A 57,671-nucleotide genomic window follows, 5' to 3' on the forward strand; every position below is an offset into this window, starting at 1 on the left:
CTGATTTAGAGCAGTCGTTAGCAAGATGTAACCCCCTGTGTTTAGTCACTAGATTCATGCTAACATAGGCGACAAATTCTCTGGGTGTTCTCAATCTTAATGCTGATGCAAAAACTACCACTTTTGATCTCGACTCAAGGACTGCATTGGTCGACGCAACGCATTTTCTCCGTGGCGACGCAGATCATTATTTTGCTGATCAGTGTGATTCTTATGACCAATGTCATCATCACCTTAGGTGAGCGACGTCTACAGGAAGACTGGGCCACGCAGCGCTACAGTGAGCTACAATCTGTTGGCACCTTGATTGCTGACAAAGTTGGTTTCCAGCAGTTTAGAACCCAGATGTTTGCCAATTCAGAGTTGCTCAAGCGTTACTTGACTATCCCAAGCGAAGTCAGGCAAGCCAAACTGCAACAAAACTGGAACGTCATGACCAGTAATATCCCAGAGCTGTTGGATATCGCCCTGTTTGACCCGCAAGGTAAATATAAATTCTCTACCACTAATGATTTCAGCCGTGAGCCTTTACCCCCAGCACTACTGGGTGGTGCACGCAACATGGGGGGAAATGAGGTCTATACCTCTCCACTCGAATTTACCCCTATTGCCGGCAAGCTAGAACCTTACCTCTATCAGCTAGCTTGGTTAGAAAATCCCGACCAAACGGTGCGTGGCTATCTGGTCAGTTACCAGTCAATGGCACGGATGTTGAAAAGTATTAAACCTGCTTATTCCAGTGCAGAGTCACCGCTATTAATGCTAGATACACAAGGCTTAATCTATGCTGGCGCCGAGTCTCGCCCAACCATTAATCGTATTCCAGACACCATGGGCGGTAGCCTTAGACAAACCTACCCAGCTCTGTGGCGCAAAATGTCGACCAGTAACTTTGGGCAGTTTCATGGTGATGACGCCACATTTGTTTACCTCAAAATCGAGCTAACGACCCAGTATGAAACGCGCCGCGAATATTACTTGGTCTCCTACGTACGTAACGACGCCATTGCAGATAATTTCTCACAGTGGCGCAACATTCTAATTTTCGGGGCCGTGGTATTAACCCTATTAGCACTTAGTCTTATTTTACTCAGCCACTCATACCGGATTGGACAGCGCTCTCGCGCATACAGCATTCAGCTGGCTAACCGCCTATTTCACCAAGATATTGGCTGCATAATCGTCAACGATAACAATCGAGTTATCACCGCCAACGATCAGGCGGCGAAACTACTCGCGATGCCAATAGATGAACTATCAGATAGAAATTTACAGCGCATACTGCAATTTGAAGACGATCAATATGCCGCCATCATGACCCAGCTAGAAACCGACAAGCGCTGGCAAGATGAAGTCGATTTTGAAAACCTATCAGGCACCTCTCTAAGGGTCACCATTACTGGCGCCCCGCGTACACCCAAAGAGAGCAAATACCTGTTAGTGACCTTTGAAGATGTTACGGAGTTAAAGCAGATACAGCATCAATCGAATTTAAATAGACTGCTTAACGACAGCTCTGTGGCCTGCGCCTTAGTGCAAGCCAACGGTGATCTGGAACTGGTCAATGAAGCATTCATGCAACTAGTCTCTATTCATGATATTGCGGGTAAAAACCTGACAGAGCTACTTAACAACGATTTGAGTTCACAGTGGTCTCGGATCACGCAACAGATCATGCTACAAGGCAGCTGGAAGGGACAAATTTTATGTGACCCTAACAGCAATGAAAACACCTGCTTACAAGCCACACTCAAAGGGCATTTAGACGCTGCGGGTGATATTGAGCATATTGTCTGCACCCTAGAGCAAGCCCAAAAGCGCGCTTTACTGCAAGATAGAGGTGACTTTATTCCCCACCGTAGCACTATCTTAGTCAATCTTAGAGACCTAGATGATTACTTTAAGTCCCTAAGCGATAAGAGCCGCGATAGCTCTAGTTTGCTGCTAATGGATATCACCGCTGAGAGTATGTTGAGCCATATGAGTGATATTGGCCAACTAGAAAGTCGCCAAAAAGAGGTCGAGATCCATATTCTTAAATCGCTGCCTGTAGGTTATCAGATGTCACACTGGCAACTGGGTAAGCTGATTGTTATCTTGCCCGACACCAGCTCAGATAACGCTCACCATTTTGCGGTTAAGACACTAGGTAGCCTCAATGAAATTGGTTTAGGTGCAGGTATCTGCATGGGGATTGCCAGTTACCAGCCAAGGCAAAACCTTGAACAATACTTAAGTAACGCCGAAATAGCACTTAAACGTGCCAAACAGATAGGTGAACAAAATATCTGCCAAGCCTATACTCGGCAGCCCTAAGCAAACAGATTAAAGCGCATCACTGATGCGCTTTAATAATGTAATCCTCAAGACAGCGCTGTAACCAAAATGGCGTCGTCACCTTGCCGCGAGTATCCAGCTTTAACCATAAATAAACCGTTGGATGACTAAAGTTCTTCAAAATCGATTGGTCTTGCACATGATCGATTTTTTGTGCCTTCAATCCGTTAATGTTTCTTAAAAAGTCCACCGCCCCTTTGACCCCGATAATGATGATGGCATCAGAATTAAGCAGACTATTAGCCGCACTCCCTAAGTCTGGAGCCGTTGCGTAGATCTGCATCTGTTTGCCCACCTGTTTAGCGTAGTTTCCTATTGGCGACTTATTGGCAGGAAATGGCATAGTGATGAGCTTAACCAACGGGTAATCAATCATATTTTCGATACAGGGATCGCGCCAAATGGGATGATCACTGCGCGCCACCAAATAACCGCCTCGATGTTGAATAATCGACTTAGATAAAATGGCGCGATGACTTGAACGTTGAAAGCAGATCGCCGCATCCAGTTCATCATTAATTAGTTGTTGGCTGGTGGTTTCCCCCCAAGGCGTTGTAGACACAATGATTTCGCTATCAGCAACAGGCATAGCCGCTTGCTTAATGCTCTGGGTCAAATTGATCTCTAATTGGGGAACCGTGGCAATCTCAACCGTGTTTTCCGCTCCCCCTGAGCCGCCTTTCATCAAATGATCCACCGCTTGGCTGCACTCCATCATCTCACGGAAAATGGGGTAGAGATTATGTGCTTTCTCGGTGGCCTGGAACTGACTTTCACGGCGAATAAATAGTGGGTCGTCAAATACGCTGCGCAGCGCTGCCAATGCACGACTCACCTTAGGCTGAGACAACTCTAGATGGCTGGCGACCTCAATAGCATTTTTTTTCACATAGATTTGGCAGAAGATCTCAATCGTCGTCAATGGAATGTCGAGTAGTTTATCTTTTGGCATCAACGGCTCCGTCGCAGTTTATGATCACATTACTTTGGATATAAGAACTGATCTCCTCTTCCACCCAAGGCACTGTATGGGTACCGTCTCTAAGCTGAGTTAAATAGTGGTGATGACCGTCTGCGCGCAGGTTAAGTAATCGGTTTTGCTCTTCTGGCAGCGCTACCGCACAGATGTTGCCTTTCGCACATAAAAACTCAACGGCATCGCGATAGCAAATTAGCGCCAAGGCATCACTACGCTCAAGTTGAATCATCAGATCGGCCAACAGGCACACCTTAGCAATAATATTGATATCCATAGATTTTTCAGAAGCGTACAGCGCAAGAGGATCGTGCCCTTGATCAAACTCATGGCCGTTAAAACTGATATAGGGAAATCTGAGAATGTCATCAACATCAACATGCCCATCACCATGAAAAATCGGGTGTTCCTTATTACCCACCAACACATAAGCATTGGCCTTTGCTACAAACTGAGAAGATAAACGCTCAGAGTTATGTGCCTCGAAGGTGATGGCTAAATCCACATCGAGTCGGCTCAGTAGCTTATCAATATCATTACTACAGGGTTTTATATTGAAGCTAAACTTCTGTTGTAACTGTGAAGCCCTATCTTGCAGATAACTTAATAAGTTCAGTGACAATGGTGGAGGACAGGCTATGGTCATCTCTTGTTTAGTTTGCACTGTTTCAGGTTCAGACAAAGCCAAGCTTAATTCCGATAGCGCTAATATTCGTTTCAGCTGAGGATAGATAGATTGCGCAAATGGCGTATGTTCAAAACCATGCTGTTTTCGTACAAATAAAGGTTCATCGAATGAATGACGCAACGCCTTTAAGCTGCGGCTCACTTTAGACGTTGCAACCCCCAATTGCTGGGCGACATGAGTGGAACTCAAGGTTTCAAATAGTAGTACAAAGACTTTAATATTGAACAGCGTATTGCTATTTATTCGGCTCATGTATCTCCTTTTAACAAGGCTTAAGTTCGCGCTTATTTATACGCCTCTAATCTAATCTAATCTAAATCCATTGTCATTACGCTCAGATCTGCCCCAATTTATGATATTTAGCTAGAATTTTGTTAAATATGTGACACTGACAAACAAGTAAACAAGTAAACAAGTAAACAAGTAAACAAGTAAACAAGGAGTATCTCCTCGGCACTAAATCTCGCAAAGTAATAAAATAAATCTTGTAGCACTTAAAACTAATCGCCCAAATAGAATCACTTGCTACTTAGGCAAATTAAGATTCACTATTGTGATTTGCGGAATATGAATATTAGAGTTTCACCTTAAGAAATTCTCGCGAATCATCCACAAAAAACAAATAAAGCAAAACAAAAAACCAACCTCAAACACAAAAACACCAAGTTAAAACTACCAGCAAACACAAAATCAGTTCAAATCGCCAATTTAGACTATTTGGTTAAAGTGATGTACTTCATATCAGACTTTTCTACCAATCCTTAACATTTAAGCCAGCTACACCCAGTGGTTAATCTTGGAGAAAAAATGATGATAAAAACAAAAACAACCACACTTGCGCTACTCATTGCCTCATCGGTAATGTTGTCTGCCTGTGGAGATGGGAATGATGGAAAAGATGGTATAGATGGTGAAAACGGTCAGCCAGGCAACCCTGGTGCACCGGGAACGAGCGGTCTGCATATTGATATGGCCAATGAGGCTATCGCCAATATCACTAACGCCAGTTATGCCGACGGTATTATAACGGTGGATTTTGAGCTCGAAAATAAGCAGGGCGTTGGCTTATTTGGCCTGAGTGGCAGCAATCCTTTTCATGACTTCCGCTTTTCACTTGCCCAATTAAAAACAGAAGAGGGCAGTGAGCTTAAGCAGTGGTTGTCACTATTAAATGAAACCACCAATGATGCGGGCACCACCTTTGAACAGGGCTTTGAAAAGATAAAAGACTGTGTTGAATGCTTAGTCGATCACAATGACGGCACCTATAGCTATACCTTTAAAACGGAGCTCACTACAGCACAAGATCCTGCTGGTATCGACTTCGACCCACAACTGACGCAACGTATCGCTATCGAGATGCAATTTGAGTATGACTCAGGTCATGAGTTGGCCGAGAATGCCCATTTTGACTGGATACCAGCAACCAATGCCAGCGAAGGTATTGAGACCCGTGAATTGGTGACCATGCAAACCTGCTACACCTGTCACCAGCCTGATAGCTTAGAAGCTCATGGCGGTCGACGTCTAGATATGGAAAACTGTCAATCTTGCCACAACGGGATTGTCACCGACCCCAACGCTATCTCTGTCGAGCTTGGGCATATGGTACACGCCATCCACATGGGACCACACCGTGAGGGTAAAGACAGCGAAGGCAATGTAGTACCTATGCCATACACCATTGCTGGTTACGGCGGCGATCATGCCTTTGACTACCCTGCTTTCCCAACGAAACCCTTTATGGATTGTACCGCCTGTCACGTTGAAGACGACACGCTTGCCGATAAAGATCTGTGGTTAGCCAATGCCAATGCTAACGCGTGTACGGGATGTCATACCGACTCACCAGCACAACATAAATCAGATAAAAATCCGCAATTAACCTGTACCGATTGTCATAGCGCAGCGGTACATAATGACCACGCAAAACCTTACCAAGCGGCAAAAGAGTATGACGCTGTTGTCACTAATGTTGCCATTAGCACTGCTAATGAAATTAGCTTCGACTTGAAGATAACCGATGAAGCTGGAATCCTTGTCAGCCAAGATGAAGTCTATAAAAAGGGTTACAGCAAGCCTTATGTCGTGGTGAGCTGGGATGTTGAAAAAGATTACCCAGACTTTGATCAGTCTCCCTACAGCGAGCGTCGAATTGATATTAAAGATCCCGCTAAGGCAACTTGGAATGGTGATAACAGTGTCAGTGTTAAGGTCGCGATGAACTTCCCCAACGATATCGCTTCTCGCTCACTGGAAGTCCTGCCTGTACTTAAAGTGTGCTTTGAAGAGAGCAGCGCCAACCGTGTCAGCTGTGATGCGAGCAATGCCTACCCGGCCTATGTGCAGACCGACGCTTATCGCACCATCCTTAACGACAGCGAAGCAGAGGTTGCACAGCGCCGTGCGATTATCGATCAGCAAACCTGTCACGACTGTCACAGCTATGAGTTTTACCATGATTCCAATGGCGTAAACTGTATTGCCTGCCACACCAATGATAAGAAACTGGGTGCTGTAGAAGATGAAAACGGTGATGCGCTGGCTTCAGGCGAGAAGAAATCAACCAGCTTTATGTACAAAGCCCACAAAGCACAGGGCCATGACAACGGTCATGGTGGCAGTGGGACTATCTTGAAAACTGACTGCACCACTTGTCATGCTGAAGTTGAAGGTTGGGGCGGTAAAGCCTATGGTTTCGAGCTCGGACGTAATGCAGGTCAAGCCCATACGGTACCAAGCTTTATTCCTGGTAAAAACAATGACCCGGCATTGACACCAGTAGCAACTTGGTATGCCTCACCCGATGCGGCTGCATGTATGAGTTGTCACCAGAAATACCTATCCGATGCAGCCATGTCACACATGCAAAACAATGGCGCATACTTTGGCTCAGATAAGCAGCAAGCCAAAGAAGCAAAAGAAGCCTGTGCAACCTGTCATAGCCCAGAGAAAATTATGGAGCACCACGGCCACAAGCTATAACAAATTAGGCGCTTAGCCCCCCTAAGCGCTTTGTTCCACCCGCTATCCCTGCAATGTCAAAGGCACCTTCGGGTGCCTTTTTATCCTCTTTTATTATCCATTTAGCACTGTATTGCGAGTTGCGAGTTGCGAGTTGCGAGTCAAAGTATATTAGCGTGTGGCTTGCTGAATACTGGTGGGATGTGTTTGGAGGTCACACCTTCATGACAACCAATCGCTAATACGCTAGTTAACTCTCTTAAAAGTTTATTTTGGGTCCATTAATTCAGCTCATAGCGAGTTATATGACTTCAGATCAACAACCATAGACTTTTGGTGGATTAAGATAGACAAACAGTACAAGTGCGGATGTATTGTTTGTCATGCTAGGAGCAAAAATGAAATACTTAACGTTAATGGTGACGCTTTGGTTTACGGCTGCGCTGTCGGCCGCGCCGTCATACACCCCAAAGCAAGAGAGAGAAGTCGCGTTCTGTAGTGGGCTGTTGAACGGATATAACTCAGAAAACAGCACAAATATGATGACGTATTTGATTGAAATAGCGAAGCCAACAGATAGATACCACTTTATGCTAGTCAGAGAATATGACAGGGGCATAGGTTATGTAGAAGGTTGGCATGAGGCTTGTTTGCGCCAACAAAGCTGTAATGAGGCATCGTTATCCGATGCGGCAATAAGCACTTGGAAGCACTTCAAATGCAACAATTACGGCCTTGACACCCTCTTTAATACACCAACCACCCCCGAAAAGGTGATCGGAAAAGCAAACACTGAAGAGGTAAATGGATCGGCAAAAATGGGTTCCAATCCAGACGATGAACCCTGTACCTGCGTGTTTAACAAAAACAGAATGTGGAATCCTGACAAAATTGTCTGGAACAATGAAGAGTGGGTATGTACAAATTATACTACCGATGGCCTCTGCTCAGAGGTAAGCAAAGTCGAAGGAGCCCCCAAGTAGTTACAAAGTTAACGGTCTCGTTTAAAGTGGTTCTGCATATATGGTATTGATAAGTGTCACACTGCTCGCCAAGGTAAAGGTGATTGGTGTGGCCAGCTCGCCGAAAAATAAAGAGCCACTCGCTGCAGAATAGGCATTGAGGGTATTACAGATTCTGTCTAGAAACCGGTTAAGGAACTAACTCACATTTACCCCAAAGTTTGTTGCCCTTGGAATGAGGTTTGCATTTTTTATTTGACTGAGCAGCCTTGGGCTAGGTGGAAATTGGTTAAGTGAGCTTGAAGGTCGTATCTTCATAGCAATCAATCACCTGCGGTGAGCTTGTGTGCAAGCACTCTTTTGGCTCGCAGACTTTTTGTTAAAGAAAGTTGTCCATGAAGGTTCCATAGCGACATCTAATCTACATGGATAATGGAATGCCGATAAATGTCGGGAGCATTTTCTGTCTGTCGCCAAGGGCCAAAACCGCGTTTATACTGGGTTATTCACTCTCTTGGATCTGACCTCATTGGTAGACATTGAGACAACTTATTATTTTTAATAAGAAACCTTCAATAAAATGTTCCAACACATATTGATAACAACCAGTAGGAAGGATTAAAATATAACCAGTTAAGGACAGAGCTAGGCAAACTCGAATCAACTATCGAGGACGCCATTTAGGGAAGAAAAGCCTATCACTAATGCGCTAATTAACTCTCTTTAAAAGTTTACTCTGATCCTATTTATTCTCGTCAAAGGAATGGAAATGCGAGCCAGATTATTTTTGTTAATATCAGTACTATTTTTAACCGCCTGTAACAGCACAATTAAAAATACCAAAATCGATAAAAACAAATCACTTGATGTTAATCATGGAGTGGTAGGCGTTCAGATTATTAATAATGCTGAACAATTAACACCACCTCACCGAGATTGGACAGAAGTCATTGTTGTTAGAATTGACAACTTTGAAGATAAAAAACAAAAAGCAGTAGCCATGGCTAAATCCAAGGCAAAAACCAAAGATAAAGACAGTATTAATAAAGATAATGTGGATTGGGAACCCGATGTTTATTCTTTGTCTCCAACTCGAGAAGGGTTAATTGATAGTCAGGTCTTTATCGGGTCAATGCCAGAGGGGAGTTATATTATTTCAAGCCTTTATAGTTACTATGATGGTGGAGATTATACCTCTTGGTTGAACATGCCAGTTGATCACTCAACGGGGGTATTTAAGGTAAAAAAAGGTCAGTTAACAAATCTTGGCAGTGTGGTTTTTCAACCTTTATTAAATGTTCAGCAAAAGTCATTTTGGGTACAAAAATCAAGCCAAAAAGCTTATGTTACTCGTTTAGATGCACAACAAAAGCTGAGCACGTTCTTATTGAGTAATTATCCAAACCTTGCAGAAAGTCTCGATTTATCCACTGTTCATTTATGGGAAAAAGATGAGCTAGATCGTTTTAGATCTAACTTAAGTAAGCTATCGCGCCAAAATGCCTACGGTAAAACCGCTATGCCACTAACGATCCACGGTAAAGGGGTTATTGCATCAAAATTTGGTCAAATAAAATGGCAAGATCAGCAAGGACAATGGCATCAACTTGACCTCAATACCAACAGCCAACTTGCTGCAGTATTAGAGACCGATGACCAACTGATGATAGCTGGTGAGCGTGGTGAAATATTTATGGCTAACAGCTGGCTTGGTGAATGGAAGCAGATATCCAGAGTATCAGCGAATGAGGCAATAACTTGGTTTGGCAAAGGTGAAAATAGTTTTTTTGCCATGACTCAGTCGATTGATGAGTTCAATATTTACCAGTTTGCCTCACTCGAATCGGATTGGATAAAGCTAAGAAGCTTCAAACGCAAAACCGATCGTTTATTAAGTGCCTTTGGCCATCTATTTCCCATCATGACAAAATCAGGCCAATTGTCGGTATTGAATGACAATAAGTTATTTGAATTCAACCCCCATACCAGCAGTTGGAGCGAACAAATAAGCACTCGCATGTCAGCAGTTTCACAGTTAGCCAACGGTTATCTAGTCGGGATAGAAAGAAGCTATTGGGGTGCAGGTGAGCAAGTTATTAGTTTAGATTCTGGCAAGACTTGGTTAACGGTAAACCGTGATCTTATGGCTTTTGATGACCATGAAACACAGAGAAGCTTACCAGTAGTCTTTTCCGATGGCACTGTTGTAACACTAGGGCGTAAGAAAACCAAAGCAAAAGATAAAAGAAACCTTCGAGGTGAGCTGAAAGTTATCTCCACCACGCTTGAGCAAGCAGAAAATAACAAGTCATGGAGCTATCATGGTAATGCCGTGCCTGAATGCGAGACATTATTAGCTCAGATATCATCTGCTGATGAGATCTATTTTCTATGTGACAAAGGCGATGTGATATTTACCCAAGATCTAGGTCAATCTTGGCAACATGTTATTAAGATAGATATTGCTGATATGCAGCTTAAATTTAATGAACTAGTTGAAGCCACTAATGCGGAAAAACTAAAACAGCAAATAGAAGCCAAATCAAAGGAGAGCACTCAACTTTAGCGTACAAGGTTATTGGTTTTGACTGGTGTATGAATACTAATTACCGCCAAACCGAAGAGAGTGATAACACTATGCTGATGCCGCTGGGCACTATGGTTTCATGGATGAAACCATAGTGCCCAGAAGCGACACAAAAATGTCCCTAGCTAAAAGCCAGTGCGGCACTCTTGGCTCTCGTTCGTGAGCTAGAAGCTACGCATCACTCACCTTACCGAAGAACGACCAACAGGTTTTCCGCAGGACAGGAGGTGGTTAGCGGCTTAAAAAAGCCCTCCCTCTGACCTTAATCGGCAACTTCCTGCTCAAACCCTATCGCCTGCACACCATCGGGTAACTTACTTTCGGTCACTTCAATAATGGTGGAGCGGTTCATAGTGACTTTATAGCGGGCAAATTGGGGTGGATTACGTCCCTCTCTGAGCGACAGAACTAGATTGATTTGGTAACGGCGCTCTACCGAGTCACTGCTGATTTTACCGTCTGACTCTTTATAAATTTTAGCCTTACCGCGCTCTAGATAACGAGCAAACGGCGCAAGACTAAAGTTGACCTGTTCCTGAATGGTGGAGTATCCAGCTAAGAAGTCTTTCTGAGAGATCCGCGAGTTGATACCATAATGCAAAATATCGGCATCAACTTTATTCTGGCTATGACGTCGATTTAAAATCTCATCGATCTCAGTGGGCAACTCTTTAGCCTTAATAAAATCAATCCACACGAGCTGACGACCAATAACAGCCTGGCTTGTGGTATCTCGCAGTATGCGGCTCCAACGCGGCCGACCTTTTTGAATTACCCGCCATAACGCATTACGAATATCTTCTTTGAAGATCTCACGAAAACCGTAAATCACCGCTAATGTCAGCACCAAAGATAGCGTTAAGCCACTAAACACACCTTGCGCCTTAATAATTAGCGCTGACACAACCAACATCACAAAGCCAGTGGCGATGCCTGTAGTGAGCTTTTTCAACCCAACGCCTAAGGTTTTAAGCTCCTCTTTAAGTACGACCCCTTGCTGGATAAGGCGGCGTAGTAACAGCATTTTGTTGGAGATACGGTTAGGGTCATCTTTGGTTTGTGATGAGTTATAGTTTTTACTTTCCCGATAGCTATTTTCACTACGACAAAGGTTCACCACCTCTTCCGTTATCTCGCTGTAATCGCTGCTTCTAGGCGCATGGGACAAAAGTTTGAGTAAACGTTGCTCGCAAAACCAAGATAGATAATTATCTGAGTTCTCAAAATAGTGCTTCCATTTGGGATCGCTAGGCTCGTTACGACGAAACTTTTTCAGCAGTTGAGCCACTATGTCACTCAGATCTTTAAGCGCAAGGTAGAACTGTTCAATATCCTCTATTTGCGCCAGTTCTTTACTGTCGGTTTCAATGGCAACGGCAAACTGGTAGGCAAACAGGTTGAGATAGAGCCTAAACTCCTCAACGGTGCGTTTATTTTGGCTAATGAATCGGCCTTGCACTAACGGAAGATGCAAACCAGAAGAGTAGTAGGAACGACGGCCTGCTATGGCTGCGTGGTAGTACTCCTCTTCATCTAAACTCTGCGGGTTAATCCCCATCTCTTTAGGCAGAAAAAAATAGAGATCTAAGCGTCGATGATCGCCCTCCTTCATCTGGTGGACAAATTTTATCGACAGCGATTCTTCCTGCTTAACGTAGACTTTAGACACGTAACCTCAATTTTGTAGAAATATATCAGATGGTTATAGATGTATTATAGCTCAATATGCTTTAGTGAACTAAGCGGCATCCACAAACGGTATTGCTGGGTTGGAAAAGCACCACGGCATAATCTCTATGTTGGTCGAGATCCAAGGGTTCGATCGATAGATTATGCATTCCTTGGCTATCTAAATTAAAGGAACTGATATAAGAAAGATACTGCATATGCCTTGGAAGTTGTTCATTTTGATTATCATCACTCTCCTCTTTGGTATCAACCGAAAAATTATAGCGATTTGCCTGCTTATCAAAATCGACCAGTTTGCCATGCATACGAATGGTGCCAGCTAAAGTGCCATCGAGATTAAAGTAACGGTAGTTGATCTGTGCCTGCTGTTTTTTGGCCATAATATCGACAAGCAAGTAATGTTTCCCTGCCCCTTCTGCCACATCAGAGGTGTCAAACAACTCAGAGCTGCAACTTAGCATTAAAGTTTCTGGTGGATTGAGATAGCGGTAGCTCACTGTAATACTTACGGCGAGTAGCATTAGCACTAGCAGGTTAATACCCCATAAGACCTTTCTATTCACAAAGAGACACCTCAGTTAACCATGCGTCAGAGATAAATGACTTTTGTTGGCGATAGTCGGTCAACTTCAAATTTCTCACTAAAGATTGCCCCAACTTTTCACCCCGCATCGTGATATTAAAAACTTGCTTATCATGGGACAGAGAAAGGTAGATTTGTTGCCAAGGTGAAGATTCACAGGAGGCAAAGCCCTTGGCTAGTTTTTGTGACAAGGCCACTAACGACGTGTTATTGGTTTTTGACTTGGCATAACTAATAAAAGTGACCTGCTGACCAGACTCAAGTGTGATGCTATGGCTGTCATAGGGAGCGGTGTGATGTACCTTTATACTGGCAGCCACGAGCCATTGCCCCCCAACTAATATGCATAGCAATAAGACTAATACACCAACCCACGCCTTTAACACGCGATGATGCTTACCGAATAACCAGGTGATCATTGTTTGATAATTGGCGCGTAGTGGGTTGCTACGGATACTTTGGTTAGGCAGAGGCTGAGACAAACGTTTATCGATGTGCAACCGATACCCTTTGCCTTTCACCGTCTCTATCATCTGTTCGTGCATTGGGCCAAGAAATGAGCGCAGCATAAAGACAGCCCGAGTCACAGACGAATCACTCAGTGCTGCGTACTGATCGTCCCCCGCTCCCAAGGTTTGCTTAGCAACGATCTTATCCTGATTGGCAAGTAGCAGAGTCAATACCTGCAACTCCGCTCGGGGCAAATGCCACTGTTCGCCGCTGACTTGATTAGTCAATAAACCGCGTTGCCTGTCAAAGAGACAATCACCTAATTGCATGGGTATCTATCCATTAATCATTTACTCAACAAGCTTATTCGACAAGCTTATTCAAAATCACAAATAATTTCTGTGATCACCTCTATCTCCTTAAAATTCATACGGGAATTAGCCTAAATACATGACTGACACTTGCTAATTTGTGACCAAAATCACCCTATTCATCCAACAAATCATTCAACAAGTGGTTGCTTCAATCTCAATAAATTTACATGAAGACAACAAATAAAGTGATCCGCCCCACACTGTAAGAACCAATTCAGATTACAAAACAATAATAATCCAGCTTAAACGATTAACCCGCTCATCAATTAATCAAATCTTTATTAGAAAAATACGGCAAACATTCATCAAGCTAACGTCACACTATTTGCAATCCTCTCCTCCCACAATGACCCCAAGTTTCAAGGAGCGAACAGTTTCGCACCGACAATAAAAATAACACCTATCCATGTGAGGACATTTTTATGACTATCAATAGACGCCAAGCACTAACTAAAATCATTGGCATTAGCACAGCTGCTGCCGGAGCTACCCTAATGGGCACGTCTGCTTTTGCTGGGACAGATGAACAAGGTAATTTCCGTTTAGAACTTGGGGATAAACTCAAGTATGTGCCACTTGATGCCATGGCAACAGCTAAGCTGGCTTATGAAACAGGTGGCGGATGTATGCATCAGGTGTTCCATGCCATGATCACCATGCTTGCCAAATCATCCAGTGCCGATGCTGCCAAGTTTGCTACTATCCCAACCGCCCTTGCCGGTTATGGTTGGGCTGGTATCGTGGGTCAAGGTACTGTCTGTGGTAACAACAATGCCACTGGGATGCTAGTGAATATTCTTGATGACATTAATGGCCAAAACAACGCCGTGATTGGTGCAACATTCCGCTACTATGAAAATACTGTGCTACCACTGTCTAGCGACGAATTCGTTGCAGGTATTGGTTCTACCGCAGAGAAGAGTGCACTTGTCGGAAAATCTACCGTGGCTAACAGTATTCTTTGCCATTCATCAATCAGCAACTGGTCAAAAGCTAATGGCTTGCCCTTTGTGAAAAAAGGCGAGCGCTGTAAGCGTCTATCAGCCTCTATCACTTTCCACCTTGTAGAATTACTTAACCGTGCCTATGCCGGTGAAGACCTCTCTGCGTTGCCAGAATCTAAGCCTTCTGAAGAGGCGCAAGCATGTCAAAGCTGTCACGGCAGTGAAACTACTATGGGCAGTGCTGCCAGCGTGAAAGCGGATATGGAGTGTACAACTTGCCATACCGGACACTTTAACTAAGGAGCCCGTCATGAATGATAAATTAGTGACTAGCCTATTGGCTGCGCTGTTACTGTGTGGCGGTTGTGGCAGCGATGATTCAGATACGACTGAACCGCCAGTGGTGGTTCCGCCTCCAGTGGCTGACAGTATTGATATTAATGAAGCCACGGTGATCAACTTAGAGCTTGCTACCTTCGATGGCGCCAGTGGCGCGTTGACTTTCAACTTGGCCGACGCAGACAAGCTTGCTATCACCAACGTGAAGGACTACAAGATCACCTACTTCGGCTTTCCAGATGAAACCAAAACATCATCGAAAGCTAAAGCGTGGAAACGCTGGCATGTTACCAAAAGCTACCAATGTGATAGCGCAGAGGCTAACTGCAATGGGGTCTTGGTTGAAGCTGAAAAAGGCAGTTATAGTTTCGATGCGACAGGCCTAGATTGGGACGAAAATGCAACCGCTGGCGCAGTTGAAAAATACAAAGTGGCTATCGAGATCAAAGGAACACTGGCTGAAAACGAATTAGTTTTACTTCCGTCAACATAAACCACTGTACCGCTTGGAGAGCTTCGGCTCTCCTTTTTTATTAAAATTCACACACCCAGACAGAATTACCAGGGCAAAACCTAAGCACGGCATAGCCTTTATCGGCTTCCATTAATACCACGCTAATATCCAATACCACCGAATGACCAAACTCTATCGTTTCTTCCGCATAATTTATGATGGTGGAGATATCGGTTAACGCCCAATCACTGACGCTATCTAGCTCAACTTCGGCTTGATTGACGTGCAGTTTATAGTCCATATTGGCCACATCTAAACGATTTAGATTGCCTGATAACTTCACCCAGCCAGCAGTTAGCCCTTTATCAATAAACTGATAATCCAAGGCGATCTGCTCACCCTCACTGTAAACACTCAATGCCATCTCTAACTCACGATCATTGGCAACATTAAAGGTATCTGCACGACAGTAAAAATTGAGGGCTTGCGCGTCGGTTTTATAGCAATGTAACCAATATCCGCCCGCTATCAAGGCACAAGAGGCCGTAGCCAAACCTAACAATCTCGTCCGATAAAAAAGCGATCTATTCAACATACTAACTACAGATTTCCATATCAACTAACCACTGTTTATTGACAAACTCGAAACCACGCCCTTGGGCGATAGCTTTTACGTTTTTGAGCATCAAGCCTTGGCTACCGTCTTTTTTAAGGCCAATGCTCATCACTTTATTGTCGTCTGACCAAGAGCAAAACAATTTGTCCCAATCAAGGCGATCACATTGATGAAGTTGATTCACTAAATGTTCAAATTGTGGTGCCATGACGACTTGCTGGTCATGTGAATGGTAGACAGGATAATAAGCCACTTCCCCATTTGAATGTTGAATAAACTGCTCTTTATGCAGTGAAAACTTAGTCGACGGCTCAAATACTGAATAGAGTAGTAATAACAATAGTATCAGCTGCGCAATAAGAATCAGATACTGCTGTTTAGTGATGCTTCTACCAGGCGTACCGCTAAGGAAACGATGGCTTCGCGTTAACTTAACATGCAGTAAAAAACCTTGATCATCGATAGACTCTATTAAACTTGCGCTATTGTTCCCCATAAAAAATCGCAATCTATCTATCGCTTCTTCGAGACGAGCTAAACTTGACTCAGCCACAGGCAATACAGCGATCAACTGAGCGTTAGAGAGGACTTGGCCACGATGGTTAGCCAATAAAGACAAAATAGCGTGCTCAGATGCAGGCATTTTCCAGCTTGTATCATTTTCTTGATTGGATAATTGACCAGAAGCCATATCAAACCAGCAACTACCTATTTGCATACCCTATCCCATCTATGTGTCAGGAAATCATTGTATCGACTCGTAACATAAAGGTCTGTGATCCTACAGGAGTCACAAATAGGATTTTTCACTTTCGTGATAAAAAGCACATAACCAACTAATATATAAGAATAATTGTAAGCGATATAGATACATTTGTAACATGTTACAGTTAACCTAATTCACTGACTAACAGCCATAAAAAAAGCGCCTCTTAGGCGCTTTTTTTAACCACAAACTTGCTAGCTTAGAATGAGTAAAGCAAGGTCATGTTCGTTTCGGTATCGGTGCTCTTCTTATCATCGGCAGGCTCGCTGTTGTAACGCACCACAACGGCAAACTTCATTGCTAATGCGCCGATAATATTTGCCGTGATAGATGTTTCAGAACGGCCTTCAAGGCTATCACCGTAATCGGCAACAAACAGCTGCTTAAACTTAGAGCTATCGGTGATTTCAGTTTCAAAATTCATCACACCGTGAGCAACCCAGCTCTCTTCAGTGTCGTCACCTGCAGCAAGTGCACTGGCATCATCAAGACGTTTGTACTGGTAACCAGGACCGACTTCAACCGCAAATAATGTCTTACCGGTATCAACAAATTTGTGACCATAACCCGCTGAAACCGTTGATTTAGAATCAAAGCCTGTAAAAGGATCAATCTCATGATTTGCGTTAGCAAACAAATAGCTAACATCGTTTAACTTATAGTTACCTTGAATTAGGCCATAATAACGCTTACCTGTTTCTTCACCGCTATCTTCTTTATATAAGGCTTCAAGTAGATACTGGTTTTCCCAATTGCCTAACTCATGCTTCATGTCCAAACGGCCTTTTAGCGAGGTCGTCTCAGTGTTACCCGTGGTGATAGTCGCACCCAGTTCAGCATCTGCAGCGAAGGTTTTATCACCCTCAACGAAATCTGCACCAGCGAGTGCAGCAAATGGCGTTGCTAATAATATAGCCGTAGCCGTCAGCAATTTTTTCATTTTGTATTACCTGTAGTATCAAAGTCCCTTAAAAATTGGCGCAATATTAACATCTGCCGTACAAAATTGAAAACTCGGCTTGTATTCTCAATATATTAGGCTAGCTAGCGTTTATGTTTCACTTAGTGAGCGTTCGTATTTAGATTATTGGTTAGCGATGATACTGACATTTTTTGTAGCCAAAAGTTAAATCGGCAAATTATTTGCAAAAAAAAGCCCACTTGCGTGGGCTTTTTTATATCAAGGATAAATAGGTTTAATTAACCTGAGGATCCAGCTCACCAGACTGATAAGCCTTATACATAGCTTGCAGTGACTTAGGCTTGATCTTAGACCCCATACCCGCACAACCAAATGCTTCGTAGCGCGTGGTACAGATATCGGCCATCGCTTCCATCGACGCTTTAAGGAATTTACGTGGGTCAAACTCGCTTGGGTTTTCAGCCAAGAACTTACGTACTGCGCCTGTCGATGCTAGACGTAAGTCAGTATCGATATTTACTTTACGTACGCCGTGCTTAATGCCTTCAACGATCTCTTCAAGCGGTACACCGTATGTTTCAGGAATAGCGCCACCATATTGGTTAATGATTTCAAGCCATTCTTGCGGTACTGAAGACGATCCGTGCATGACTAAGTGAGTATTAGGAATGCGAGCGTGGATCTCTTTAATACGGTCGATACGCAGTACATCACCAGTAGGCTTACGGCTAAACTTATACGCGCCATGGCTGGTACCAATTGCAATGGCTAAAGCATCAACATGGGTATCACGTACAAAGCGCGCCGCTTCTTCTGGCGTAGTCAGTAGCTGGTCATGACTCAAGATACCTTCAGCGCCAACACCATCCTCTTCACCCGCCATGCCTGTTTCTAGGCTACCTAAACAACCAATTTCGCCTTCAACTGATACGCCACAAGCATGAGCAAATGCAACCGTTTTACGGGTCACATCTACATTGTACTCATATGATGCTGGTGTTTTACCATCAGCCATCAAAGAGCCATCCATCATCACCGATGACATACCTAGCTGAATAGAGCGCTGACAAATATCAGGGTCTGTGCCGTGATCTTGGTGAATACACACTGGGATATCAGGGTATTGCTCAAGTGCAGCCGCCATCAGATACTTAAGGAACTGAGGACGCGCATATTTACGTGCACCCGCTGATGCCTGAACAATAACAGGGCTATCTGTTGCTTCAGCAGCTTGCATAATCGCGCGCATCTGCTCTAAGTTGTTCACGTTAAAAGCTGGAACGCCATAATCATGTTCTGCAGCATGATCTAGCATTTGACGTAGGGAAATTAAGGCCATTTTTTACTCCAATAATAGGGTGATAAGTTAATTTCTTTGACTAACTAAAGTCACCGAGGTCACTATCGTTTGGACAGATTTTTATACTGAAGACAACCACTAACATCCTGTTAGTAGTTATCGACAGCGGTTTTTTTATAATATTAATTATTCGTATTACTTACTTCAGCAACCCTTATTCGCCACGGCTTTCTAGCATGGCGACAGCAGGTAGTTCTTTGCCTTCAAGGAACTCAAGGAACGCACCACCACCGGTTGAAATATAAGAAACCTTGTCAGCAATTCCGTATTTATCAACGGCCGCCAGTGTGTCGCCGCCGCCCGCAATAGAGAATGCCGATGAGTCAGCAATCGCTTGAGCAATACGCTTAGTACCTTCGCCAAATTGGTCAAACTCAAATACACCAACTGGACCATTCCATACAATGGTACCGGCATTTTTAAGGATATCAGCTAGCGCTTCGGCGCTGTCTGGGCCGATATCAAAGATCATATCTTCGCTTGATACCGCGCTGACATCTTTCAATGTCGCCGCCGCAGTTGGACTAAACTCACCAGCAACAACCACATCAGTTGGCACAGGGATATCACCACCACGACTCTGCGCATTGGCAACAAGACGCTTAGCTTCTTCAATCAGATCGGCTTCATATAGTGATTTACCCACTTCATGGCCGGCTGCCGCGATAAAGGTGTTAGCAATACCGCCACCCACAACGAGCTGGTCAACGATGCCAGAGAGGCTTTCAAGTACCGTCAACTTAGTTGACACCTTTGAACCACCCACTATCGCAACCAATGGGCGCGCAGGGTTGTCCATCGCCTTGCCTAATGCTTCTAATTCGCCACTAAGCAGTGGACCAGCACAAGCAATTGGGGCATATAAACCAACGCCATGGGTAGACGCTTGAGCGCGGTGAGCAGTACCGAATGCATCCATCACGTAGACATCACACAGTGCAGCGAGCTTTTTAGACAGTGCTTCATCGTTTTTCTTTTCGCCAACATTGAAGCGAACGTTTTCAAACACAACCACTTCACCGACATTTGCATCAACACCGTCAAGGTAATCACTGGCTAGGCGCACAGGACAATCGAGCGCTTTGGCAAGGTAATCGACCACAGGTTGCAATGAAAACTCAGCGTTAAACTCACCTTCTGTTGGACGTCCTAGGTGAGACATCACCATCACAGCGGCACCTTTTTCAAGGGCAAGCTTGATGGTTGGCAATGCGGCGCGCAGACGTGCATCACTGGTTACCACGCCATCACTGACGGGGACATTCAGGTCTTCACGAATAAGCACACGCTTACCTTGGAGATCTAACGCTGACATATTGATAATAGCCATTTTACGTTTCCTTAAGATTTAAAGTTAAAAGACAAAAGTTATAAAAATCTGGTGGTATTCACTTAGGGACATAACACCTAAGTGAAAGCGGCTGATGGCATCACCATCAGCTTAATATGTTTGTTCTGCTCGTACCGCTTTGATCATCTCTAAACTAGTGTCGAGCATACGATTAGCAAAACCCCACTCATTATCACACCACAATAGTAGCTTAACTAAATGACCGGCACTGACTCGCGTCTGCGTACCATCGACAATACTAGAGCGCGGGTCATGGTTAAAATCACAAGAGACTAACGGTGCATTAGTATAGCCTACAACCCCTTGGTATGAGCCATTAGCTGCTTGAGAGAGTACTTGGTTCACTGTATCGATATCGACACGTTTATCTAAGGTCACCGATAAGTCAATTGCGGTCACGTTAATTGTCGGCACGCGCACAGAAATCGCTTCAAATTTGTCCTTCATCTCCGGCAAGATGCGTTCAATACCGCGGGCTAATTTGGTATCTACCGGGATAATAGACTGACCTGCGGCTCGGGTACGCCTTAGATCATCATGGTAAGCATCGATAACTTGCTGATCGTTCATTGCTGAGTGAATAGTGGTGATTGCGCCGCTTTTAACTTGGAATGCTCTATCAAGCACCTGAATAATCGGCACGAGACAGTTAGTGGTACAGGATGCATTTGAGACGATGGTATGGTCTGCGGCTAATTCATCATGATTTACGCCATAGACAATGGTGGCATCAACATCACTTGATGAGGGATGACTGATTAGCACTTGTTTGGCCCCTGCTTTCAGGTGCGCCTCACAAGCTTGTCTGTCGATTAATGCTCCTGTCGCCTCATAAACCACATCAATGCCCATCTCTTGCCAAGGCAACTTGGTCGCATCGGCTTCATGGAGCAGTTGAATATGATCGTCACCAATGGTCATGATATTGCCGTCGAGTGAGGCAGGAGATTGAAAACGACCATGAGTGCTATCGTACTGGGTCAAATGAAGCATAGCTTCGGGGGTGGCGAGTTCATTAATGGCGACAATCTGGATTCGATCGCGCTTGCCCGATTCATACAGGGCACGAAGAATTGAACGACCAATTCGGCCATATCCATTAATAGCGACTCTGATCATTAAGTGCTTGAACTCCTCGAAGCATTCCCTAAGGAAAGATGTTTAATATGACAACGGCTTACCTGCATTCCTTATCAGATAAGCCGTATCATCATAGCCCGAAAGCACATGACTTTCGGGTTCTAGGACTAGCCTTAAGCTAGGCCGTTTACTGTTGCAATGACATTTTCAACGGTGAAACCGAAATGCTTCATCAGTTCGCCACCTGGTGCAGATTCACCAAAGGTAGTCATGCCTACAACAGCACCATCGAAACCAACATATTTATGCCAGAAATCAACATGTGCAGCTTCGATAGCCACACGTTTAGTCACTGCACGTGGCAGCACTGACTCTTTATATGCCGCGTCTTGCGCATCAAAAGCATTCGTCGATGGCATAGAAACCACACGTACTAGCTTACCTTGCTCAGTCAATGCTGCAGCAGAATCAAGCGCAAGTTGCACTTCACTACCCGTCGCAATCAAGATCACATCTGGAGTACCAGCACAATCACTTAGTACATAACCACCTTTAACGACATTCGCTAACTGCTCTTCGGTACGCGCTTGAGCAGGTAGATTTTGACGACTAAAGATCAGTGACGTTGGTGCATCACGACGTTCAATCGCATTCTTCCAAGAAACCGCGGTTTCAGCCGCATCACATGGACGCCACACCATCATGTTAGGTGTCATGCGTAGGTTCGCGAGCTGCTCAACAGGTTGGTGAGTTGGGCCATCTTCACCTTGACCGATAGAGTCATGGGTATAAACGAAGATATTTTGAATCCCCATCAAGGCAGACATACGCACTGCGTTACGCGCATATTCCATAAACATCATGAAGGTCGCGCCGTAGTTGATAAAACCACCGTGTAAGGAGACACCATTCATGATACCGCTCATACCGAATTCACGCACACCGTAGTAGATGTAGTTACCAGCAGCATCATCTTGAATACCTTTAGAACCAGACCATAAAGTCAGGTTAGAACCCGCAAGATCAGCAGAGCCGCCAAGTAATTCTGGTAACATAGCGCCAAAGGCACCAATGGCATTTTGTGACGCTTTACGGCTAGCAATACCTTCGCCTTTCTCTTGGCACTCTTTGATAAACGCCTGTGCTTTTGCTTCAAAGTCTGCAGGTAGTTCACCATCAATAACGCGGCGCTTATATTCTGCGGCTAACTCTGGGTAAGCTTCAGCATAGGCTGCCAATTTACCATTCCAGTTTGCTTCATTGGTTGCACCAGTATCTTTTGCATCCCAACCTGCATAAACGTTGTCAGGGATTTCAAATGCACCATGATCCCAACCAAGGAATTCACGTGCCGCCGCGATTTCAGCATCACCCAGTGGTGCGCCGTGACAATCATGGCTGCCCGACTTATTTGGCGAGCCAAAACCAATGGTGGTTTTGCAGCAGATCATGCTTGGCTTATCAGTAACCGATTTAGCTTCTTCGATTGCCGCGCGGATAGCATCGCTATCGTGGCCATCAACATCAGCAATCACGTGCCAGCCGTAAGACTCAAAACGCTTTGGTGTATCGTCAGTGAACCAGCCTTCTACGTGACCATCGATAGATATACCGTTGTCATCCCAGAACGCGACCAACTTACCAAGACCTAAGGTTCCCGCTAGTGAACAGGCTTCGTGAGAGATGCCTTCCATCAAACAACCGTCACCAAGGAAACAGTAAGTAAAGTGATCGACAATGTCGTGACCTGGGCGGTTAAACTGAGCTGCCAATGTCTTTTCAGCAATCGCCATACCTACAGCATTACTGATCCCAGCGCCTAGTGGGCCAGTAGTTGTTTCAACACCTGGGGTGTAACCATACTCTGGGTGGCCAGGGGTTTTTGAATGCAGTTGACGGAAGTTTTGTAGCTCTTCAATCGGCAATGCATAACCAGTAAGGTGCAGCAAAGAGTAAATCAGCATTGAACCATGACCGTTAGACAGAATAAAACGATCGCGATCAGCCCACTCTGGGTTGTTTGGGTTATGCTTAAGGAAGTCATTCCAAAGCACTTCAGCGATATCAGCCATTCCCATTGGGGCACCTGGGTGACCAGAATTGGCTTTTTGAACGGCATCCATAGTTAAAGCGCGAATGGCGTTTGCGAGTTCTTTACGAGATGACATGCTCTCTCCTGCTGATAGTTGGGGATTTTGCGGGCAATTGTGGTCGCATATTTTCCCTTACTAGGCGGTGGGACGCAAATAAAAATCACCATTTGATGCAGATTAAACCGATATTACTGCTAAATAAGCATATTTGCCTTGTAGACCCTAGGTGGTTTTACTGGCCCAATTCAAACATTACGCTGTTTATATTGCAGTCAAATTAATCTGGCTGTGACAATAACCAACCTTAACGCTAGGTTTTTTCGCTGTGCATTATAGTCAACCACCCACAAAAACCCCTTAATAAACAAATGATTAAAATTAGATTCTCATTTATATAATGTGACCCATTAGAAAATTTACTGGGCTTTACAGCACAATTTTTGCCGAAAAGGGTGTTATCCATTCGGTTTTCCACTAAAATAGCCGTCTAGATGTAGATACTTCTACACATTCAAATTGTTTAAACACGAGATTTTCCATTATGGCAAAGCACTTGTTCACCTCTGAGTCGGTCTCAGAAGGTCATCCAGATAAAATCGCCGATCAAATTTCTGATGCGGTACTCGACGCGATCTTAGAGCAAGATCCTAAAGCTCGTGTTGCGTGTGAAACATACGTAAAAACCGGCATGGTAATGGTTGGTGGTGAAGTGACCACTTCTGCATGGGTTGATATCGAAGAGATCACCCGTAAAACCGTGCGTGACATTGGTTACACTCACTCAGATATGGGCTTTGATGCTGATTCTTGTGCTGTACTAAACGCCATTGGTAAACAGTCACCAGATATCAATCAAGGTGTTGACCGTGCCGACCCTAAAGAACAAGGCGCTGGTGACCAAGGTCTAATGTTTGGTTACGCCAACAACGAAACTGACGTATTAATGCCTGCGCCGATCACTTATTCGCACAAGCTAGTTAAACGTCAATCTGAAGTACGTAAAGACAATACGCTTCCATGGTTGCGTCCCGATGCAAAAAGTCAGGTGACTTTTGCTTACAACAGTGACGGAAGCATTGCCGGTATCGATGCCGTTGTGCTTTCAACTCAGCACCGTGAAGATGTTAGTCAGCCTGACTTAATCGAAGGCGTGATGGAAACCATCATTAAGCCTGTGCTACCGGCGAAGTGGTTAACTAAAGATACTAAGTACTTTATTAACCCAACAGGCCGTTTTGTTATCGGTGGCCCAGTAGGCGATTGTGGTCTAACCGGTCGTAAGATCATTGTTGATACCTATGGTGGTATGGCGCGTCACGGTGGTGGGGCTTTCTCTGGTAAAGACCCATCAAAAGTTGACCGCAGTGCTGCTTATGCTGCGCGTTATGTGGCTAAGAACATTGTTGCAGCGGGTCTGGCGGATCGTTGTGAGATACAAGTTTCTTATGCTATTGGCGTCGCCGAGCCGACCTCTATTAGCGTTGAAACCTTCGGTACTGGTAAGGTCTCTGAAGATGTATTGATTAAACTAGTACGTCAACATTTCGACCTGCGTCCTTATGGACTGACTGAAATGCTAGATCTGGCTCGTCCAATCTATAAATCAACGGCTGCTTATGGTCACTTTGGCCGTAATGAGTTCCCATGGGAGCGTACTGATAAAGCCGACGCTCTTCGCGCTGACGCCAAGCTTTAATCAAGGTTATCAGCAAAAAAAACCGCCTAAATGGCGGTTTTTTTGTATCCATATCTTCACCTTAATTAAGCTAATAGTCATCAATCAGGGTTAACGGCTTATCTGGCTTTGCATAACTAAGCCTGCCTAATCGTTCAGTACGATGATAACTATCCAGCCCTGAGACACAGACGCTATTGAGCCTTTCAATATCGACACTACCATCACTTTTAAATGCCATATCATCAAGCAGTATATCGGTAATGCTGCCGATAACTAATAGGGTTTGATTAAGCGCTATCGTCTCAACACTCTCTAGTTTAACCGCATATTTTAGGCGACTTTGCGCCACAAAGGGAGCTAGCACACCTTCATGGTACGCCGGTGTTAACCCAACTGCGTCAAACTCACACTGGTCGGTCTCATAGCGAGCGGATGTTTGATGGGCTTGCTGCCAAATATCACTATTAACCTGATTGATGGTGTAGCAGCTGGTGGCAATAATATTACTTAAGGTATCTCTCGCCACCGAGTGAGGCCGGCTAATAAAGCCAACCAAAGCGGGATCGGCCCCCAAATGAATCACTGAACTAACAATGGCTAAATTGGTTTGGCCTAACTCACTGACGCTACCAATCAGGTTAGCGCTTTTAAAGCCAGATAAACTATTCACCAAATGAGCACGATATCGATGTTCTAGCGATGAGAGTTGATTTTGGTCGATATGTATTGTTTGATTTACCATAAAATTGCTTCACCATTCCAATCGATAAAATAGGCCTGTGCTGAGGGAGTCACGGTTTGTGTCACGGCTAATAGCCGCTCAGCAACAAAGTCGGGAGAAAAGAGTTTTTCTTTGGGAACGTTTTGCTGGAACGGCTTAGACAACGGCGTGTCAGTTGTGCCGGGATGAAATGCCAATATCGCTACATTCTTAGCACGGCGAGCATATTCAACGGCCGATGTTTGCAACAGCATATTGAGCGCGGCCTTAGATGCTCGGTAACTGTACCAGCCACCAAGGCGATTATCACTAATGCTGCCGATACGGGCACTCATTACCGCAATGACACATTTTCTATCACCTTTTACTAACGGCATTAGGTGTTTAAGCCACATCATCGGCGTGATGGTATTAATCTTAAACAGGGTGTTCATCGCCTCTTCGCTAAGATCTTCAAGCCGTTTTTCAGGTTTGACTGTGTCTTGATGTAAGATGCCGTTAAAAATAAACACATTGCTAATAACGTGTTTCTGCGTGGCTAGCTCGCTCACTAAAGCAGCAATTTCCCCTTCACTGTATCCACTCTGAATCGATTTAAGCCTCTTAGCTGTATAGGTTAAGGCTTGACGGCTAATTGCTATCACTGGACCTTGCATTAATAGATGCTCGATCAACGCTTTAGCAATCACGCTACTGGCTCCTATGACAACTGAAACGCCGCGGCATACTTCTGGCTCAGAAACCTCTTTCATGACAAACCACACTGACCTGTATCGCAGCGTTTCTTCCCGGTTAATAAATAGGAAATTTTGTACCTATGCTTAGCGAATTTTAAGTAGAGAAAATCTGCAACGGGTTTAACCACCGGCCACGTTAAGGGCACAACAAAGTGTTTTTTCCCCACTAATGCCCAGGCTAAGTAGGTGACATCGAGCCCGGTTAGCAATTCACCATGTTCGGTTTCGCCATGCAATATCTGATTGGCGTATTTGATATCGATATGGGGATATCGCGTAGTAAAGTCGACACTAGCGAGGTCGGCGAGCTCTATAAACTCTTTAGTATCATATCGTTTTAGCTTAGCCATCTCGGCCGCGCAAAGTGGACATTGACTGTCATAGAAAATACGAAGTTTCATCAGTTTCCAATCCCTATTACAATGACGTGGCAAACCAACGCCACGCCAGTAAGATAAGTTCTTAACTGGATGTAATCATCAGATAAGGTTTTGTCACGCCACTGCTGTTTGTCTAGTCGGTAGACCACCACATAACCGAGCATTAAGATGATCAGTGAAACATAAAGGTGGTTAATGACAATAGTCACCCAAGCCAACACGCTCACTACGTTGCTGATAATCAATAATTTGTCATCATTGAGATAATGAACTTTGCTACTTTCTCTGCCCCACAAGGTACCAGCAAGAAACGACAGAATAATGGCGCTGTAGGTGATGAACAACATCAAGGGATCGATAGAGAAGAGCGTTTGCCCCATCAAAATTAAGCCGGTAGAAATAATAAAAGGTAAAAGTCCTGCATACCCCAACATAGAATAGGTTTTTGACATGAGCGCACCCGACTTTACGTAATTTAAAATTATTACGTATTAAGCGGGCATAGCGATCACACCCTGTCGTAGAGGTTACTCAGTGTGAATTTTTTGCCGTTTTATTTCAATTAGGTAACTCAACCAGCTGAACATTAAAATACCAATGGCGTCGGCAAGTAGATCAAACAAATCGAAGGTACGCTGAGGAAAGTAAGCTTGACTGCACTCCTCTATGAGGACGATAACAGCAACTGCAATGGCACCTAAATAGGGACTAAAACCACCTAGACGAACACGCTTAAAATTTGTGCCAAGGGTAACCAGCAATGTAAGCGTGCCAAACAGCAGCAAGTGCCCCCACTTATCGCCATATGGAACGTGTCGGATTAATTCAAAAAAGAGGTTGGATTGACCGGTGTCAGCGCTAAAAATGATCCAGCCAAGAAAGAGACTAAAAAGCACACTTAAGCCAGCAAATAATCTCACCAAAGCCCACCCCCTGCTTGCAGGACGCTATCAATGACTCTAACAGTGATCAAAATGGCTATATTCCATACACATAAAGCTGACCTGTTGCAGCGTCATCAGAGGTACGTTAACCGTCTGCGACTCTTGAAGCTGATGCATGGCAGGTTCGGTCATAAGCGATATCGCTGCACTGTAATCATTACTCCAACCACAATCGAGCCAAACGTGATGCCATTGCACCGCATAGAACTGGCGTGTTCCTTTTTGTCCCTCTCGGGTAAGCTCAACGCATTCACAAACTTCCCCTTGTTCAGCCAACAAGGCTTTGATCAGCTTCATATTGTCAAACGAGCTCAGGCGAATCTCAGCATAAGGAGATAATAATTCACCGATTGAAAGCGTCATGGCGTCACTCCTCATCCCTATTGCGTCGCCGATACGAGCAAGTAGTAATCTCGATCGTCGAAGCTAAAAAAGTCGACCACTTGCATAGCGGCTTTGTTGGTGTGCGCGTGAAAAGAGCGTTCATTATCTTCAGCAATAAACGTCAACATCATCGGATACTTTTCACCCAGCAATGATTTAAGCATAGAGACTAAACCTTCAAATACCCCTTGGCCGCGAGACTCTGGACTTATCCAAATAGGGCCATACTGGCAACAATTCTGTCTATTTAAGGTTCTTCCATTAAACTCTAGATCTCTCATTCGCCCTAGCAAGCGTCGATAAATCGGCCAAGACTCAAAAAAAGACCATTTCCCCGCCACTACATAGCCAATAATAGCGCCATCTTGCTCCGCTAAGACAATCCAATGCGCCTTGATGAGGGTTTGAATATCCCCTAAGGAAAATGACTGCCCCGTCATGACTCCGCCACGTTGGCTTGGCTCAAGCTCCGCCTCTAGTTGCGACTGTTCAAGTTGCGCTATCACTTGCGCATCTGCCAATGTCGCTTGCCTTATTTGCATCAAACCTCGCAATATTTAACCTTAGTGGGCCTATTTTGCCTAAAACAGAGAAAACCAGTGAAAAAGCAGCCTTGATATTTGCTAAAAAGCCTATCGACTACCACAATTAACATACTTTCAACATTGACGGTAAATACCTCTCATGCTGCCAGAAAACATTCATACTGGGATTAGTATACTGGAAAACGACAATGCACAGATAAACTTAGTGCGCTGGATGCATCAATGTGAATTAATGAAGAGATATTATCAAGCAGAGGTCGCGTTTGTGGTTCAACAAACCGATTTAGGGTTTGAAGTCATTGTGAGCTCAATCAACGATACGCGAAAATACCTGTCAGGCACGCTCTACTCAGAAAAAATAGAACTATTTACCCGCCTATCAAATAGCCAACCCGATGGCATAAATATCGATTTAACAGCGCAGTCTAATTGGCAACTTCCTGACGACTTAACTGACACCAGCAATATTTTATCGCGCCCAATATTATGGCCTGACGGGACTATTTTTGGTTGTTTATGCGTACTCAACCCAGAGAGTGACGACACGGCTAATGTTAACTCATTCATGCTGGAACCTTTCCAGATATTACTGCAACAAGATTTAGCACTACTGTGTCAAAGTCAGCGTATCGAATCTCTCTCTATGCGCGATCGCGAAACAGGCATGCTCAACCATTATGGCTTTATCATGATGGCACCGCGTCAACTCAACTTAGGGCGTCGATTTGGTGCGCATGCAGGCATTCTGTTTTTTGAACTCTACCCAGATCCTGTACTTTTACCTGTTATAGAAGATAAACATATACGCCTGCTCGGCACTATTATCCAGGACACAATAAGGACCGCAGATATTGCCGCCCACTACAATAAGACCCAATTTGTCGTGCTAGTCTTTGTCGACTCTGAACGCGATCTCGCCCATATTGGTGTTCGAGTGGAAAAACTACTGAAGCAACAAAATGATCGCCTTAGCCTAGATTCTGGCCACGCGTTTTTCAGCCCAGAATCTTCGGCAAAGCTCGCCCCCATGCTAGAAAAGGCAAAAGGACAGTTAAAATCACAACAAAGCCCAGTAGATGACAGCATTAAAACCAATGCACAAACACCAGCTGCAATAGTAAGAAACTAGCCCTATTGTATTGAAATACGACAGCATTTTAATCCACCTCTCAATCGCAGCTGAGTGGGTTAAAATTGTTGGCAGATGTAAAAAATGATCGCTCTCGCAAAACAGTCATTTTACATTCTCACAACACCTGGTTTTTAGGTATGATGTGCTAACGCAGATAGGCTACTTTGTCGCCAGCCCAGCGATTAACCGCGGTGATATCTGTCTGCTCAACCGAATAAAAATAAGAGAGCAATCAAAATGCTACTACAATGCCCAGAACAAACTCTTTGGTTAAGGGATAGAGACCACCCTGCTATTACTATGCCTCGCTGGCAACAACAAGTTGATCTACTACAAGAATTTTACCAAGCCGATGCCTGCGTTGTTTTGCAATCCATTGATAGTGAGTTTCAAGTCGTCTGCAGCCGCCAATCTACCGCGCTAGATCTGTATGCTGGCACTCAGTTTAGCGACAACGTCCTAGCCACTGCACTTAGCTCGCATCGTGGCTATGGCTTAATTGAGTTACCTAGCCCCTTAAATTCCTACAATAACCTCAGCCAGTTCGAGCGATTAGATGCCGTACCTATCTACTGGGCTGACGGACAGCTGTTTGGTTGCCTCGTCATCTGTAATAGCAAACAAACAAAACATTTTGAGCGACTACTGCCATTACTGGAAAACAGTAAAGCCTTGATCCAGGCCGAGCTTAAGCATCTGTTTCTTATGCAACAAGTACAGATGATGTCGGTACAAGATGAATTGACCTGTATGTTGAACCCCTACGGATTTAATTTAATGGCCCCAAGACAACTTAGCCTAAGCCGGCGATTTGGCTCTCACGCGGGGATTATTTTACTCGAGGACATTACCGAATATAGAGATAAAACCCAACAGACCCAGGGGATGAGGCAAATAGCAAGAGTGATTCACCACCACATGCGTGATGCTGATGTCTCAGCCAGAATTGAAAATGGCCTGTTTGCCATTCTGGCGTTTGTAGACAATCAAGCCAACCTTGACGCACTGGTCTGTCGCCTAAGAAAGCAGATAGCTAAAGAAGAGATTCATGCCCATATCGCCATTGGGTCAAGCTATTTTAAACCCAATACCCATTTAGCCATCGAGCCTATGCTTGAAGCCGCGCGACAGAACCTCATCAGCTACAAGGTCAACCACCGCAAGAGTATCAGTTAGCTATTGAGAAGAATTTGAATTTTCTTGCGCCCTAGCCCATTGGATAAATAACACCATGGGAAAGGGTGACATTAGCACTAAGCCCAACCCTATTAAACACGAGATCAGCAATATGCCGCTGACCTCTTGAGTCAAAGTGGTAAAGCTATACAGCATTATCCCAGTGGCTAACATTAATACCCCTAACCAATGAGCAACTTTTAATCCTTTCATCATTTCTAACGTTCTCCGCCAACACGCAGCACTGCTATAATGGGCATAAAAATAGATTTTGTAGTGATACAAGCTATAAATGAACAAAATATCATGTAAAAAGTACTAATAAGACTTTTTAATTCACCATAATGTCGTCAAAATATGGCCTATAAATGTTTACGGATATAACCATGTCTACCAAGTCTCTCATTATCGTCGCTGCACTGCTCGGGTTAACCGCTTGCCAATCAACTCCCTCTACCGAAATTACTGGTATCGAGGTACAAGGTAGCTGGCATATCGAATCTGCTCAAGGGCAGCCAGTGATCGATTACAGCCCCGCCCAACTTATTTTTTCAGCCGATGGTGAACTCAGCGGTAACAATAGCTGTAATGAATTTTTCGGCCAATATCAGCTAGAGGGCAGCCGTCTCACACTCTCTCCAGCCGGACACACAATGAAAGCCTGTGTGGATGCATTAATGCATCAAGAACAACGAGTAATGCAAGCGATGGAGCAGATCACGCTAGCACAAGAATCAAAAGGTAAGTTAATCCTAAAAGATGATAACGGCAAGATACAGCTAGTTCTGAGTAAGAAATAACCAAAAAAACCGCCAAATGGCGGTTTTTTTTAACGGAAATATAATCTACTTTTCTACTTGTTGTGACAAGCTAACCTGGTCAGCCATAAGCTGGCTTTGCTGTGCATCCGCATTGTAGTGCTCGATATCTAGCTCATCTTCTGATTTTGCAATCACAGTGGTCGCGACCAGATCGCCCGATACATTGACCACGGTGCGCGCCATATCCAATATGCGGTCAATACCAGCAATAAGTGCAACTCCTTCAAGCGGCAGGCCAACCGTTGTCAGCACTAAAGTAAGCATCACCAGCCCCGCACCAGGAACACCTGCAGTACCAATTGATGCCAACGTTGCCGTAAGGATAATTGTGATGTAATCCACCCAAGTGAGATCGATACCAAAAGCCTGCGCAACAAACAGTGCGGTGACGCCTTGATAAAGGGCTGTACCATCCATATTAATGGTTGTTCCAAGTGGCAATACGAAGCTGGAGATCTTCTTATTGACCCCAAGAGACTCATTAGCGCACTTCATACTTACAGGTAAGGTTCCAGCAGAGCTTGAGGTTGTATAAGCCACCGCTAACGCACTGCGAATTCCTTTGAAAAACTGAATAGGATTAAGTTTAGCGACCACGCTTAGCACTAAACTGTAGAATCCAATAATATGTAATGCGCACCCCAAATAGACGGCAATAATCACCTTGATTAGCGGCATTAGCATATCGACACCATATTCACCGGCCACCCATGCCATCAAACCGAACACCCCATAAGGTGCAAATTTCATCACCATGTCGGTAAGTTTATACATCGCCTCAGCAAGGCTTTCAAATACCTTAATGGCAGGTCGACCATGCTCACCAATAAGCACCAAAGCGATACCCAACGCCACCGCAAACACGATAACTTGCAGAATTTGACCACTAGCAAGCGCTGCAATCGGGTTAGTCGGTACAATATTGATCAAGGTCTCCATCACAGATGGCACCTCTTTCGCTACTGCAGCACCCTCTGAGTGCATGCCAAGTCCTGCACCTGGTTTCATAATGCTACCAACCGCTAAGCCAACTGAGATAGCGATGGAAGTGGTGCCTAAGTAGAAGGCAAAAGACTTAAAGCCGATGCGCCCCATTTTGGCAGTGTCTTGCATTGAGGTTACGCCAACAATCAAAGAACAAAAAACCAAGGGAACAATTAACATCTTAATGGTGTTAACAAACAAGGTCCCTATGGGTTTAAGCAACACAGCTTGTTCGCCTAACCCTAGCCCCGCCAATATTCCTAAAAGCATACCGATTAAGATTTGTAGCCATAACGGCACGGACATCCAAGCAGACCACACTCGGCCCAGCGAAGATGGAGATGTTTGCGACATGTTATTAACCTTGAACAGAGAGAAAGCAGGCGCTCGAATATGCAATAGCGTCGATAAGAACAACGTTTATCCGAGCGGAATTAAGGAGCAGAATGTTATCATTTAGACAAGCACAATGGCGTGATCAACATCATGATGAGTCACAACTCATGCATCAAAATTCACCGAGTGTCTTTCATCATCTATCTGTAGCTTGTGAAGGGCGGCTGGCGGTTGCTCACGTTCAATAAGGTGGCTCCAGTATGCATCATCAAAACCATGAAAGAAGGCTTTTTCTTTACCTTGAGACTTTAAGATTAACCGCCACCAGACAATGCCCCAAACTCCAAAACTTAATAGTGTCAGGACAAAATGCCAACGGTGGTGTATCTCACAGTTGTCAGCTGCAACCGCTTGGATAGCGCGAAACCTAGCCTGAGTTTGAGCAGGCTCTATGGACGAGTTTACTGTGTGATTATTCCCTTCATTATCATCTTTAGACTTCATCATCTCACCTTTGAATGTCATCTAATCTCATTAATAAAAAGTCTAGCAGAGTTAGACTTTAGTCGAATGCCAAATTGCAAAATTTCTCTCAATAAGCCACCACCCCGTGATAAAGTGGCCAACCCAAAACAGGAGGCGAAAATGCAAATAAGAAAAGGCCAACAAACAGATCTGAGCGCGTTAGTGCAGTTTAATCAGGCGATGGCACAAGAAACCGAAGGCTTAAGCCTTGATGAGCAAACCTTGACGCATGGGGTTAGTACCTTATTAAAGCAACCTGAAAAAGGGTTTTACCTTGTTGCAGAACATGAAGGCGAGATCTTAGGCTCGCTAATGGTCACCTATGAATGGAGTGACTGGCGTGCCAAAGATTACTACTGGATCCAGAGTGTTTACATTCGTCCACAAAGCCGTCGCCAAGGAATTTATGGCAAGCTCTATCAAGCAGTAAAGGATATTGCAGCACAAAATGGCGGGGCCGCCAGTTTTAGACTCTACGTGGAACAGGAGAACGTCAAGGCCCAACAAACTTACCAAACCCTTGGCATGGATAAAAGCTACTACTTAATGTATGAAGAGAAATAACCTGCCATTTTATCGCCCCTAAATCAGCGACGATAACACGACAAACAACCAAGGCTAACCCACATTGGTTGTTTGTCGGCGATACATCACTCAGGCCTGTTGCCCCAGTGATGCACAAATTAGCTTAGGCGCAAATACTGGTAACCTTAATCGCTAACCCACCTTGGCTTGTCTCACGGTATTTAACGTGCATATCTTTGCCCGTCTCATACATAGTCGCAATCACTTTGTCCAAGCTCACTCTCGGCTCGCTGTTACGGCGCATTGCCATTCGCGTCGAGTTAATCGCTTTTACCGCAGCAATAGCATTACGTTCAATACAGGGCACTTGCACTTGGCCCGCGACAGGATCACAGGTTAAGCCAAGGTTATGTTCCATGCCAATTTCAGCCGCCACGCACACTTGTGACGGGCTAGCTCCCATTAGTTCGGCCAAGCCCGCTGCAGCCATAGAACAAGCAACCCCCACCTCTCCCTGACAGCCAACTTCGGCCCCAGAGATTGATGCATTGCGCTTATACAAACCACCAATAGCGGCCGCAGCAAGATAAAATCGAGTGTACTCTTTTGGACCAACAGGCTGAATAAACTTATCGTAGTAGGCTAGTACGGCAGGGATAATCCCAGCCGCGCCATTAGTTGGCGAAGTAACCACTCTCCCCCCCGCAGCATTCTCTTCGCTCACAGCAAGGGCAAACATGTTGATCCAGTCAACAATAACCATAGGATCGGAAGAGAGGCGTTCATTGGTGACCAACTGACGAAACAATGCCGGGGCTCGACGCGGCACACGTAAAGGGCCTGCGAGCACCCCTTCGGTCTGACAACCTCGTTCAATCCCCTCTTTCATGGTTTCCCACACAGCAGCAAACCCTTCAATTATGGTTTGCTCTGTATTGAACACCTTCTCGTTGGCCATCATGATGGCACTGATACTCATCCCCGTCTCATCACATAGCTTCAGTAGGTCATCGGCGAAAGCGAAAGGATATGGCACCACCACTTCATTGGCCGCGACCAAGCCAAACTGCTGCTCATCAACAATAAAGCCACCGCCCGTTGAGTAGTAAGTCTTGCTATAAGCACTGCTAGTGCCCTTCCATGCCGTTAACGTCATGCCATTTTCGTGCAATGGTAATGCATGACGATGGAAGGTCACCGCTTCAATAGGGAAGTCAACTCTATGTCCTTCTTGACCTAAAGGCAGTGCCGAAGTCAGCTCAACCTGACGAATGAACTCAGGAGTGAGATCGATATCCACCATCTCAGGGCTGTTGCCCGCCAAGCCCATAATGATCGCTGTGTCGGTATGATGCCCCTTGCCTGTGAGTGACAATGAACCATAGATATCAACCGTAACTGACGTGATATCGGTAAGTTCTCCACGTTGACGCAAATCATCAACAAAACCTTTTGCGGCCTTCATCGGCCCGACAGTGTGTGAGCTGGAGGGACCAACACCTATCTTAAAAATATCAAATGCGCTAACCATAATTCACCCCAAATAAAGCAGGAAGGGCCGCTTACTTAACCAATAAATAAGCTACCCAGAACAAACATCAAACGAGAGATTAAGACAACATGCCAAACACAATTGCAGTCATCGCCAATAAACCCGCAATGATGACGAAAATGTTACTAATGCGGCCACGATATGCCTTCAATGCAGGCACCTTGTAGACTGCGTACATCGGCATTAGATAGAGAATCGCCGCGATGATTGGGCCACCTAATGCTTCAATCATTCCGAGAATACTTGGGTTGATAATCGCCACGCCCCAGATAGTGAGGAACATGAAACCAAGAATAAACTTGTCTATTTTACTGTCAGCGACCTCTCTGTTAGCGCTACGTAATTGCTTAGTAATGATTCCTCTCATCCCTTCAGTCGCACCCATGTAGTGACCAAAGAAAGAAGAAACAATCGCAATCACCGCAATAATAGGGCCAAAGTAACTAACAAACCCACTGGCATGAACATTTGCCAAGTAAGAAAGAATAGGTAAGTTCTGCGCTTTAGCTTCAGCTAGCTGAGTCGGGCTTAACGACAGCACACATGAGAAAACAAACAACATCACGAAGCCAACTAACATCATGGTGGTATTACGTAAAATCACATCCGCTTTCTTAGCGGCATTTTGTCCGTGTTGCTTTTTAAGCGACACCGAGAACTGAGAGATGGCAGGTGAGTGGTTAAAGGCGAATACCAGCACCGGAATGGTCAACCAAACTGTACCTAAGAAGTCTGCAGTTGCAGGCACTTGCATTAACGCATCTGTTTTCCAGCTTGGGATTAAATAAAAAGACATAAATGCCAAAATAGCAACCAATGGATACACTAGCAGTTGAGTCACTTTCAACATGAATTTCTCACCAGCGACCATCACTGACATCATGCCTAAAATCAACACACCAGAAAGCAGAAATCGTGGAGGTGACGCCATACCTAGCTGATTAACAATAAAACTATCAACGGTATTGGTAATACCCACGCCATAAATCAACACAATGGGGTAGATAGCAAAGAAGTAAAGTAGCGTGATGGCTTTACCCGCTCCCACCCCAAAATACTCTTCTACAACGTGTGTGATGTCACTGCCTTCTCGCTGAGACGAACAAACGAAGCGAGATAAACCGCGGTGGGCTAAATAGGTCATAGGTCCAATAATCAAAGCCATCATCACTAACGGCCAAAACCCGCCCATACCTGCGTTAATGGGCAGGAATAAGATCCCTGCTCCAACGGCAGTACCAAATAAGCTTAACATCCAAGTGGTATCGGTACGTGTCCAACCCTGTTTGGCTGGAACCATTACTTCAGAAACTGTAGCTTCACTTTGCATAACTAGACCCTTTCGATGCGCTCGCATCTCAATGTTTATACGACTTCTAACGGCAAAAACACCAATAGAAGGCCGACTAAATTTGCGCTCAGAATATAGAAGATGTGATCCGAAAAATTGATCTAGAACGGGGTTTTGTAATGAAATTTCAGAATGAGCTAATGTTGTGAGCTAGCTCCGATTAAAGCTGTTGTAAATTTCCATAATACCAATAGAACAGTAACTTAGTTGAACCTAATATTAACAGTTGCTTCACCTACAGCCCAAGCCAGTCAAGGGATTGTGTTTTTTTTACCACCGAAGTAATGTGAGGCAACCCGCAGATAAACGCCATAACGAGAGATCTCCCAACAAGTTGCCGCCATACTAAGATCTTAGTCACACTAACTTAGCTATCGCCGTACTGATAGCCCACTATCTATAATGGCCCACACCATGCATCCCAAGTACAATGATGGCAGAATAGTCACCATAATATTATGAAGGTCCCTTACATGTCTGCTCTATATCATGCCACGACGCTACGTATCACCGTCGGCTCCCATAACCCCGTCAAGATCGATGCAGCTAAACAAGCGATCAGTCTACTGCTCCCTAATGCTGAGATCATATGTCAAGGCATGCATGCCCCCTCCGGGGTTGCCGAACAACCGATGACTGACGCGGAAACCAAAGCGGGGGCCATCAACCGTGCTCGCTACTGTGAGCAGCATGCCAATGTCGATGCATCATTCGCCGCTGATCTATATATTGCTATGGAAGGTGGTGTAGATAACTTTGAACATGGCCCAGCAACTTACGCCTACATGGCGATCATTTATCAAGGTAAAGTGTCTATCGGACGCAGTGCCCAACTGCCTCTCCCTCAAGCGGTCTACCAAGCGCTAGAACAAGGAGAAGAACTTGGTCATGTGATGGACAGGCTGTTTAATACGGTCAATATTAAACAAAAAGGTGGTGCCATTGGCTTACTCACCGATGGCAAAGCAACCCGAGGTAGTATCTACACTCAAGCCTTAATATTGGCGATGGCCCCTTTTCTCAACCCGCAAGTATTTAACACCACTGGGGGTTAATGCAGCTATAGCGGTCGCTAATTGAACATTACCCTCTTGCCTAACATGAGTGACTTAATGTATGTTGCCAATATGTTAAAACACTCATTTATATTAATCATATCAACGCTAGCTCAAAACTACATTAGCAAAAACTTGCATTTCTAAAATAAGCCCTCTAAATTAGATGTATATCGCAACCATTTTCCTATTGGACATTCGATGAATCAGACCTGCCCAACCATAGAGACGGAATCTTTTCAAATTGCAAGCGATGAGCTGCCAGAAACTTGCTCATCTTTGCGCAGTTTATCAAGACAACTCGTCAGGCAACTTGGCATGCTAAATTCAGCCTGTGGCGAGCTCCCCCTTTCCCCAGTGCAAGCACACGCGATTATTGAACTAAATTCACAAGAGCTATCCATAAAACAGTTAGCCTTAGCGCTAAACATAGATAAGTCGAATGCTAGTAGAGCATTAAGTCAGTTGTGCGATAAAGGACTGGCTAAAAGCCGCAATAACCCCAAGGATAGCCGCAGCTCCTTGTGTCAGCTAACACCACAAGGTAAACGCCTACTCAGTAAGCTTAATCGCCAGCAAAATGCGATGTTTGAACAGATCTTAGCCCAGCTCTCACCTGCGCAAATTGCGCAGCTAGAAACCTCGATGACGCAATACACTCGCGCGATAGACACCGCCAATGCACAACAGGGCTTCATCATCAGAAGTATCACTGAGCAAGATAACCCGCATATTGCGCGGGTGATTCGTAACGTATCGGCAGAATATGGCCTAACCCCAGACAAAGGTTATGGGGTTGCTGACCCGACCTTGGACGAGCTTCATACTGTCTATCATGCTGATGATGCACACTACTGGGTCATTGAATACAAGGGCTGTATCTTAGGTGGGGCTGGGATCGCACCGCTTGCCGGACATGATGGCATATGTGAACTTCAAAAGATGTATTTCGACCCTAAGCTACGTGGCAAGGGTTTTGCTAACCGACTTGCCCTTCAAGCGCTTGAGTTTGCACGAACACAAGGCTACGAAAGCTGCTATCTAGAAACCACGGCCGTATTGAAAGAAGCTATTATCCTCTATGAAAAAATAGGGTTTAAACATTTGGCTGCGCCGCTGGGTAACACTGGGCACGATGCTTGTGAAATCCCAATGATGCTCACGCTGTAAATTTTTTTAACCATTTAAATCATTACCTTAAATAAAAAATACTCATTGAAATAATTTATCTAGTGTTTCAGAAAAAAGCTTGCTAGCCTCAAGGTAACTCAGTGCATTCTGGAGATTTGAATGGATTATAGAAGACTGCCACATTCCAGCCTAGACGTTAGTGAATTGTGCCTAGGCACCATGACGTGGGGCGAGCAAAATACTCAAAACGAAGCCTTTGAACAACTCGATTATGCTATCGGCGAAGGCATTAATTTTATCGACACTGCCGAAATGTACCCGGTTCCACCTAAAGCAGAAACCCAAGGGGAAACCGAACGTATTCTAGGTAACTACCTCAAATCCCGCGGTAATAGAGACAACCTCGTCATCGCCACCAAAGTGTCTGCACCGGGGGGGAAAAGTGACTATATACGCCCAAATATGGCGCTCGACTGGCGTAACATCCATCAAGCCGTCGACGACTCTCTCTCGCGTTTACAGGTCGACACCATAGATCTATACCAACTGCATTGGCCTGATCGAAACACTAACTTCTTTGGCGAACTGTTTTACCAGCAGCAAGATTCAGAGAAGCTCACCCCAATTCTCGATACCTTAGAAGCGTTAGCTGACCTCATCAGTGCCGGTAAAATTCGCTATATTGGTGTGTCTAATGAAACCTCTTGGGGCTTGATGAAATACCTACAACTTGCTGAAAAGCATGGCTTACCGCGTATCATCAGTGTGCAAAACCCCTACAACTTGCTCAACCGTAGTTTCGAGGTTGGCATGGCTGAAATAGCGCATCGAGAAGAATTACCACTGCTGGCCTACTCGCCATTGGCATTTGGTGCGTTAAGCGGCAAGTACCTCAATGATCAGTGGCCAGAAGGGGCAAGGTTAACCCTGTTTAAACGCTTTGCGCGCTACACAGGATCGCAGATGGCTTTGGAAGCTACACAAGCCTACGTAGAACTGGCCCGTGAGTTTAATATCAGCCCAGCACAGATGGCCCTTGCATTTGTAAACAGCCGGCAATTTGTTGCATCAAATATCATCGGCGCGACCAGCCTGACGCAACTAAAAGAGAATATAGATAGCGTGAATGTCAGTCTCAGCGAGCCACTCATGAGTCGGCTTAATGACCTTGCTGAACGATATCGCCTACCTTGCCCCTAATCGACCTGACGACAAGTAAAAAGCAGCTTGCAATAGGCGCCAAGATCTCCCAAGATCTTAGCGCCTTTTCTATATCACTGTTGGACCGATGAATGGACGTTAACCACCTGCGCGCGCAGTTTCCTGCCCTTGCACAAACATTAGGGGATTATCCGCTATGTTATCTTGATACGGCGGCCACCAGCCAGAAGCCGAAACAAGTGCTAGACGCCATCAATCACTACTACCAGCAAGATAACGCAAATGTCCATCGCGCCGCGCACCAGTTATCCAGTCGCGCAACCGTTAACTACGAAGCGGTACGCGATGATGTGCGAGACTTTATCAACGCAGGTCAACGTGAAGAGATCATTTTTACCCACGGCACCACCGAAGGGATCAACATGGTAGCCCACGGCCTGACTGCGCAAATAGATCCGGGTGCCACCATTCTCGTCGATACCGCAGCCCACCATGCCAACCTCGTTCCATGGCAAATGTTAGCCCTGCGCACGGGCGCGACCGTGGTCCCAATTCCACTAGACAGTCACTGCCGTATCGATCAGCAAGCCTATGCACAGCTATTGCAACAGCATCCAGCTATCGTTGCATTGAGCCATGTATCAAACGCACTGGGTACCGTCAATCCAGTCACCCAGATGGCGGCACAAGCCAAAGCTGTCGGCGCGATAACGGTTATTGATGGCGCACAGGCCATCGCCCATTTGACAGTAGATGTACAAGCAATTGATTGTGACTTCTACCTCTTCTCTGGCCATAAGATGTATGGCCCAACTGGCGTGGGAATTCTCTACGGTAAATATGCCCAACTCGACCGCCTAACACCACTGCTGACCGGTGGGGAGATGATTAAAAGTGTGACTTTCGAGGCCACTGAATTCAATATTTTGCCAAATCGCTTGGAAGCTGGCACACCACCCATAAGTGGAGTAATAGGGTTAGGTGCTGCAATAAAATTTATCAATCAACTAGATAAAGCCGCCACGGTTAAACGAGAAAATGAGCTGCTGACCTACCTACAACAGCGACTCTTGGCATTGGGAGATATCACTCTTTACGGCGCACATGACGACAATATCGGCGCTGTTGCTTTTAATCTTGCTGATGAGCATCATCAAGATGTGGGTATTTTACTCGACCAACAGGGGATCGCCGTGCGTTGTGGCCATCACTGCGCCATGCCTCTGATGCAGTCGCTCAATATTAAAGGCTGCTGCCGCGCATCAATTGGCGTATATACCAACGTTGAAGATATCGATCGTTTCATCGATGGTTTAATTTCGGTCAAAGAATTACTGCTTTAGGCACATAGCCTCACAGGATAACCATGAACTCAACAAGTCAATTTCTCAGTCGTGACCTCTTTACGGCGCAAACCTTCGACAGCGAGGTCATACTCGCTCGCTTTAAACAAGCGGCCAATTGGCAAGAGCGTTACCGGGAAATCATGCTGCTCGGTAAAACCTTGCCTAAACTCGATGACATGCTACGTGTTGAGCAGGCGCAAGTGCAAGGCTGTGAGAGTAACGCTTGGCTCTACCATGCCCAAATTGATGATCTGCATTACTATATCGCCGACAGTGATGCGCGTATCGTAAAAGGCCTTATTGCATTACTCTTGGCTGCTACCCATGGCCATAGCAGTGAATCCATTGCGGCACTAGATATCAATGCTTATTTCGATGAGCTCGGGCTTACAGGACAACTCAGCCCATCGCGCACTAACGGCTTATTTGCACTAGCTACCGCAATCAAAGCCGCCGCAAAATCCCCGTAAAAAAGCGCAGTCTACTGTTAAGTCTTTCCCACTGATTTTTTGTGAAACTAGTGCTTTCACAAAAAATTCACGCCACAGGAAAAATAATACCCGTTAGGCGCGCAGCCGAGTTGGCTGCCACACTTGCAAGAGACTTAACGATGCACTCCATCCCAACCAACAGCCATCAGCTTAACTTCCGCAACCACCTGCTGCTGCCAGCGGTGCTATTTGTGCTAGTCATTGCCTTGATTGAACGGTTTCATGTCGATATGGCCTTAGGTCAATGGCTATTTCACCTTGAAGGCGGCAATGAAAACTGGCCCTTAAGAGGTCACTGGCTAACGGAAACTGTGATCCATCAAGGCGGGCGCTATTTCGTCATTCTGCTCGGCCTCGTCATCATAGGTTTAATGGTTGCCAGCATTAAGAAAGTCAATTTAAGGCCTTACAGAAAAGGGCTACTCTTCCTATTTATTAGTGTATTAAGCAGTGTGACCATTGTTAGGTTAGGTAAATCGCTCACCCATTTAGATTGCCCTTGGCATCTCAAAATATTTGGTGGTAGCGCCGATTATTACTCGCTATTCTCCGGAAAAATTGCAGCCGACTCTCCGGGTCAATGCTTTCCTGCTGGGCACTCTAGCTCAGGCTACGCCTGGGTAGCGCTGTACTTTTTTGCACTGGCTTATGCACAAAGATATCGCTGGATTGGCTTAGGCATTGGATTGGCGATTGGAATGATGTTTGGTATCGCACAACAACTGCGCGGTGCTCATTTTCTCTCCCATGACGTATGGAGCCTGGGGATCTCATGGTTTATCGCCGCTGGTTTTTACATTGTGATCTTTCGCCAACCAAAGCTTGCCACGACAACAATGGAGGCTCACCTTTCTGACATAGACCCCGTATAACGACCAATTTAGCCTTAACTTATCTGTTTAAGATCGCCATGAGGTGAAGTATGGGCCTGATGAGATACTTGGGCGACGCTATATTGGTCATCACCCCGACGCTTTGCGTTATACATCGCCATATCGGCCGCATGCAGCAAGGTATCGATATTGCTGCCATGCTCAGGAAATATGGCAATGCCGAGGCTGGCGTGGATCGTCAACTCAGGCTCAATTGACGGCAGCGGGTGTGAGAATTGATTGAACACACTACGGCTAATCTCTTTGGTTTGTTGCGCTAGGCTATTTTCACTAAATAGCCCCTCTATGACCATTACAAACTCATCGCCACCGATACGCGCAACCAGATCACCACTGCGTTTAACCTCTGTTAAGCGAGTTGCTGCGGTAACCAAGACTCGATCGCCAACCTGATGACCGTAGTTATCGTTGATGGCTTTGAAGTGGTTAAGATCAATAAAGATTAGCGCCACCCGCGTCTTATCATTACGCGCGCGCTCAATAGCCAACTGAAGATGTTGCTCCAACATCAGTCGATTAGGTAAGCCAGTTAATACATCATGATGGGCTAAACGGTGTAGTTGATGTGTCGATGCCTTTTCATCCGTGATATCCCGTACCACTCCCATCATTTTATTTATCTCACCCAAGCCATTTTTGACATAGTTACCCGTTTCTCTGATCCAGCGAACAGTACCATCGGGCCAGAGAATACGGTACTCCACATCGTGAATATCACCGGTTTCAATACTTTTCAACTCACCTGCTTTAACTAACTCTCTATCATCTGGATGGACTCTAGAATAGAAAAACTCATAACTTGGCGTTACTTCACCTTGTTCATAACCAAAGATGCCGTAGATTGCCTCAGACCAATAAAGGGTGTCGGTGCCAACGTCCCAATCCCAAGTGCCAATTTGCGCAAAATATTGGCTACGCTTAAAACGTTCGATATCCCCCAACATCTCATCGCTTGTTGATAAGGGGCGAACCAAGAATAGGGTCTGTGTATCATCGCGCATCAAGCGAGTAAAACTCAGCCGAGCATAACCTTCACACAGGCTCATACCATATTGACGTTCAGGGCTAGTTTGAGGAGAAAACTCATTAAAGTTCGCAATCCACTCGCCTAAAAAACGTTGCGAGAGATCGGCGCAGCAATCATCCAATAGCTGCTGCGCGGCATGATTGTGAGCTAAGAGATACCCGTCATGATCAACAGCCAATAATCCATCACTAATCGTTTGGCTGAGCGTCTTAAAGACCGTGGTACTGCCCACGGCTACGTCAGGAATACGCTTTTCAGCGTGCAGGTAGCGCCATCGCATCCTACCGACCATGATACTCAGTGCTACCACTAAACATCCCAATAACACTAAGGCCAGCTCAGTCACGCAAAAACCCCGATATTAATCGTAAACAAACGGCTGAACACCTATTGTTAACTACCGATAAACTTTCCATGTTAGCGACATCCCCTTTCACGATACCCAGTGTTGACCACAAAAGTGTGCAAGATAAAGTCATCATAAACTCACCCTAAACGCTTTACCAGTATAGTGCGCCTTCGTGTTATCTCGGGGCCATCAATGCTCCCCCTCAGCAAAGATTAGGCGTTATGAGCTGTAACGGGCATGACATCCATCAATTGCCGACCTAAAAAGCCGCCCACAATCATGGCTGTCACAAATAGCATAATACTGAAATCAAACTGAGCTAGATTCACGATGGCAGGGCCAGGACAGATACCCACTAATCCCCAACCTAGGCCAAATAACGCCGCACCTATGACTAGTGGCGCATCGATGACTCGCTTGGTCGGCAAATGATAGTGACTCTCGAATACGGGTCCTTGTTTCGCCAACGCTCTGGGTTTCACAACCATAAGATACACAGGTAGATACACAGCCAAGGCCGATGACATCACCAACATCAGGGACGGGTCCCACTGCCCGCTCGAGAGCAAGCTCAAATTAAGAAAACTGATCACTTTTGCTGGATCAGCAAGTCCCGATAACATCAAACCGGTGCCAAATAGTACGCCACATAACAGCGCCATCAACTTTTTCATATTAATATCCCCGCTGCCTAATGGAACACAATTGCGGTGATCACACCGACGAACATAAACACCAAGGTTGCCACAATCGAGCGTGGTGATAAACGGCCAATACCACAGATACCATGACCACTGGTGCACCCGCTGCCAATCGCACAGCCCAGTCCCACCAACAATCCAGACACTAGTAATATGGGCATTGAAATTGATAGAGCTGCAATATCGATAGGTTGGACATCAAATATGGCTTGCAGTGGTGGCCCCATGAGTAAACCACTTATCAGTAACCCACCAAGAAAATACCATTGCCAAGCAATCCCTTTGACATCACTTGGCTTTCGAGACCAAAGTGCCGCTGACAAAATACCGCTGATCCCGGCTATTCTGCCGTTAAGGACCATCAGTAATATGGCGCCTAAACCGATTAAGAAGCCACCGAATAACGCGGGGACGAAGGATGAAAACATCAAATACCTCTTTCATCTAGCATTGATTGAAAGGCGCCCAACGTAAAATGGACACCTTTGATATACGCTCTAGGCCTTGGCAAACTTATAAGTACGGTAACCACCAATCAGATTACGGGCCTTATAACCACAATTGACCAGCTGACGATAAGCGACGTTGCCTCGCAGGCCAACTTGGCAATAGATAACGATCTCTTTGTCTTTGGGTAACTCGTCCATGCGATCGCGTAACTCATCGACAGGGATATTGACTGCACCTTCTATGTAACCGCCATTTTTAAGCTCACCAGGGTTACGTACATCCAACAACAATTGATCATCGGTCAGGTTGTCGACTTCATCAAAATGAATCGCCATCAGGTCGCCTTTGAGTAGATTGTTGGCCACAAACGCGGCTTGATTAATCACATCTTTAGCGCTACCAAATGGCGGTGCATACGTCAGTTCTAAGTGCTGTAACTGCTCTACCGTCATGCCTGCACGCTGTGCAACGGCCATGACGTCGATACGCTTATCGATACCATCTTTGCCTACCGCTTGCGCGCCAAGGATCTTGCCTGAAGATGGGGCAAACAGTAGTTTAAAAGATACAATTTCTGCTCCCGGGTAATAGCTTGCATGGCTCGCCGTGTGCACATACACTTTTTGATAAGCGATATTAGCCCGCTGTAGTTGCTGTTCATTTTTACCTGTTGAAGCCACGGCTAAATCAAAAATCTTACAGATCGCCGTGCCTTGCGTCCCCTGATAGGTTTCATTGCGGCCAAACATATTATCCGCCGCCATGCGACCTTGGCGGTTTGCCGGGCCAGCTAGTGGCACCAGCGTTTGTTGCCCAGTCACAAAATCTTTATCTTCCACTGCATCGCCTACCGCGTAGATAGCCGGATCACTGGTTTGCATCATCTCATTAGTATGGATACCACCTAACTCGCCAATGTCGAGCCCTGCGGCGCGCGCGAGGGTTGTCTCAGGTTTTACCCCGATAGCCATGATTAACATGTCTGTTTTAAGGGTTTCCCCATTACTTAACGACAGCGCCAAATGACCCGCAATATGACGATGGGCTGTATCTTCACCGGCAGCATCGCTTTCAATGTGCGTCTGAGGCAGATACTCCACGGCAGACAGCGCGGTGCTTAAACGTAGATCGATCCCTTTTTGCCTAATTTCAACGTGGGCAAAGCCCGCCATTTCTCGGTCGATAGGCGTCATCACCTGCTGGGCGAGTTCTAACAAGGTGGTTTTAATCCCAAGCTGATGCAAAGACTCCATCATCTCTAAGCCAATAAATCCGCCACCAACAACCGTAGCATGCTCAACATTATTCATCTGAATAGTCTGAATAATACGGTCCATATCGGGGATATTGCGCAGCGAATGAGTCAAGGGGTTATCGATACCTGGAATCGGCGGAACAATGGGTGCAGCGCCAGGGCTTAATAGCAATACATCATACGATTCATCATACTCGGTACCATTAAGCAGGTTCTTGACCGTGACAGATTTTGCTTGGCGATTAATGCAGGTCACTTCATTCATCACTCGCACATCGACATTAAAACGCGCCTTAAAACTTTCTGGTGTTTGCAGCACAAGAGCACTGCGCTGAGTGATGTCGCCACCAATGTGATAAGGCAAACCACAATTGGCAAAAGAGACATACTCACCACGCTCAAACATGATGATTTCAGCGTCTTCACTGAGTCTTCTGGCTCTCGCAGCTGCAGATGCACCGCCTGCAACGCCACCAATAATAAGTACTTTTTTCATCTTAATGCCTCAACGTATCTGCCTGAAATCCTTAATGGCGGAAATTGTATTACATTCGCCATTACATGCAAATTTGTTTTATTAGAAAAATCTAAGTGAATGGGTGTTTTAGTGATCTTCATCCTAATATACGCAAATTATTAAACAGAAACTGACACATGAACCCCATTCATTAACTTCAGGTTAAACAATTCCCAACGGCACCACCTGCAAAAACAACATTGCTCTTTACAGGGCTCGCCCAGCCACATAAGATCCAGCCACTCTACGCAAAAGAAAGATACCTCAATGACCACAATTACAATTACTCGCCCTGACGATTGGCACGTTCATCTACGCGATGGCGATGTGCTAGCAGACACCGTAAGAGATACTGGCCGTTATATGGGCCGTGCGATCATCATGCCTAACCTCGTGCCACCAGCGACCAACGTTGAAAGTGCCATGGCCTACTATGAACGCATTAAAGCGGTGACCACCACTAACTTTGAGCCTTTGATGGTGCTGTATCTGACCGATAACACCACGCCAGAGGATATTCGTGCAGCAAAAGCGTCGGGCAAAGTTGTCGCCGCTAAATTATACCCAGCTGGCGCAACCACTAACTCAGATTCAGGCGTAACCGATGTGAAAAACATCTATCCCGTGCTTGAGGCGATGCAAGAAGTGGGCATGCTATTTTTAGTTCACGGTGAGGTCACTGACTCATCGATCGATATCTTCGATAGAGAAGCGATCTTTATCGAAAACACCCTAAAGCAAGTGGTACAAGACTTTCCATCATTGAAGATTGTGCTTGAGCATATCACCACCAAAGATGCAGTCGACTTTGTCAGCAGTGCACCAGCCAATGTTGCCGCAACGATCACCGCACACCACCTGCTCTACAACCGCAACCATATGCTAGCTGGTGGTATTCGTCCTCATTTTTACTGCTTGCCCATCTTAAAACGCAATACCCACCAACAAGCATTGCTGGCTGCTGCGGCCAGTGGCAACAAAAAATTCTTCTTAGGCACAGACTCGGCACCTCATGCTAAAGATCGTAAAGAAGCAGCGTGTGGCTGCGCAGGTTCTTATACTGCTCACGCCGCTATCGAGCTTTATGCTGAAGCCTTTGAGTCGGTTAACGCATTAGACAAGTTAGAGGCCTTTGCCAGCTTCAATGGTCCAGATTTCTATGGTCTAGCGCGCAACGCCGACACCATTACCTTAGTGAAGCGCAGCTGGGATGTACCTGCGACTTATCCCCTAGGTGGTACGGGTGTCGTCCCAATCCGCGCGGGTGAGCGCATCGACTGGCAAGTAGAAGATTAACCTCGCCAATCGCACCCATTAAGTTCACTCAAAAACACCGCCAATTGGCGGTGTTTTTTATTAATCTTCTTGGCTGGGCAACCAGATACGCACTAACAAGCCCCCCTGCTGACGATTATGCAGGCTTATCCGTCCATCATGGGCCTCGATGATCTCGCGACATAAAGGTAGACCTAAACCAGTACCCGACTGTTTGGTTGAGTAAAAGGGCAATAATGCCTGCGCCAAGACCTCAGGCGACATGCCACTACCACCGTCAGCAACCTCTATACAGACGCCCTCCATGCCGTCAGTTAAGGTCTGCTGCGCAATGCGCACCGAAATGTCCTCTACCGTTGACCCCGATTCATGGGCATTTTTAAGTAGATTAAGTAACACCTGCTCCAATTGAATTAGGTCTATAAAACCTGGAGCGTTTGGGAGTTCACCGACTAAGCTAAATTGAAAATGCTGCGCTAACTGCGCCATCAGTTTTTGCCAATCAACCCTACTCTTTTTCGGCAATGGAAGCTTAGCAAACCGGGCATAATTGAAAATAAACTGGCTAAGATGACTGGTTCTATCTTCTATCGTATCGAAGATAAGCTTAAGTTTCGCATTGTCCAATGGCTCGGTGATCTTACGTCCCGATCTCACCATGGAAGCGATGGGAGCCACCGAGTTATTCAGCTCATGACTGATGATGCGAATCACCTTCTTCCAAACCGCCACCTCTTGCCTATTTAGCTCTCGCGTCATCTGCTTTAATAAGATGAGATGATGGTATTGACCATTAAGCAGGAAACGTCCACGAGACAGATGCCAAGTCTCATCTTCGCCTTCCTCTTCTTCACTGGCTAAACTAAATAGCCCACCTTTAGGGCTGTTGATTGCATTGGCAAGTTCTTGGTTCATCCCTTCAAGCAACTCGGTCAAGCTCACCCCTTCAATACGCACGCCCTGATTAAATAGATGACGAGCGGCATCATTGGCGTAGATCACTCGCTGGCGATCATCAAGCAGTAACATCACGTTAGGTGAACTTTGAATCACCTTATCGAGCAGAAGCTCACGCTGATAGATGTATTGACGTTGTTGTCTTAATACGGCAGCCGACTCATTAAACAGTGTCGCCAGAGCCCGCAGTTGGCTATCCCCTTGAACAGGAATATGCACACTAAAATCATTGTCTTTAAAGTTAAGTAACCCCACCTCTAGCGCACTTAAACTGCTGGCCAATGACCGAGTCATCCAACGACTGAGTAACCAAGCAAACATCAAGCCGACCAAGAGGCTAGTGAGTATCAAGCCTAGACCTATCTCGCTGACTAAGGTTGGCGCAAAGTGAGACAGCAAGAGTATGAAAATCACCATAGCGCCTAAAGCTGCTACCACTGTCCCCAAGGTTAATTTATTGCGCAACGAAAGGCTCATTTTTCGATACCAAACTTATCCATGCGTCGATACAACGCCTGCCGGCTCAAGCCCAATGATTTAGCCACGCGAGCTATCACGCCATTATGCTGTGCCAGGGCTTTTTCAATATCCGCCCTTTCAGGCTCTGCCTGTTTAATGTCGCCGCTTTTGGGTTCAAACTCCTGAATCTTTTGCTCACTGCTTGCTGTCGTTTGGCTTGCAGATAAATGTTGTGGCGAAGGGCTTCCCCCGCTTAACGATGAGGAGTGATTGAGCTGTGATTTAAAACCAAAGTCGTCAATAGTTAACGTCGGGGAGTCAGCGAGAATAACCGCCCGTTTACAGGCGTTTTCGAGTTCACGCACATTACCTGGCCAAGGGTATGTCAACAGCGCCTGTTGAGTGGGTTTAGACAGAGAAAACGCTCGGCCAATAAAGTGGCTTACCAGAGGTAAAATATCGTCCTGACGTTGATTCAACGGCGGCAACGCCAACTCAATAACATTAAGGCGATAGAAAAGATCTTCTCTAAATCGACCAGCGGCAATGTCGTCAGCCAGATCAGCGTTGGTGGCACTGATCACCCTTACATTGACCTTGCGAGTCTGGTGACTCCCCAGCCGCTCAAACTCACCCGTTTGTAGCACACGCAGCAGTTTTACCTGACCCGACAACGGTAAATTTCCAATCTCATCTAAAAACAGCGTGCCACCATCGGCAGCCTCAAATCGGCCTATACGTGTCTTATTTGCCCCGGTGAACGCCCCGGCTTCGGCGCCGAACAGTTCAGCTTCGAGCAGCTCCATGGGCAGCGCGCCAATATTCACTTTGATGAACGGCTTATTTTGAAGGGGCGAGTTGGCATGAATAATATCTGCCAATTTATCTTTACCCGCACCGTTTGGCCCTGTGATAAGCACCGACACATCTGACTTGGCAATTTGCAGCGCCAGATCGATACAGCGCTGCATCGCTCCACTAGCAAAAATAATCCCACATAACTGTGCATCATTAATGACCGACATACGCTGATTTTCCGAGCGAGTCAGTTGGGTATTTTGCTTCGAGAGGGCATGCAAGGAGATCAGGTTGTTGACGCTAATCAGTAATTTATCGTCATCCCAGGGTTTACCCATATAGTCGGCCGCCCCCTCTTTTACCAACTCCACCGCCAACTCTAGCTGAGTCCATGCGGTTAGCAGAATAATAGGCAGCTTAGGTTGATGTTGGCGAATGTCGTAAAACAGGCGTTTCCCCTCCTCGCCCGAGGTGGTGTCTTGGGTAAAGTTCATGTCCTGAATCACTAAAGCGATCTCTTGTTCAGCCAAGAGCGTTAAAGCCGCCTCAGGAGAGAGGCAGCTTAGGGTATTAAATCCATGTAATTCGAGCATCAAGGAGAGTGCACTGCACACAGCCTGATTGTCGTCGACGATGAGAATCGTATCCATATTATCTAGTTATGCTCTTTGCCGTTCACGTGCAGAAAAGATAAAACTAACCGAAAGCGCTAAGCTTTTAAAGGCCAAGCTGCTTTCAATAAGTATTACAAGGCCGTAATCTTAAACGCTCCGCGTTGCCATAGCGGGAGAAATATTTGCCGCTTTTCTCGCTGGCAGCACCACTGCGACAGTGGTCACAAGTAGCAGCCCGAATATGGTCATGATAGGGTACAGCAAATTAAGCTGCGGCAGGTCGTAATGCTGCATCAACTGTTGGCCTAGTAACACAGCCAGCCCGCCTCCCAGCAATCCGCCAACCACGCATATGATGTAGTTTTCGGTCAAGAACAGGCTAAGGATATCGGCCTTGGTTGCACCTAAGGCGCGACGAGTTCCTATCTGCTTGGTGCGGCGCTGAATATTAAACATCACCATTCCTGTCAAACCTAGGCTGGTGATCAACAGCAGTAAAACTACCATCATAGATAACACGGTCACCATTAGCTGATGATCACGGTAGGAGCTCTCCTTTACCGCTTTAATCGACTGAAAATCATCAATCACACGATTTGGGTTTTCCTTAAGCATGACATCAGTGATTGCCTGCTTCAGTTCCGCATGATGCTGGGGCAATGCACGTACCAAATAAGAACGCCCCCCCCAATCCACATTTTGAATAACGCTGTACTCTAAATCGCCACTATCGATCCAGGCACCTTGCAGCTTTTCCACAACACCGATAATGGTTATCTGTGTATCCTCGCCTTCATATAACACTTTGCCCAGCGCCGATTCATTTGGCCAAGTCGCATCGGCCAACGCCTTTGATACGATAGCCAGCTTTCCACTGGCCGTGAGGCTAGTATTAATCTCATCGGGATAGAAATTTCGCCCATCAATCAACTTAAGCCCTAAGGTCTCTAAGGTATGCTCCGTTCCCAAATACATTGCAAACTGCGGCGTCGACTGTGCCGTTTCTGAATCGGGACCTAAATTAAGGGTGCTGGACCACCCGCTTCCGCTTAGCGGCAGCATATTGGTCGATGTTGCAGCCATCACATTAGGCAGATTGCGTAGCAACTGCTGATCAAGTTTATTCTGTGGTACACGTTCAATGCTTGGATCAAAGTTGTACATATTAAAAGTTAAGATCTCAGACTCAACAATACCTGAATCACGCTGCATCATTCCTAAGCGCTCATGGATAATAAAGCTGGCATTGGCGACTATAGCGACAGATAAAATAATCTGTAATAGCAACAAAACAGGACCGCTCTTACTGCGCATTAAGGTGCTTAGAATTGGTTTAATATTTAACATAGTAAGTCCCTTATTGGCTTTTTAAGTAAACACTAGGTTTAGTGCGACACACTACCCACGCCGGGTATAATCCCGCTAAAAGCGCAGTACCGACGGCGATACTAGGCGTAATAATCCACATACTCATCGATAAGTTTGTCAGGCCATCGGCTACATCAAATTTTGCTGACAAGCTGTAGAGCGCAAGCCAAGCCCAAAGTAAACCCAGTAAGCCTCCAAATAATCCAATCACGCCCACTTCAACCATATATTGAGCAAAAATTTGCCCACGACTGGCACCAATGGCACGCCTAACGCCGACCTCTGGTGCGCGCTTAAGAAACTTAGTTAACATCAACCCTAAAATGTTGACCAGACACACACATAGAAACAGGGCGCTCAGACCGACCAAAATTTTATTGTCTTCAGGCACGACATTATTCATCTCTAGCCACTTTGCAACATTAGATAGCTGCACCGAATCGGCTGCGGCTTTATCATCGGTAAAACGATTTAATTGTTTTTGCTGCTCAACATAGTGACTCAAAAAGCTTCGATAAGCCGAGCGAGACTCTTCGCTAGGTAAGTCGACCCAAAATTCCAACCACACCTTTTCAGAGTTCAAGCGAGACTGATAGCCCGTCATAGGTTCAAACTTCCAGCCCGATGAGTTCCCCCATACATCAAACTCTTCAATAGGTGTCAGTGAAAACGGAACAAATAGCTGCTCTGCAGGGTTAAATGCACCGTTTGATGGATCATAATATTTCGGTTGAGGATTCCACTCTTTAATCACCCCCACAACGTGATAAGGTTTACGGTTAAGATAAACTGTCTTACCTACGCTATTTTCACCACCGAATAGGTTCTGGTTAAGCTTTTCGCCAATAACCAATTGGTATTGTGGATCGCTATCAACAGATTTATCCCAAGCCCCACCATATAAAAACGGCACCGAAAACAAAGAGAAGAACCCACTGTCGGTGACCCTTATGCCTCGAAGAATTGGGACAAAATCAGGGTCATCGGTTTGCACTGCCGCACCAGTTCTAAACATCGCCGCTTGCGCTTTAGGAATATCTGACTGACGTAAATTCATCACATCTTGGTAGGTCACAAGAGCGTGATATTCATCCCAAGAGTTCACACCCTGGCTCCAAAGCTGAATGGCATTAAGCCTATCGCTTCGCTCACCAGCGGGATTAAACGACATCATGCTATAGACGTTAAGCGTCGTAATAGTGATGCCAATGCCGATTGAGATCGCCAGTACCATCAAAAGTGATAGCATTGGCGTCTTCTTAATGCTGCGCCACGCTAAATCAACGTAATATAAAAACATGCTTACTCTCCTTAGCTAGCCACTTTCTGTGCGGTTTGTGCCACATGTGCCTGTCCGCCTTGATAGAGAGTGAAGTCACAAACTTGACCATCGACAATCTGAATATTGCGCTGGGCGCGGCGAGCAAGCTCAGGATCATGGGTCACCATGATAATCGTGGTGCCTGCTTTATTGATCTCCTCTAAAAGCTCCATCACCTGACGAGCCATCAGACTGTCCAAGTTACCTGTTGGCTCATCGGCGAGGAGAAACCTTGGTTCGCCAGCCAAGGCGCGGGCAATCGCCACACGCTGCTGCTGACCACCAGATAGCTGGGAGGGCAGATGCTTCATTCGTGCTCCAAGCCCCACCTTGTCAAGTGCCTCTTGCACACGACGTTGTCGCTCCTTGGCACTAAAACCACGGTAACGCAGAGGCACTTCTACGTTCTCGGCAAGGTTAAGGTCTGGAATTAAGTTAAACCCCTGGAAGATAAAACCTATTTTCTCATTACGAATGGCTGCCGCTTTATTGTCACTGAGATTTGAAATATTCACGCCATCGAGGAAATAGTCGCCATGGGTAAAACCTTCGAGTAAACCTGCGATATTTAAGAAGGTGGTTTTCCCTGAACCTGAAGGCCCTGTCACGGCGACAAACTCGCCCTCATTTACTTCAAGGTTAAAGTCACGTAACGCATGGGTTTCGACTAAATCCGTTTTGAACACCTTGCTGATATTTTTCATGGTTAACATAGTTATTATTCCTTCATTATTTTTTTGCGTTATTCGGTGAATTAGTTCAGTAGCATCGCTAAGAAGCGATGCAATAGCTCAATCAGGGCTTGCAAAAACTGCATAAGAGAGCCACCAACTTTTGCCACATCAGGCAAAGACGATATCGGTTCTGCCGCCGCGTAAAAGCCTGATGCTTCCATAATATTGAGTCCAAGTAGAAACCAGTCAGCGGCATCTTGGGTATAAGTTTGCGTTGCCACCAATAGCAGTAATAATGCTAAAGCGGCGATAACGCGCTGTTGGCTAACTGGTCGGTAAATCGCTTTCATGTCTGCGCTCCTTAACGAACTAGCACTTGCTCGGCGTTTTTAAACAATTCGATACTTGATATCACCCACTCATCGCCCGCTTCGCCGCCTTCTAACACCTCAATATGACTCATGCTTCGAGCCCCTAGCGCGATGGCTGTACGCTGGGCAATATCATCTTGTAAGCGATACACCAAGCGACCACCGCCGCTGTTGATAAATGCACCACGTTTGACCATCAACACATCGGGACGATTTTCTAATAGCACTCGCGCCGAGAGTCGCTGATTCTGACGTAGATGCAGCGCCGAATCTTGTGCAAAGCGAACGCGAGTCGCCACCTCTCGATTACGCACCTCTGGTGAGATAGATGACAACTTCCCCATCACCATGACACCACCAAAATTCAATTCAACATCCATACCAAGACCCAGTTCATCGGCGTAGGTTTCAGGTACAGCAAGCTCAGCCTCAAAAGCGCTGAGATCCACAACAGTCAAGATAGGTTGACTCTGGGCAATACGGGCTTTTTGTTCGGTAAGCCAGTTTCCGATGATGCCGCCAACGGGTGCGGTAATGTTCAATGCAGTCACTTGACGCTGTAACTCAGCCACCACTAGCCCCTGACGATTGACTTCAGCGGCCTTATTCTTCAGTTCAAAGGTCAAGGTATCTTTCATCAGAGCGACCTCTTGCTGAGCATGGGCAAACAACAACTTGGCCTTATGAAGTTCATCCTTACCTTTTTCATAATCTATCTTGGAGATGAGACTGGTTTCGATCAGTTGATCGCCACGGCGACTCTCTCTATCGGCCGCTTCTAAATCCACCTTGGCCATATCCAGTGTTTGGTTGGCCTTTAATTGGCTACGGCGAGCATCGAGTTTGGCGCGGGCTAAAGAGCTTCTCATGCTATCTAGCAGCGACTCTTGTTGCTTAAGGCTATTGGTTAAGCTATGGCTCTCAATCGTCGCGACCACCTGCCCCTTTTCGACACGATCACCTGGGTTAGCAATCAAAGTGACAGTACCTTTTTCCGGGCTGTAAAGAACCGGGGCATTGGCGGCAACAATCTTACCTGTGGTAGCAACATCACGAACTAAGGTACCGCGCACTAAAGTGGCAAAACGCAGCTCACTGCGATCGATGGATTGGCTCACGCTACTGCCACTGACGCTGGCCCACACTAAGCCAGACAGTAGCAATATTGTGCTACCCAAAGTGACAGGCCATTTAAGGCGGCGCGCTAAGCTCGGCGCAATGTGCTTATCTTGTCCACTGGTATCTTTAATCATGATGCATCCCTAACAGTGTCCGTTACCAGACTGAATCTTCTTCTGACCGTTAGGGTTACAATTGCCATGCCAACTTTAATAACACATATTTAACAATTAGTTACAACAATACTGTCCGAGCAGATTGCGCTAGAAGTGTCCGCGGACACTCAGAATGTGTCCGCTTATCAATAAAATGTCCGCAAATAAAGATATGTACGACAAAATAGGAAGTAGACCGAGTTTCAGCTTAACGTTGAAACTCGGCGCAAGAGCAGATTTAGAAGGCTTGGAGAAAAATCCCTATTGCGGAAAAGAAGCCCACAAACCAGGATAAAGAGCGTAGTGTGCTCTTATCGATAAGGTAGAGAACGTGGTAAACCACACGGGCACCAACATGGATTAGTGCAAAAACTGCAACCGTACGATCAACTTTATCCAAAGCCATTGCCGTTACCGCTGCCAACCCAAAAATCAGCAAAGACTCAAAGGCATTTTGGTGACCTGCTAATGCACGAGCGCCAAAACCTGTCAGTTTAGCTTGTTGCGAGCGAGGATGGTCGTTGTCGTAGCCACCGAGCTTTGCCATGGCAACCGCGACAGGCCCTTTAGCCAAGTAGGGCAATAAGGCGGCAAACAGTAAACAGCTCAACAAAATCGTCATGTACAGACTCCTTGTGGTCAATAAACGTATAAATACGAGCGGAAGCTAGCGCGCTTTATCTAATGCTTGGCAAAGCGCCTCGACCCCTAAAATGGCTCGTGGTGCCGCGCGATGCAAGAGATCGGCATCAAGTTGATAAATATGTTGCTGTTTAACTGCCGGGATCTCTTGCCACTTTGACCAATCGATACCCTTGATATTGCCTTCATCTTGGCTTTGTAAAATGACCATAGGCT

55 protein-coding genes (1 of these 55 only partly in view) are annotated in these 57,671 nt (G+C 45.6%); 18 read left to right on the forward strand and 37 right to left on the reverse strand.

Annotated elements, in window-relative coordinates; translation table 11 throughout:
• Nucleotides 1-99: 99 nt before the first annotated feature.
• Complete coding sequence (locus BEL05_RS14975; RefSeq protein ID WP_069671649.1) at nt 100-2,316, forward strand: PAS domain-containing protein; 2,217 nt, start codon at nt 100-102, stop codon at nt 2,314-2,316.
• A gap of 19 nt (nt 2,317-2,335) precedes the next feature.
• Here BEL05_RS14975 and BEL05_RS14980 read toward each other — a convergent pair whose 3' ends face one another.
• Together BEL05_RS14980 and BEL05_RS14985 are read right to left on the reverse strand one after the other, a co-directional pair.
• Nucleotides 2,336-3,289 carry a LysR family transcriptional regulator gene (locus BEL05_RS14980; RefSeq protein WP_069671650.1) on the reverse strand — a complete coding sequence of 318 codons (954 nt, stop codon included), beginning with the start codon at nt 3,287-3,289 and terminating at the stop codon, nt 2,336-2,338.
• The gene (locus BEL05_RS14985; protein ID WP_069671651.1) at nt 3,276-4,253 is read right to left on the reverse strand and encodes a LysR family transcriptional regulator; all 978 of its coding nucleotides are present in this window, start codon (nt 4,251-4,253) and stop codon (nt 3,276-3,278) included. The genes BEL05_RS14980 and BEL05_RS14985 overlap by 14 nt, the downstream gene beginning before the upstream one ends.
• A 555-nt stretch (nt 4,254-4,808) precedes the next feature.
• Here BEL05_RS14985 and BEL05_RS14990 point away from each other — a divergent pair.
• From BEL05_RS14990 to BEL05_RS15000, 3 genes are all read left to right on the forward strand, one after another.
• The gene (locus BEL05_RS14990; protein WP_069671652.1) at nt 4,809-6,986 is read left to right on the forward strand and encodes an OmcA/MtrC family decaheme c-type cytochrome; all 2,178 of its coding nucleotides are present in this window, start codon (nt 4,809-4,811) and stop codon (nt 6,984-6,986) included.
• A gap of 377 nt (nt 6,987-7,363) precedes the next feature.
• Nucleotides 7,364-7,948: a hypothetical protein gene (locus BEL05_RS14995; RefSeq protein WP_069671653.1), complete on the forward strand. Its 585-nt coding sequence runs from the start codon at nt 7,364-7,366 to the stop codon at nt 7,946-7,948.
• A gap of 748 nt (nt 7,949-8,696) precedes the next feature.
• Nucleotides 8,697-10,493, forward strand: a complete 1,797-nt coding sequence (locus tag BEL05_RS15000; protein ID WP_069671654.1) for a hypothetical protein — start codon at nt 8,697-8,699, stop codon at nt 10,491-10,493.
• Nucleotides 10,494-10,776: 283 nt separating this feature from the next.
• Here the strand turns inward: BEL05_RS15000 and BEL05_RS15005 are convergent, their stop codons facing one another.
• The 3 genes from BEL05_RS15005 to BEL05_RS15015 form a co-directional block, all read right to left on the reverse strand.
• A complete protein-coding gene (locus tag BEL05_RS15005; RefSeq protein ID WP_028763177.1) occupies nt 10,777-12,183 on the reverse strand; it encodes a hypothetical protein in 1,407 nt (468 codons plus the stop codon).
• 61 nt (nt 12,184-12,244) lie between these two features.
• Nucleotides 12,245-12,766, reverse strand: coding sequence for a hypothetical protein (locus BEL05_RS15010; protein WP_028763176.1), 522 nt, complete (start codon nt 12,764-12,766; stop codon nt 12,245-12,247).
• Nucleotides 12,759-13,565, reverse strand: a complete 807-nt coding sequence (locus BEL05_RS15015) for a winged helix-turn-helix domain-containing protein (RefSeq protein ID WP_028763175.1) — start codon at nt 13,563-13,565, stop codon at nt 12,759-12,761. The genes BEL05_RS15010 and BEL05_RS15015 overlap by 8 nt, the downstream gene beginning before the upstream one ends.
• Before the next feature lie 467 nt (nt 13,566-14,032).
• On the opposite strand from BEL05_RS15015, the gene BEL05_RS15020 reads away from it, so the two are divergent.
• Together BEL05_RS15020 and BEL05_RS15025 are read left to right on the forward strand one after the other, a co-directional pair.
• Nucleotides 14,033-14,854 (forward strand): cytochrome c3 family protein, encoded by an 822-nt coding sequence (locus BEL05_RS15020; RefSeq protein WP_028763174.1) that lies wholly within the window; start codon nt 14,033-14,035, stop codon nt 14,852-14,854.
• A gap of 10 nt (nt 14,855-14,864) precedes the next feature.
• Complete coding sequence (locus BEL05_RS15025; RefSeq protein ID WP_028763173.1) at nt 14,865-15,386, forward strand: hypothetical protein; 522 nt, start codon at nt 14,865-14,867, stop codon at nt 15,384-15,386.
• Between the two features lie 40 nt (nt 15,387-15,426).
• Here BEL05_RS15025 and BEL05_RS15030 read toward each other — a convergent pair whose 3' ends face one another.
• From BEL05_RS15030 to tkt, 7 genes are all read right to left on the reverse strand, one after another.
• Nucleotides 15,427-15,900: a hypothetical protein gene (locus tag BEL05_RS15030; RefSeq protein WP_139151897.1), complete on the reverse strand. Its 474-nt coding sequence runs from the start codon at nt 15,898-15,900 to the stop codon at nt 15,427-15,429.
• 43 nt (nt 15,901-15,943) lie between these two features.
• Complete coding sequence (locus BEL05_RS15035; protein ID WP_069671656.1) at nt 15,944-16,681, reverse strand: winged helix-turn-helix domain-containing protein; 738 nt, start codon at nt 16,679-16,681, stop codon at nt 15,944-15,946.
• 247 nt (nt 16,682-16,928) lie between these two features.
• Nucleotides 16,929-17,669, reverse strand: coding sequence for a DUF481 domain-containing protein (locus BEL05_RS15040; protein ID WP_028763170.1), 741 nt, complete (start codon nt 17,667-17,669; stop codon nt 16,929-16,931).
• Between the two features lie 256 nt (nt 17,670-17,925).
• Nucleotides 17,926-18,990, reverse strand: a complete 1,065-nt coding sequence (fba, locus tag BEL05_RS15045) for a class II fructose-bisphosphate aldolase (RefSeq protein WP_028763169.1) — start codon at nt 18,988-18,990, stop codon at nt 17,926-17,928.
• Nucleotides 18,991-19,165: 175 nt separating this feature from the next.
• Nucleotides 19,166-20,341 (reverse strand): phosphoglycerate kinase, encoded by a 1,176-nt coding sequence (locus BEL05_RS15050; protein WP_069671657.1) that lies wholly within the window; start codon nt 20,339-20,341, stop codon nt 19,166-19,168.
• A 111-nt stretch (nt 20,342-20,452) separates the two neighbouring features.
• Nucleotides 20,453-21,481, reverse strand: a complete 1,029-nt coding sequence (gene epd / locus BEL05_RS15055) for an erythrose-4-phosphate dehydrogenase (protein WP_028763167.1) — start codon at nt 21,479-21,481, stop codon at nt 20,453-20,455.
• A 134-nt stretch (nt 21,482-21,615) separates the two neighbouring features.
• Nucleotides 21,616-23,610 (reverse strand): transketolase, encoded by a 1,995-nt coding sequence (gene tkt, locus BEL05_RS15060; protein ID WP_028763166.1) that lies wholly within the window; start codon nt 23,608-23,610, stop codon nt 21,616-21,618.
• Nucleotides 23,611-24,076: 466 nt separating this feature from the next.
• On the opposite strand from tkt, the gene metK reads away from it, so the two are divergent.
• Entirely contained in the window at nt 24,077-25,231 is a 1,155-nt protein-coding gene (gene metK, locus BEL05_RS15065; RefSeq protein ID WP_028763165.1) for a methionine adenosyltransferase, read from the forward strand.
• Nucleotides 25,232-25,301: 70 nt separating this feature from the next.
• On the opposite strand, the gene BEL05_RS15070 is transcribed toward metK, so the two are convergent.
• The 7 genes from BEL05_RS15070 to BEL05_RS15100 form a co-directional block, all read right to left on the reverse strand.
• A complete protein-coding gene (locus BEL05_RS15070) occupies nt 25,302-25,940 on the reverse strand; it encodes a flavin reductase family protein (RefSeq protein ID WP_175427350.1) in 639 nt (212 codons plus the stop codon).
• 8 nt (nt 25,941-25,948) lie between these two features.
• Nucleotides 25,949-26,686: an SDR family NAD(P)-dependent oxidoreductase gene (locus BEL05_RS15075; protein ID WP_069671659.1), complete on the reverse strand. Its 738-nt coding sequence runs from the start codon at nt 26,684-26,686 to the stop codon at nt 25,949-25,951.
• Entirely contained in the window at nt 26,683-27,072 is a 390-nt protein-coding gene (locus tag BEL05_RS15080) for a thiol-disulfide oxidoreductase DCC family protein (protein ID WP_069671660.1), read from the reverse strand. Before BEL05_RS15080 ends, BEL05_RS15075 begins: the two co-directional genes overlap by 4 nt.
• Nucleotides 27,072-27,503 (reverse strand): DUF3429 domain-containing protein, encoded by a 432-nt coding sequence (locus tag BEL05_RS15085; protein WP_028763161.1) that lies wholly within the window; start codon nt 27,501-27,503, stop codon nt 27,072-27,074. Before BEL05_RS15085 ends, BEL05_RS15080 begins: the two co-directional genes overlap by 1 nt.
• Before the next feature lie 75 nt (nt 27,504-27,578).
• Nucleotides 27,579-27,971: a VanZ family protein gene (locus BEL05_RS15090; RefSeq protein WP_245687004.1), complete on the reverse strand. Its 393-nt coding sequence runs from the start codon at nt 27,969-27,971 to the stop codon at nt 27,579-27,581.
• A 39-nt stretch (nt 27,972-28,010) separates the two neighbouring features.
• Nucleotides 28,011-28,358 carry a hypothetical protein gene (locus tag BEL05_RS15095; protein WP_028763159.1) on the reverse strand — a complete coding sequence of 116 codons (348 nt, stop codon included), beginning with the start codon at nt 28,356-28,358 and terminating at the stop codon, nt 28,011-28,013.
• Between the two features lie 17 nt (nt 28,359-28,375).
• On the reverse strand, nt 28,376-28,921 hold the full coding sequence (locus tag BEL05_RS15100; RefSeq protein ID WP_069671662.1) for a GNAT family N-acetyltransferase: 546 nt from the start codon (nt 28,919-28,921) through the stop codon (nt 28,376-28,378).
• Nucleotides 28,922-29,063: 142 nt separating this feature from the next.
• On the opposite strand from BEL05_RS15100, the gene BEL05_RS15105 reads away from it, so the two are divergent.
• Together BEL05_RS15105 and BEL05_RS15110 are read left to right on the forward strand one after the other, a co-directional pair.
• The gene (locus BEL05_RS15105) at nt 29,064-30,053 is read left to right on the forward strand and encodes a nucleotidyl cyclase domain-containing protein (RefSeq protein ID WP_069671663.1); all 990 of its coding nucleotides are present in this window, start codon (nt 29,064-29,066) and stop codon (nt 30,051-30,053) included.
• Nucleotides 30,054-30,293: 240 nt separating this feature from the next.
• Nucleotides 30,294-31,232, forward strand: a complete 939-nt coding sequence (locus BEL05_RS15110) for a GGDEF domain-containing protein (protein WP_069671664.1) — start codon at nt 30,294-30,296, stop codon at nt 31,230-31,232.
• On the opposite strand, the gene BEL05_RS21215 is transcribed toward BEL05_RS15110, so the two are convergent.
• A complete protein-coding gene (locus BEL05_RS21215) occupies nt 31,233-31,448 on the reverse strand; it encodes a hypothetical protein (RefSeq protein ID WP_028763155.1) in 216 nt (71 codons plus the stop codon).
• Nucleotides 31,449-31,618: 170 nt separating this feature from the next.
• On the opposite strand from BEL05_RS21215, the gene BEL05_RS15120 reads away from it, so the two are divergent.
• The gene (locus BEL05_RS15120) at nt 31,619-32,032 is read left to right on the forward strand and encodes an META domain-containing protein (protein ID WP_028763154.1); all 414 of its coding nucleotides are present in this window, start codon (nt 31,619-31,621) and stop codon (nt 32,030-32,032) included.
• A 45-nt stretch (nt 32,033-32,077) separates the two neighbouring features.
• Here the strand turns inward: BEL05_RS15120 and BEL05_RS15125 are convergent, their stop codons facing one another.
• Together BEL05_RS15125 and BEL05_RS15130 are read right to left on the reverse strand one after the other, a co-directional pair.
• Nucleotides 32,078-33,391 carry a dicarboxylate/amino acid:cation symporter gene (locus BEL05_RS15125; RefSeq protein ID WP_028763153.1) on the reverse strand — a complete coding sequence of 438 codons (1,314 nt, stop codon included), beginning with the start codon at nt 33,389-33,391 and terminating at the stop codon, nt 32,078-32,080.
• A gap of 147 nt (nt 33,392-33,538) precedes the next feature.
• Nucleotides 33,539-33,898: a hypothetical protein gene (locus BEL05_RS15130; protein WP_245687005.1), complete on the reverse strand. Its 360-nt coding sequence runs from the start codon at nt 33,896-33,898 to the stop codon at nt 33,539-33,541.
• 120 nt (nt 33,899-34,018) lie between these two features.
• On the opposite strand from BEL05_RS15130, the gene BEL05_RS15135 reads away from it, so the two are divergent.
• Nucleotides 34,019-34,462, forward strand: a complete 444-nt coding sequence (locus tag BEL05_RS15135) for a GNAT family N-acetyltransferase (protein ID WP_069671665.1) — start codon at nt 34,019-34,021, stop codon at nt 34,460-34,462.
• Between the two features lie 124 nt (nt 34,463-34,586).
• Here BEL05_RS15135 and BEL05_RS15140 read toward each other — a convergent pair whose 3' ends face one another.
• Together BEL05_RS15140 and BEL05_RS15145 are read right to left on the reverse strand one after the other, a co-directional pair.
• Nucleotides 34,587-35,954 carry an L-serine ammonia-lyase gene (locus tag BEL05_RS15140; protein WP_028763150.1) on the reverse strand — a complete coding sequence of 456 codons (1,368 nt, stop codon included), beginning with the start codon at nt 35,952-35,954 and terminating at the stop codon, nt 34,587-34,589.
• A 79-nt stretch (nt 35,955-36,033) separates the two neighbouring features.
• Nucleotides 36,034-37,305, reverse strand: coding sequence for an aromatic amino acid transport family protein (locus BEL05_RS15145; protein ID WP_028763149.1), 1,272 nt, complete (start codon nt 37,303-37,305; stop codon nt 36,034-36,036).
• Between the two features lie 494 nt (nt 37,306-37,799).
• Between BEL05_RS15145 and yjjX the strand changes: the two genes are divergently transcribed.
• The 6 genes from yjjX to BEL05_RS15175 all read left to right on the forward strand — a co-directional run bounded on the left by yjjX (nt 37,800) and on the right by BEL05_RS15175 (nt 43,382).
• Nucleotides 37,800-38,381: an inosine/xanthosine triphosphatase gene (gene yjjX, locus BEL05_RS15150; RefSeq protein ID WP_028763148.1), complete on the forward strand. Its 582-nt coding sequence runs from the start codon at nt 37,800-37,802 to the stop codon at nt 38,379-38,381.
• A 201-nt stretch (nt 38,382-38,582) separates the two neighbouring features.
• Nucleotides 38,583-39,551 carry a bifunctional helix-turn-helix transcriptional regulator/GNAT family N-acetyltransferase gene (locus BEL05_RS15155; protein ID WP_083250368.1) on the forward strand — a complete coding sequence of 323 codons (969 nt, stop codon included), beginning with the start codon at nt 38,583-38,585 and terminating at the stop codon, nt 39,549-39,551.
• Nucleotides 39,552-39,671: 120 nt separating this feature from the next.
• A complete protein-coding gene (locus BEL05_RS15160; protein ID WP_069671666.1) occupies nt 39,672-40,712 on the forward strand; it encodes an NADP(H)-dependent aldo-keto reductase in 1,041 nt (346 codons plus the stop codon).
• Between the two features lie 92 nt (nt 40,713-40,804).
• A complete protein-coding gene (locus BEL05_RS15165) occupies nt 40,805-42,016 on the forward strand; it encodes an aminotransferase class V-fold PLP-dependent enzyme (RefSeq protein WP_069671667.1) in 1,212 nt (403 codons plus the stop codon).
• 23 nt (nt 42,017-42,039) lie between these two features.
• Entirely contained in the window at nt 42,040-42,489 is a 450-nt protein-coding gene (locus tag BEL05_RS15170; RefSeq protein ID WP_069671668.1) for a SufE family protein, read from the forward strand.
• A 140-nt stretch (nt 42,490-42,629) separates the two neighbouring features.
• Complete coding sequence (locus BEL05_RS15175) at nt 42,630-43,382, forward strand: phosphatase PAP2 family protein (RefSeq protein WP_069671669.1); 753 nt, start codon at nt 42,630-42,632, stop codon at nt 43,380-43,382.
• Nucleotides 43,383-43,396: 14 nt separating this feature from the next.
• Here the strand turns inward: BEL05_RS15175 and BEL05_RS15180 are convergent, their stop codons facing one another.
• The 4 genes from BEL05_RS15180 to BEL05_RS15195 form a co-directional block, all read right to left on the reverse strand.
• The gene (locus BEL05_RS15180) at nt 43,397-44,776 is read right to left on the reverse strand and encodes a diguanylate cyclase domain-containing protein (protein WP_069671670.1); all 1,380 of its coding nucleotides are present in this window, start codon (nt 44,774-44,776) and stop codon (nt 43,397-43,399) included.
• A gap of 215 nt (nt 44,777-44,991) precedes the next feature.
• A complete protein-coding gene (locus BEL05_RS15185; RefSeq protein WP_069671671.1) occupies nt 44,992-45,453 on the reverse strand; it encodes a DUF6691 family protein in 462 nt (153 codons plus the stop codon).
• Nucleotides 45,454-45,470: 17 nt separating this feature from the next.
• Nucleotides 45,471-45,908, reverse strand: a complete 438-nt coding sequence (locus tag BEL05_RS15190) for a YeeE/YedE family protein (RefSeq protein ID WP_069671672.1) — start codon at nt 45,906-45,908, stop codon at nt 45,471-45,473.
• A gap of 69 nt (nt 45,909-45,977) precedes the next feature.
• Nucleotides 45,978-47,681, reverse strand: coding sequence for an FAD-dependent oxidoreductase (locus tag BEL05_RS15195; protein WP_069671673.1), 1,704 nt, complete (start codon nt 47,679-47,681; stop codon nt 45,978-45,980).
• A gap of 288 nt (nt 47,682-47,969) precedes the next feature.
• Between BEL05_RS15195 and pyrC the strand changes: the two genes are divergently transcribed.
• Nucleotides 47,970-48,998, forward strand: a complete 1,029-nt coding sequence (gene pyrC / locus BEL05_RS15200) for a dihydroorotase (protein WP_069671674.1) — start codon at nt 47,970-47,972, stop codon at nt 48,996-48,998.
• A 60-nt stretch (nt 48,999-49,058) separates the two neighbouring features.
• Here the strand turns inward: pyrC and BEL05_RS15205 are convergent, their stop codons facing one another.
• The 9 genes from BEL05_RS15205 to BEL05_RS15245 form a co-directional block, all read right to left on the reverse strand.
• Nucleotides 49,059-50,351 carry a sensor histidine kinase gene (locus BEL05_RS15205; protein ID WP_245687009.1) on the reverse strand — a complete coding sequence of 431 codons (1,293 nt, stop codon included), beginning with the start codon at nt 50,349-50,351 and terminating at the stop codon, nt 49,059-49,061.
• Nucleotides 50,352-50,407: 56 nt separating this feature from the next.
• Nucleotides 50,408-51,841 carry a sigma-54-dependent transcriptional regulator gene (locus BEL05_RS15210; protein WP_069671676.1) on the reverse strand — a complete coding sequence of 478 codons (1,434 nt, stop codon included), beginning with the start codon at nt 51,839-51,841 and terminating at the stop codon, nt 50,408-50,410.
• A gap of 111 nt (nt 51,842-51,952) precedes the next feature.
• Entirely contained in the window at nt 51,953-53,152 is a 1,200-nt protein-coding gene (locus tag BEL05_RS15215; protein ID WP_069671677.1) for an ABC transporter permease, read from the reverse strand.
• 10 nt (nt 53,153-53,162) lie between these two features.
• Nucleotides 53,163-54,473, reverse strand: a complete 1,311-nt coding sequence (locus BEL05_RS15220; RefSeq protein WP_069671678.1) for an ABC transporter permease — start codon at nt 54,471-54,473, stop codon at nt 53,163-53,165.
• Between the two features lie 11 nt (nt 54,474-54,484).
• Nucleotides 54,485-55,207: an ABC transporter ATP-binding protein gene (locus BEL05_RS15225; RefSeq protein ID WP_069671679.1), complete on the reverse strand. Its 723-nt coding sequence runs from the start codon at nt 55,205-55,207 to the stop codon at nt 54,485-54,487.
• Between the two features lie 41 nt (nt 55,208-55,248).
• On the reverse strand, nt 55,249-55,518 hold the full coding sequence (locus BEL05_RS15230) for a hypothetical protein (protein ID WP_069671680.1): 270 nt from the start codon (nt 55,516-55,518) through the stop codon (nt 55,249-55,251).
• An 11-nt stretch (nt 55,519-55,529) separates the two neighbouring features.
• Nucleotides 55,530-56,792: an efflux RND transporter periplasmic adaptor subunit gene (locus BEL05_RS15235; RefSeq protein ID WP_069671681.1), complete on the reverse strand. Its 1,263-nt coding sequence runs from the start codon at nt 56,790-56,792 to the stop codon at nt 55,530-55,532.
• A 259-nt stretch (nt 56,793-57,051) separates the two neighbouring features.
• The gene (locus BEL05_RS15240) at nt 57,052-57,435 is read right to left on the reverse strand and encodes an MAPEG family protein (protein ID WP_069671682.1); all 384 of its coding nucleotides are present in this window, start codon (nt 57,433-57,435) and stop codon (nt 57,052-57,054) included.
• Between the two features lie 45 nt (nt 57,436-57,480).
• Nucleotides 57,481-57,671, reverse strand: partial view of a cobalamin-binding protein gene (locus BEL05_RS15245; protein WP_069671683.1) — the final stretch only. 622 nt of this gene lie beyond the right edge of the window; the window shows 191 of its 813 coding nt (coding positions 623-813); the start codon falls outside the window, past its right edge — the gene reads right to left on this strand; the stop codon is at nt 57,481-57,483.

Origin of the sequence: Shewanella colwelliana (assembly GCF_001735525.1) — a bacterium.
Classification (GTDB): Bacteria; Pseudomonadota; Gammaproteobacteria; order Enterobacterales; family Shewanellaceae; genus Shewanella; species Shewanella colwelliana.

Coding starts and splice junctions, on each gene's coding strand:
- BEL05_RS15035 (WP_069671656.1), bottom strand. CDS start 16,681: ATGCAAATAGGTAGTTGCTGGTTTGATATGGCTTCTGGTCAATTATCC.
- BEL05_RS14975 (WP_069671649.1), top strand. CDS start 100: ATGCTGATGCAAAAACTACCACTTTTGATCTCGACTCAAGGACTGCAT.
- yjjX (WP_028763148.1), top strand. CDS start 37,800: ATGTCTGCTCTATATCATGCCACGACGCTACGTATCACCGTCGGCTCC.
- BEL05_RS15040 (WP_028763170.1), bottom strand. CDS start 17,669: ATGAAAAAATTGCTGACGGCTACGGCTATATTATTAGCAACGCCATTT.
- BEL05_RS15095 (WP_028763159.1), bottom strand. CDS start 28,358: ATGACGCTTTCAATCGGTGAATTATTATCTCCTTATGCTGAGATTCGC.
- BEL05_RS14990 (WP_069671652.1), top strand. CDS start 4,809: ATGATGATAAAAACAAAAACAACCACACTTGCGCTACTCATTGCCTCA.
- BEL05_RS15235 (WP_069671681.1), bottom strand. CDS start 56,792: ATGATTAAAGATACCAGTGGACAAGATAAGCACATTGCGCCGAGCTTA.
- BEL05_RS15205 (WP_245687009.1), bottom strand. CDS start 50,351: ATGGTGATTTTCATACTCTTGCTGTCTCACTTTGCGCCAACCTTAGTC.
- BEL05_RS15230 (WP_069671680.1), bottom strand. CDS start 55,518: ATGAAAGCGATTTACCGACCAGTTAGCCAACAGCGCGTTATCGCCGCT.
- BEL05_RS15220 (WP_069671678.1), bottom strand. CDS start 54,473: ATGTTTTTATATTACGTTGATTTAGCGTGGCGCAGCATTAAGAAGACG.
- BEL05_RS15125 (WP_028763153.1), bottom strand. CDS start 33,391: ATGTCGCAAACATCTCCATCTTCGCTGGGCCGAGTGTGGTCTGCTTGG.
- BEL05_RS15140 (WP_028763150.1), bottom strand. CDS start 35,954: ATGGTTAGCGCATTTGATATTTTTAAGATAGGTGTTGGTCCCTCCAGC.
- BEL05_RS15210 (WP_069671676.1), bottom strand. CDS start 51,841: ATGGATACGATTCTCATCGTCGACGACAATCAGGCTGTGTGCAGTGCA.
- BEL05_RS15215 (WP_069671677.1), bottom strand. CDS start 53,152: ATGTTAAATATTAAACCAATTCTAAGCACCTTAATGCGCAGTAAGAGC.
- BEL05_RS15080 (WP_069671660.1), bottom strand. CDS start 27,072: ATGAAACTTCGTATTTTCTATGACAGTCAATGTCCACTTTGCGCGGCC.
- BEL05_RS15085 (WP_028763161.1), bottom strand. CDS start 27,503: ATGTCAAAAACCTATTCTATGTTGGGGTATGCAGGACTTTTACCTTTT.
- BEL05_RS14985 (WP_069671651.1), bottom strand. CDS start 4,253: ATGAGCCGAATAAATAGCAATACGCTGTTCAATATTAAAGTCTTTGTA.
- BEL05_RS15170 (WP_069671668.1), top strand. CDS start 42,040: ATGAACTCAACAAGTCAATTTCTCAGTCGTGACCTCTTTACGGCGCAA.
- BEL05_RS21215 (WP_028763155.1), bottom strand. CDS start 31,448: ATGATGAAAGGATTAAAAGTTGCTCATTGGTTAGGGGTATTAATGTTA.
- BEL05_RS15050 (WP_069671657.1), bottom strand. CDS start 20,341: ATGGCTATTATCAATATGTCAGCGTTAGATCTCCAAGGTAAGCGTGTG.
- BEL05_RS15020 (WP_028763174.1), top strand. CDS start 14,033: ATGACTATCAATAGACGCCAAGCACTAACTAAAATCATTGGCATTAGC.
- BEL05_RS15160 (WP_069671666.1), top strand. CDS start 39,672: ATGGATTATAGAAGACTGCCACATTCCAGCCTAGACGTTAGTGAATTG.
- BEL05_RS15110 (WP_069671664.1), top strand. CDS start 30,294: ATGCTACTACAATGCCCAGAACAAACTCTTTGGTTAAGGGATAGAGAC.
- BEL05_RS15145 (WP_028763149.1), bottom strand. CDS start 37,305: ATGCAAAGTGAAGCTACAGTTTCTGAAGTAATGGTTCCAGCCAAACAG.
- BEL05_RS15105 (WP_069671663.1), top strand. CDS start 29,064: ATGCTGCCAGAAAACATTCATACTGGGATTAGTATACTGGAAAACGAC.
- fba (WP_028763169.1), bottom strand. CDS start 18,990: ATGGCCTTAATTTCCCTACGTCAAATGCTAGATCATGCTGCAGAACAT.
- BEL05_RS14995 (WP_069671653.1), top strand. CDS start 7,364: ATGAAATACTTAACGTTAATGGTGACGCTTTGGTTTACGGCTGCGCTG.
- BEL05_RS15015 (WP_028763175.1), bottom strand. CDS start 13,565: ATGCAATTAGGTGATTGTCTCTTTGACAGGCAACGCGGTTTATTGACT.
- BEL05_RS15195 (WP_069671673.1), bottom strand. CDS start 47,681: ATGAAAAAAGTACTTATTATTGGTGGCGTTGCAGGCGGTGCATCTGCA.
- BEL05_RS15000 (WP_069671654.1), top strand. CDS start 8,697: ATGCGAGCCAGATTATTTTTGTTAATATCAGTACTATTTTTAACCGCC.
- BEL05_RS15185 (WP_069671671.1), bottom strand. CDS start 45,453: ATGAAAAAGTTGATGGCGCTGTTATGTGGCGTACTATTTGGCACCGGT.
- BEL05_RS15130 (WP_245687005.1), bottom strand. CDS start 33,898: ATGACATTCAAAGGTGAGATGATGAAGTCTAAAGATGATAATGAAGGG.
- metK (WP_028763165.1), top strand. CDS start 24,077: ATGGCAAAGCACTTGTTCACCTCTGAGTCGGTCTCAGAAGGTCATCCA.
- BEL05_RS15025 (WP_028763173.1), top strand. CDS start 14,865: ATGAATGATAAATTAGTGACTAGCCTATTGGCTGCGCTGTTACTGTGT.
- BEL05_RS15075 (WP_069671659.1), bottom strand. CDS start 26,686: ATGAAAGAGGTTTCTGAGCCAGAAGTATGCCGCGGCGTTTCAGTTGTC.
- BEL05_RS14980 (WP_069671650.1), bottom strand. CDS start 3,289: ATGCCAAAAGATAAACTACTCGACATTCCATTGACGACGATTGAGATC.
- BEL05_RS15225 (WP_069671679.1), bottom strand. CDS start 55,207: ATGTTAACCATGAAAAATATCAGCAAGGTGTTCAAAACGGATTTAGTC.
- BEL05_RS15135 (WP_069671665.1), top strand. CDS start 34,019: ATGCAAATAAGAAAAGGCCAACAAACAGATCTGAGCGCGTTAGTGCAG.
- BEL05_RS15165 (WP_069671667.1), top strand. CDS start 40,805: ATGGACGTTAACCACCTGCGCGCGCAGTTTCCTGCCCTTGCACAAACA.
- pyrC (WP_069671674.1), top strand. CDS start 47,970: ATGACCACAATTACAATTACTCGCCCTGACGATTGGCACGTTCATCTA.
- tkt (WP_028763166.1), bottom strand. CDS start 23,610: ATGTCATCTCGTAAAGAACTCGCAAACGCCATTCGCGCTTTAACTATG.
- BEL05_RS15175 (WP_069671669.1), top strand. CDS start 42,630: ATGCACTCCATCCCAACCAACAGCCATCAGCTTAACTTCCGCAACCAC.
- BEL05_RS15190 (WP_069671672.1), bottom strand. CDS start 45,908: ATGTTTTCATCCTTCGTCCCCGCGTTATTCGGTGGCTTCTTAATCGGT.
- epd (WP_028763167.1), bottom strand. CDS start 21,481: ATGATCAGAGTCGCTATTAATGGATATGGCCGAATTGGTCGTTCAATT.
- BEL05_RS15155 (WP_083250368.1), top strand. CDS start 38,583: ATGAATCAGACCTGCCCAACCATAGAGACGGAATCTTTTCAAATTGCA.
- BEL05_RS15240 (WP_069671682.1), bottom strand. CDS start 57,435: ATGACGATTTTGTTGAGCTGTTTACTGTTTGCCGCCTTATTGCCCTAC.
- BEL05_RS15100 (WP_069671662.1), bottom strand. CDS start 28,921: ATGCAAATAAGGCAAGCGACATTGGCAGATGCGCAAGTGATAGCGCAA.
- BEL05_RS15120 (WP_028763154.1), top strand. CDS start 31,619: ATGTCTACCAAGTCTCTCATTATCGTCGCTGCACTGCTCGGGTTAACC.